Annotated in this window: 46 protein-coding genes, 1 tRNA gene and 1 pseudogene (1 of these 48 cut by a window edge); 29 read left to right on the top strand and 19 right to left on the bottom strand. The window is 72.0% G+C overall.

The window, feature by feature from the left end; translation table 11 throughout:
* Positions 1-145: 145 nt before the first annotated feature.
* Positions 146-712, bottom strand: a complete 567-nt coding sequence (locus tag ACFVX6_RS04705; protein ID WP_389687933.1) for a dihydrofolate reductase family protein — start codon at positions 710-712, stop codon at positions 146-148.
* A gap of 36 nt (positions 713-748) precedes the next feature.
* On the opposite strand from ACFVX6_RS04705, the gene ACFVX6_RS04700 reads away from it, so the two are divergent.
* The gene (locus ACFVX6_RS04700) at positions 749-1822 is read left to right on the top strand and encodes an enoyl-CoA hydratase/isomerase family protein (protein WP_389687931.1); all 1074 of its coding nucleotides are present in this window, start codon (positions 749-751) and stop codon (positions 1820-1822) included.
* A gap of 49 nt (positions 1823-1871) precedes the next feature.
* Here ACFVX6_RS04700 and ACFVX6_RS04695 read toward each other — a convergent pair whose 3' ends face one another.
* Positions 1872-2282, bottom strand: coding sequence for a VOC family protein (locus ACFVX6_RS04695; RefSeq protein WP_389687929.1), 411 nt, complete (start codon positions 2280-2282; stop codon positions 1872-1874).
* A 106-nt stretch (positions 2283-2388) separates the two neighbouring features.
* Here ACFVX6_RS04695 and ACFVX6_RS04690 point away from each other — a divergent pair, with 106 nt between their 5' ends.
* A complete protein-coding gene (locus ACFVX6_RS04690) occupies positions 2389-3159 on the top strand; it encodes a TetR/AcrR family transcriptional regulator (protein ID WP_389687927.1) in 771 nt (256 codons plus the stop codon).
* Positions 3160-3172: 13 nt separating this feature from the next.
* Here ACFVX6_RS04690 and ACFVX6_RS04685 read toward each other — a convergent pair whose 3' ends face one another.
* Complete coding sequence (locus tag ACFVX6_RS04685) at positions 3173-4096, bottom strand: SDR family oxidoreductase (protein ID WP_389687925.1); 924 nt, start codon at positions 4094-4096, stop codon at positions 3173-3175.
* A 193-nt stretch (positions 4097-4289) separates the two neighbouring features.
* On the opposite strand from ACFVX6_RS04685, the gene ACFVX6_RS04680 reads away from it, so the two are divergent.
* Positions 4290-5591: a cytochrome P450 gene (locus tag ACFVX6_RS04680; RefSeq protein WP_389687923.1), complete on the top strand. Its 1302-nt coding sequence runs from the start codon at positions 4290-4292 to the stop codon at positions 5589-5591.
* Here ACFVX6_RS04680 and ACFVX6_RS04675 read toward each other — a convergent pair.
* Positions 5568-6647: an alpha/beta hydrolase gene (locus ACFVX6_RS04675; RefSeq protein WP_389687921.1), complete on the bottom strand. Its 1080-nt coding sequence runs from the start codon at positions 6645-6647 to the stop codon at positions 5568-5570. The two genes, ACFVX6_RS04680 and ACFVX6_RS04675, sit on opposite strands and share 24 nt — an antisense overlap.
* A 645-nt stretch (positions 6648-7292) precedes the next feature.
* Here ACFVX6_RS04675 and ACFVX6_RS04670 point away from each other — a divergent pair.
* Positions 7293-8075, top strand: coding sequence for a hypothetical protein (locus ACFVX6_RS04670; protein ID WP_389687919.1), 783 nt, complete (start codon positions 7293-7295; stop codon positions 8073-8075).
* On the top strand, positions 8072-9112 hold the full coding sequence (locus ACFVX6_RS04665; protein WP_389687917.1) for an exonuclease SbcCD subunit D: 1041 nt from the start codon (positions 8072-8074) through the stop codon (positions 9110-9112). The genes ACFVX6_RS04670 and ACFVX6_RS04665 overlap by 4 nt, the downstream gene beginning before the upstream one ends.
* Positions 9113-9172: 60 nt before the next feature.
* Here ACFVX6_RS04665 and ACFVX6_RS04660 read toward each other — a convergent pair whose 3' ends face one another.
* The 4 genes from ACFVX6_RS04660 to ACFVX6_RS04645 all read right to left on the bottom strand — a co-directional run bounded on the left by ACFVX6_RS04660 (position 9173) and on the right by ACFVX6_RS04645 (position 15540).
* Positions 9173-10768: a molybdopterin-dependent oxidoreductase gene (locus ACFVX6_RS04660; RefSeq protein ID WP_389687916.1), complete on the bottom strand. Its 1596-nt coding sequence runs from the start codon at positions 10766-10768 to the stop codon at positions 9173-9175.
* A 90-nt stretch (positions 10769-10858) separates the two neighbouring features.
* Positions 10859-11170, bottom strand: coding sequence for a hypothetical protein (locus ACFVX6_RS04655; protein WP_389687914.1), 312 nt, complete (start codon positions 11168-11170; stop codon positions 10859-10861).
* 220 nt (positions 11171-11390) lie between these two features.
* Complete coding sequence (locus ACFVX6_RS04650) at positions 11391-13718, bottom strand: alpha-N-acetylglucosaminidase (protein ID WP_389687912.1); 2328 nt, start codon at positions 13716-13718, stop codon at positions 11391-11393.
* A 106-nt stretch (positions 13719-13824) separates the two neighbouring features.
* Positions 13825-15540 (bottom strand): ricin-type beta-trefoil lectin domain protein, encoded by a 1716-nt coding sequence (locus ACFVX6_RS04645; RefSeq protein ID WP_389687910.1) that lies wholly within the window; start codon positions 15538-15540, stop codon positions 13825-13827.
* Between the two features lie 180 nt (positions 15541-15720).
* Between ACFVX6_RS04645 and ACFVX6_RS04640 the strand changes: the two genes are divergently transcribed.
* Both ACFVX6_RS04640 and ACFVX6_RS04635 read left to right on the top strand, forming a co-directional pair.
* A complete protein-coding gene (locus ACFVX6_RS04640) occupies positions 15721-16365 on the top strand; it encodes a TetR/AcrR family transcriptional regulator (protein WP_389687908.1) in 645 nt (214 codons plus the stop codon).
* A 31-nt stretch (positions 16366-16396) separates the two neighbouring features.
* Positions 16397-17362, top strand: a complete 966-nt coding sequence (locus tag ACFVX6_RS04635; protein WP_389687906.1) for a serine/threonine dehydratase — start codon at positions 16397-16399, stop codon at positions 17360-17362.
* Positions 17363-17421: 59 nt separating this feature from the next.
* Here the strand turns inward: ACFVX6_RS04635 and ACFVX6_RS04630 are convergent, their stop codons facing one another.
* The gene (locus ACFVX6_RS04630; protein WP_389687904.1) at positions 17422-17871 is read right to left on the bottom strand and encodes a universal stress protein; all 450 of its coding nucleotides are present in this window, start codon (positions 17869-17871) and stop codon (positions 17422-17424) included.
* Between the two features lie 204 nt (positions 17872-18075).
* Between ACFVX6_RS04630 and ACFVX6_RS04625 the strand changes: the two genes are divergently transcribed.
* Both ACFVX6_RS04625 and ACFVX6_RS04620 read left to right on the top strand, forming a co-directional pair.
* Positions 18076-18432, top strand: a complete 357-nt coding sequence (locus tag ACFVX6_RS04625; RefSeq protein WP_389687902.1) for a hypothetical protein — start codon at positions 18076-18078, stop codon at positions 18430-18432.
* A 9-nt stretch (positions 18433-18441) separates the two neighbouring features.
* Positions 18442-18618 (top strand): annotated as a pseudogene (locus ACFVX6_RS04620) (universal stress protein); the annotation flags it as partial.
* Positions 18619-18715: 97 nt separating this feature from the next.
* Here ACFVX6_RS04620 and ACFVX6_RS04615 read toward each other — a convergent pair.
* A complete protein-coding gene (locus tag ACFVX6_RS04615) occupies positions 18716-19378 on the bottom strand; it encodes a response regulator (RefSeq protein ID WP_389687900.1) in 663 nt (220 codons plus the stop codon).
* Entirely contained in the window at positions 19353-20525 is a 1173-nt protein-coding gene (locus ACFVX6_RS04610; protein ID WP_389687898.1) for a sensor histidine kinase, read from the bottom strand. The genes ACFVX6_RS04615 and ACFVX6_RS04610 overlap by 26 nt, the downstream gene beginning before the upstream one ends.
* A gap of 175 nt (positions 20526-20700) precedes the next feature.
* On the opposite strand from ACFVX6_RS04610, the gene ACFVX6_RS04605 reads away from it, so the two are divergent.
* Positions 20701-22947, top strand: coding sequence for an MMPL family transporter (locus tag ACFVX6_RS04605; protein WP_389687896.1), 2247 nt, complete (start codon positions 20701-20703; stop codon positions 22945-22947).
* A gap of 1208 nt (positions 22948-24155) precedes the next feature.
* Here the strand turns inward: ACFVX6_RS04605 and ACFVX6_RS04600 are convergent.
* Both ACFVX6_RS04600 and ACFVX6_RS04595 read right to left on the bottom strand, forming a co-directional pair.
* Positions 24156-24228: transfer RNA gene (locus tag ACFVX6_RS04600), tRNA-Cys, on the bottom strand.
* 152 nt (positions 24229-24380) lie between these two features.
* Complete coding sequence (locus ACFVX6_RS04595; protein WP_389687894.1) at positions 24381-24614, bottom strand: hypothetical protein; 234 nt, start codon at positions 24612-24614, stop codon at positions 24381-24383.
* A 500-nt stretch (positions 24615-25114) separates the two neighbouring features.
* On the opposite strand from ACFVX6_RS04595, the gene ACFVX6_RS04590 reads away from it, so the two are divergent.
* From ACFVX6_RS04590 to ACFVX6_RS04575, 4 genes are all read left to right on the top strand, one after another.
* Positions 25115-26449, top strand: a complete 1335-nt coding sequence (locus ACFVX6_RS04590) for an ABC transporter substrate-binding protein (RefSeq protein WP_389687892.1) — start codon at positions 25115-25117, stop codon at positions 26447-26449.
* A gap of 158 nt (positions 26450-26607) precedes the next feature.
* The gene (locus ACFVX6_RS04585) at positions 26608-27501 is read left to right on the top strand and encodes a carbohydrate ABC transporter permease (protein ID WP_383943403.1); all 894 of its coding nucleotides are present in this window, start codon (positions 26608-26610) and stop codon (positions 27499-27501) included.
* Entirely contained in the window at positions 27498-28373 is an 876-nt protein-coding gene (locus ACFVX6_RS04580; protein ID WP_389687890.1) for a carbohydrate ABC transporter permease, read from the top strand. The genes ACFVX6_RS04585 and ACFVX6_RS04580 overlap by 4 nt, the downstream gene beginning before the upstream one ends.
* A gap of 124 nt (positions 28374-28497) precedes the next feature.
* Positions 28498-31521, top strand: a complete 3024-nt coding sequence (locus tag ACFVX6_RS04575) for an alpha-mannosidase (RefSeq protein WP_389687888.1) — start codon at positions 28498-28500, stop codon at positions 31519-31521.
* Positions 31522-31610: 89 nt separating this feature from the next.
* On the opposite strand, the gene ACFVX6_RS04570 is transcribed toward ACFVX6_RS04575, so the two are convergent.
* The gene (locus tag ACFVX6_RS04570) at positions 31611-32309 is read right to left on the bottom strand and encodes an alpha/beta fold hydrolase (RefSeq protein ID WP_389687886.1); all 699 of its coding nucleotides are present in this window, start codon (positions 32307-32309) and stop codon (positions 31611-31613) included.
* Positions 32310-32333: 24 nt separating this feature from the next.
* Positions 32334-32972 carry an Ig-like domain-containing protein gene (locus ACFVX6_RS04565; protein ID WP_389687884.1) on the bottom strand — a complete coding sequence of 213 codons (639 nt, stop codon included), beginning with the start codon at positions 32970-32972 and terminating at the stop codon, positions 32334-32336.
* 93 nt (positions 32973-33065) lie between these two features.
* On the opposite strand from ACFVX6_RS04565, the gene ACFVX6_RS04560 reads away from it, so the two are divergent.
* A complete protein-coding gene (locus ACFVX6_RS04560) occupies positions 33066-35090 on the top strand; it encodes an FAD-dependent oxidoreductase (protein ID WP_389687882.1) in 2025 nt (674 codons plus the stop codon).
* A gap of 64 nt (positions 35091-35154) precedes the next feature.
* Positions 35155-35565, top strand: a complete 411-nt coding sequence (locus ACFVX6_RS04555; RefSeq protein ID WP_389688011.1) for a PaaI family thioesterase — start codon at positions 35155-35157, stop codon at positions 35563-35565.
* 106 nt (positions 35566-35671) lie between these two features.
* On the opposite strand, the gene ACFVX6_RS04550 is transcribed toward ACFVX6_RS04555, so the two are convergent.
* On the bottom strand, positions 35672-37639 hold the full coding sequence (locus ACFVX6_RS04550) for a hypothetical protein (RefSeq protein WP_389687880.1): 1968 nt from the start codon (positions 37637-37639) through the stop codon (positions 35672-35674).
* A 261-nt stretch (positions 37640-37900) separates the two neighbouring features.
* Here ACFVX6_RS04550 and ACFVX6_RS04545 point away from each other — a divergent pair, with 261 nt between their 5' ends.
* The 5 genes from ACFVX6_RS04545 to ACFVX6_RS04525 are packed head-to-tail and all read left to right on the top strand — an operon-like array spanning position 37901 to position 43746.
* Positions 37901-39217 carry an ABC transporter substrate-binding protein gene (locus ACFVX6_RS04545; RefSeq protein ID WP_389688009.1) on the top strand — a complete coding sequence of 439 codons (1317 nt, stop codon included), beginning with the start codon at positions 37901-37903 and terminating at the stop codon, positions 39215-39217.
* Positions 39214-40137, top strand: coding sequence for a carbohydrate ABC transporter permease (locus ACFVX6_RS04540; protein ID WP_389687878.1), 924 nt, complete (start codon positions 39214-39216; stop codon positions 40135-40137). The genes ACFVX6_RS04545 and ACFVX6_RS04540 overlap by 4 nt, the downstream gene beginning before the upstream one ends.
* Positions 40134-40964: a carbohydrate ABC transporter permease gene (locus ACFVX6_RS04535; RefSeq protein ID WP_389687876.1), complete on the top strand. Its 831-nt coding sequence runs from the start codon at positions 40134-40136 to the stop codon at positions 40962-40964. Before ACFVX6_RS04540 ends, ACFVX6_RS04535 begins: the two co-directional genes overlap by 4 nt.
* 2 nt (positions 40965-40966) lie before the next feature.
* Complete coding sequence (locus tag ACFVX6_RS04530) at positions 40967-42742, top strand: glycoside hydrolase family 36 protein (RefSeq protein ID WP_389687874.1); 1776 nt, start codon at positions 40967-40969, stop codon at positions 42740-42742.
* Positions 42739-43746: a LacI family DNA-binding transcriptional regulator gene (locus ACFVX6_RS04525; RefSeq protein WP_389687872.1), complete on the top strand. Its 1008-nt coding sequence runs from the start codon at positions 42739-42741 to the stop codon at positions 43744-43746. The genes ACFVX6_RS04530 and ACFVX6_RS04525 overlap by 4 nt, the downstream gene beginning before the upstream one ends.
* 103 nt (positions 43747-43849) lie before the next feature.
* On the opposite strand, the gene ACFVX6_RS04520 is transcribed toward ACFVX6_RS04525, so the two are convergent.
* On the bottom strand, positions 43850-44662 hold the full coding sequence (locus tag ACFVX6_RS04520) for a DeoR/GlpR family DNA-binding transcription regulator (protein ID WP_389687870.1): 813 nt from the start codon (positions 44660-44662) through the stop codon (positions 43850-43852).
* 126 nt (positions 44663-44788) lie between these two features.
* On the opposite strand from ACFVX6_RS04520, the gene galT reads away from it, so the two are divergent.
* Positions 44789-45868 (top strand): galactose-1-phosphate uridylyltransferase, encoded by a 1080-nt coding sequence (galT, locus tag ACFVX6_RS04515; RefSeq protein WP_389687868.1) that lies wholly within the window; start codon positions 44789-44791, stop codon positions 45866-45868.
* Positions 45865-47022: a galactokinase gene (gene galK / locus ACFVX6_RS04510; protein WP_389687866.1), complete on the top strand. Its 1158-nt coding sequence runs from the start codon at positions 45865-45867 to the stop codon at positions 47020-47022. The genes galT and galK overlap by 4 nt, the downstream gene beginning before the upstream one ends.
* 134 nt (positions 47023-47156) lie before the next feature.
* Here the strand turns inward: galK and ACFVX6_RS04505 are convergent, their stop codons facing one another.
* Both ACFVX6_RS04505 and ACFVX6_RS04500 read right to left on the bottom strand, forming a co-directional pair.
* Positions 47157-47999 carry an alkaline phosphatase family protein gene (locus ACFVX6_RS04505; protein ID WP_389687864.1) on the bottom strand — a complete coding sequence of 281 codons (843 nt, stop codon included), beginning with the start codon at positions 47997-47999 and terminating at the stop codon, positions 47157-47159.
* A gap of 69 nt (positions 48000-48068) precedes the next feature.
* On the bottom strand, positions 48069-50216 hold the full coding sequence (locus tag ACFVX6_RS04500) for an alpha-galactosidase (RefSeq protein WP_389687862.1): 2148 nt from the start codon (positions 50214-50216) through the stop codon (positions 48069-48071).
* A 119-nt stretch (positions 50217-50335) separates the two neighbouring features.
* Here ACFVX6_RS04500 and ACFVX6_RS04495 point away from each other — a divergent pair, with 119 nt between their 5' ends.
* The 6 genes from ACFVX6_RS04495 to ACFVX6_RS04470 all read left to right on the top strand — a co-directional run.
* Positions 50336-51523 carry an ROK family protein gene (locus ACFVX6_RS04495; RefSeq protein WP_389687860.1) on the top strand — a complete coding sequence of 396 codons (1188 nt, stop codon included), beginning with the start codon at positions 50336-50338 and terminating at the stop codon, positions 51521-51523.
* Between the two features lie 128 nt (positions 51524-51651).
* Entirely contained in the window at positions 51652-52929 is a 1278-nt protein-coding gene (locus ACFVX6_RS04490; RefSeq protein ID WP_389687858.1) for an ABC transporter substrate-binding protein, read from the top strand.
* Positions 52929-53948, top strand: coding sequence for a carbohydrate ABC transporter permease (locus ACFVX6_RS04485; protein WP_389687856.1), 1020 nt, complete (start codon positions 52929-52931; stop codon positions 53946-53948). Before ACFVX6_RS04490 ends, ACFVX6_RS04485 begins: the two co-directional genes overlap by 1 nt.
* Positions 53949-53955: 7 nt before the next feature.
* Entirely contained in the window at positions 53956-54801 is an 846-nt protein-coding gene (locus ACFVX6_RS04480) for a carbohydrate ABC transporter permease (protein WP_389687854.1), read from the top strand.
* A 92-nt stretch (positions 54802-54893) separates the two neighbouring features.
* Entirely contained in the window at positions 54894-56846 is a 1953-nt protein-coding gene (locus ACFVX6_RS04475; RefSeq protein ID WP_389687852.1) for a glycoside hydrolase family 5 protein, read from the top strand.
* 56 nt (positions 56847-56902) lie between these two features.
* Positions 56903-57671, top strand: partial view of a beta-galactosidase family protein gene (locus ACFVX6_RS04470; RefSeq protein ID WP_389687850.1) — the 5' portion only. 995 nt of this gene lie beyond the right edge of the window; only the first 769 of its 1764 coding nucleotides appear in the window; its start codon is at positions 56903-56905; the stop codon falls past the right edge of the window.

Here is a 57671-nt window from a genome sequence, read left to right as displayed (position 1 = left end):
GCACGGCTCCCTCGACGTCCTGGTCAACAACGCCGGCATCCCGGGGGCGGGCAAGTCCGCCGGAGCGTGCACCGGTGCCGAGTCCCGCCCGTACAACCCGGCGTACTCGGCCTCCAAGGCCGCCGTCTCCATGCTCGCTCCCCGCTCAGGCGCGGGTGTACCGCAGCAGCACCACCCCGTTGCCGAACGTGCGGGTCCCCTCCAGGCGGAGCGGGACCAGGCCGTCGGAGGGCGGGAAGAGGGGGTGGCCGCGGCCGATGCGTACGGGCTGTACGTAGATCCGGTACTCGTCCACCAGGCCGTGGCGCAGGAACGAGGCGGCGAGGTCCGCCCCGCTCAGGGTCAGGTCGCCGCCCGGGGCGGCCTTGAGGGCCGCGACCTCCTCCGGTACGACCTCCCTCAGCACGGTGGCGTTCGGGTCGGCCTGCTCGGCATCCAGGGTGCGGGAGTACACGTACTTCCGCGCGGAGCGCCAGATGCCCGCGAAGTCCGTCTCCGCCGCGCCCGCGGCCGGATCGGCGTCGGCGGTGGGCCAGTAGGCGTCCATCAGCTCGTAGGTGACCCGGCCCATCAGCATGCCGCCGACCGACCGCAGTTCGTCGTTCATGTGCTGGTGGAGCTCTTCGTCGACGCGGTGCCAGTCGATCTGCCGCTCCGGCCCCTCGTAGTAGCCGTCGAGGGAAACCTGCGACATCAGGATGATCTTTCGCATAACGGACCAGGCTACTCGCCCTCCATACTGGACGGCGTGAAGACCGAAGCCGACACCGCCGCTGCCGACACCGCCGACACCGTCCTGTGCGCCGTCGAAGGCCGCACCGGGGTGATCACCCTCAACCGCCCCAGGGCCCTCAACGCCCTCACCCACCCCATGGTGCTCCGCATCGCCGAGGCCCTGACCGGCTGGGAGCGTGATCCGGGCGTGGAACAGGTGCTCATCCGCGGCGCGGGCGAGCGGGGGCTGTGCGCCGGCGGGGACATCCGGGCCATCCACGACGACGCCAAGGCCGGGACGCGGGCTTCGGCCGCCTTCTGGCGCGACGAGTACCGGCTCAACGCGCACATCGCCCGCTATCCCAAGCCCTACGTCGCCCTCATGGACGGCATCGTGATGGGCGGCGGAGTCGGCGTGTCCGCCCACGGCAGCGTCCGCGTCGTCACCGAGCGCTCCCGCGTCGCCATGCCCGAAACCGGCATCGGCTTCGTCCCGGACGTCGGCGGCACCCACCTGCTGGCCCGCGCCCCCGGCCTGCTCGGCACCCATCTCGCCCTCACCGGCACCGCGGTGGGCGCCGCCGACGCGCTGCTGTGCGGGCTCGCCGACCACTTCGTACCCGCCGACCGGCTGCCGGCGCTGACCGCCGAGCTCGCCGGGGCCCCGGCCCGGGAGGTGCTGGGGCGGTACGCCGCCGATGCCGGGCCCGCGGCGCTGGCCGAGGGGCGGGGCTGGATCGACCACTGCTACGCCGCCGCCACCGTCGAGGAGATCGTGGACCGGCTGCTCGGATACGGGGTTCCGGAGGCGAAGGAGGCCGCCGAGACGATCCTCGCCAAGTCCCCGACCGCCCTCAAGGTGGCCCTGGAGTCCGTGCGCCGGGCCGCCGCGCTCGGCGCGCTGGAGCCGGTGCTGGAACAGGAGTTCCGGGTCTCCTGCAATGCGCTGACCTCCCCCGACCTGGTGGAGGGCATCCGGGCGCAGGTCGTCGACAAGGACCGCAGCCCGCGCTGGTCCCCGGCCACCCTCGACGAGGTCACCGAACAGGACGTGGCCCACTTCTTCGCCCCGCTCGCCGGGGACACCCCCGGGACCGCCACGGGGTGAACCCCACCGGACGGCGCGGGCCTGACCGGCAAGATCCGAAAGAGACGACCTAGGCGGTGGTGGCGTCCGTGGTCGGCTCGGTTGCGGGTTCCAGCCAGTCGACCAGCTCGATGATCACGCCGTTGGGGTCGGCCACCAGGAACACCCGCTCGCCCCAGGGCTCCACGCGGGGCTCCATGACGATCGGGACGCCCTCGGAGCGCAGTCGCTCGTACTCGGCGGGCAGGTCGGCCACCGTGAAGGCGAGCAGCACTCCGGCGGCGTGCTGCTCACGGAGCTCCTCGGGGAGCACCTCCAGGCCGCGCCGTACGAAGATCACGTTCGGGCCGTCGGGGTGGGAGAGGGAGGCGAAGCCGTCGGCGGCCATCGTTTCCTTGAATCCGAAATGCCTGGTCAGGAAGGCGGAGGAGGTGGTGGTGTCCTCGACGGTGAGGCAGATGGCGGTGTCGGTGATCCGCATGGGGTCCTCCTGATATCGTGGCTCGGAGTTTCATTATACATAGTATTCTATACGGCGTAGAAGATTAAGTGAACGGGCTGCCGAAGGCGGCGGGAAGGGGTCGGGAGTGGCCACGGACCGGAGCGGCGCGGGCGACCCCGTCCGCACGTTGGAGCTGCTGTGGCGCGAGCCGGGGCAGGGAGCCCCCAGCGGGCGGCGCGGGCCGCGGCAGGGGCTGAGCGTCGACGCCGTCGTCGACGGTGCGATCGCGCTCGCCGACGAGGCGGGGCGCGAGGGCGGGTCCGGGCTGGCCGCACTGACGATGCGGGCGCTGGCCCAGCGGCTGGGGGTGACCCCCATGACCCTCTACACCTACGTCCCCGGCAAGGCCGAGCTGCTCGACCTGATGCTGGACGCCGCGTACCTGGCCATGGAGCGCGCCGAGCCGGGCCCGGACGGGTCCTGGCGGGAGAAGGTCACCCGCGTCGCCGAGGACAACCGCGCGCTGTACCTGCGGCACCCGTGGATGGGCGAGGTGTCCGTCACCCGGCCCCCGCTGGGCCCCGGAGTGATCGGCAAGTACGAGTGCGAGCTCGCGGCCTTCGAGGGCATCGGCCTCACCGACGTGGAGATGGACGCCGCCCTGACCCACCTCCTCGGCTTCGTCCACGCGCAGGCCCTGGCCGCCGCCGACACCGCCGCGCACAACGCCCGCCAGAGCGACCAGGAGTGGTGGGAGCTCAGCGCCCCGCTGTTGGAGCGGGCCATGGACCCCGAGCGCCACCCCCTCGCCGTGAGGGTCGGCAGCGCGGTCGGCGGGTACAGCCCCGAGACCGTATGGGACTTCGGTCTGTGCTGCGTCCTGGACGGGATCGCCCGGCTGCTGGAGCGGGGCTGAGGCGCGGCGCGCCCTACCGGTAGCCGGTGGGGTCCGCCGGGAGGTCCGGGTCCTGTACCTCGACCATGTACCGCCAGGCGTCCGGCCGGCTGCCGTCCACGTCCGTGAAGCCGTAGACCCGGGCGAGCTGCCCGCTGGAGAGCGACTGCCCGTTCCAGCGGGACAGTTCCGGGTCGGCGGCCAGGGCGGCGACCGCGCGGCCGACGTAGAACGGGGTCTCCGAGATGCCGAAGTGCGGGACGGTCTTCAGTGCGTCGCGCCAATTCGCCTCGGTGACGCCGAAGTTGTCGAGCATCATCTCCGACCGTAGCCAGCCCGGGGTCAGGGCCACCGCCGTCGCTCCGCGCGGGCCCACCTCGTGTCCGAGCGCGAACGCCATGCGCAGCACCGCCGACTTGGCGATGTCGTAGAAGAAGGAGACCCGGTAGCGGCTCGCGTTGTACTCCGCCGTACCGTCCGTCATCTCCACCACCAGCCCGCCCGGCTCGCGCAGCAGCAGCGGGAGCGCGTAATGGCTGGTCACCGCATGGGTCTCCACGGCCAGCCGGAGCAGCCGCAGCCCCTTGTCCAGGTCGTGTTCCCAGACCGTGCTCTCCCACTCGAAGAGCCGCTCGCCGCCCCAGATGTCGTTCACCAGCACGTCGAGCCGGCCCTGCTCGGCGTCGATCCGCCCGACCAGTGCCTCGACCTGTTCGGGCACCAAGTGGTCCGCGACCACCGCGATTCCGCGCCCGCCCGCCGCCGTGACCAGCTCGGCCGTCTCCTCGATCGTCTCGGGCCGGTCGTACTCCGAGCGCCTGCCGCGCGTACTGCGCCCGCTCACGTACACCGTCGCGCCCTGAGCCCCCAACGCGACCGCGATGCCCCTGCCCGCGCCGCGGGTCGCCCCGGCCACCAGGGCCACCTTGCCTTCGAGAGTCCGCTCCACCTGCGCCATGACCTCGACCCTACGACGCCCGCGCGCGGCCGGGCCGTGCGGCGCGCCCAGGGGGTGTCTTGCCGATCGAGCCCGGCCTGATCGGCACGACACCCCCTGGGGATTCGTGAGACGGGGCGGGCGCGGCCTTGAACAACCGCCCCCCGAGGCCGCACTGTTGGCCGAGATCCGTTCGTATTGTCAGGAGACAGGCTTGTCCACCGACCCCGCGCAGGCATCCGAGTCGACGCCCCCGTCCGTGCCCCCGTCCGTGGCCACGCTCCCGCACGTCATCGACCCCGCCGGCGGCTGCCCGCACGCCCTCAACGCCCGGCTGCGCGCCCGGGGCGCCGTGGCCGAGGTGGTGCTTCCCGGCGGGGTCCCCGGTGCGGTCGTCCTCGGTCACGAGGCGCTGAAGGAGTTCCTCGCCCACCCCGACGTGGCCAAGGCCGCCCGGCACTTCCCGGCCCTGCACGACGGCACCATCGCCGCGGACTGGCCGCTGCGCGTCTTCGCCAACGCCCAGGGCATGCACACCGCCGACGACGCCGACCACCGCCGGCTGCGCTCCCTGGTGGGCAGCGCCTTCACCGCCCGGCAGGTGGAGCAGCTGCGCCCCCGCATCGAGGAACTGACGGCCGAGCTGCTGGCCGACCTGGAGCGGGCGGCGGCGGCCTCCCCGGACGGGGTGGCGGACCTGCGCACGCACGTCGCGCTCCCGCTCCCGATGAGCGTGATCTGCGAGCTCCTCGGTGTGAACCCCGAACACCGGGGGCGGCTCCACGAGTTGTCCAACACCGTCATCGTCGCCACGGACACCACCCCGGCCGAGGTCATGGCGGCCGTGCGCGAGCTCGTCGAGCTGATCGGCGCCATCGCCGCCACCCGCCGGGCCGATCCGGGCGAGGACCTGACGAGCGCGCTCATAGCCGCCCGGGACGGGGACGGCGACAGGCTCAGCGAAGCCGAACTCACCGGCACCATGCGGCTGATGCTGGTCGCGGGCCACGAGACCACGCTCAACCTGATCAGCAACGCCGTACGCGCCCTGTGCACCCACCGCGACCAGCTCGCGCTGGTTCTGGAGGGGAAGGCCACGTGGTCGGACGTGGTCGACGAGACCCTGCGCTTCGACGGCCCGGTCAGCTGGTTCCCGTTCCGCTACCCGACCCGCGATCTGACCATCGACGGAACCGTGATCCCGCAGGGCACCCCGGTGCTCGCCGGCTACACGGCGGCCGGCCGCGACGAGGCCTTCCACGGCCCGGACGCCGACCGTTTCGACCTGACCCGCCCCACCGCCGCCCGCAACCTCTCCTTCGGACACGGCGCCCACTACTGCGTCGGAGCCCCGCTCGCCCGGCTGGAAGCCACCATCGCCCTGGAAGCCCTCTTCACCCGCTTCCCGGACCTGGACCTTGCCGTCCCCGAAGCCGAACTCCCGCACCAGCGCAGCTTCATAGGCAACAGCGTCGAGTCGCTGCCGGTCCGCCTACGGGGCCTCGGACGGCGGTGAGATCTCCGTACTGAGCCACCCCAGTGCGTCGGGGTACATGGCGATCCAGGTCTGGAAGTTGTGCCCGCCCTGAGGGCGGACCAGGGTCTTGACCCGCACCCCGGAGTTCTGGGCCGCCTTGGTGAAGTCGGTCAGCTGCTGCGGCGGGCTGTCCTTGTCCTGCGCGGAGGTGGCCAGGAACAGCCCGACGTCCGTGTTCTTGTCGTGCTTCGCCTGCGCGACCAGCCACATCGGGCTGTTGCGCTCGCGCAGCACCGGATCGGACAGCACGTCCGGGTCGCCGGTCAGCGGGTCCGGGTCCAGGGCCGCGCCCGCCCGGAACGCCTTCGGGTACTGGAGCGGAAGCTTGGCCGCGCAGAAGGCCCCGGTGGAGATGCCCATCAGCCCCCAGCCCTTGGGTTCGGGGAGCGTGCGGAAGTTCTTGGCGACCAGATCCGGTACGTCCTCGGCGAGCCAGCTCGCCACCTTCCGCTGCGGGGTGTCCGTGCAGTCGGTGTTCACGCCTCCCGGGTACAGGTCGGGGATCACCAGGATGAAGGGGTGCGCCGCGCCGAGCTGGACGAGCTGCTCCAGCGCGCCGGGCATGTCGCCGATGTCGAGCCAGGACCGGGGCGAGCCCGGATAGCCGTGCAGCAGCATCAGTACGGGGAACCGGGTCTTCTCCGCGCCCGGTGCGTCGTACTCCGGGGGAGTCCACACGATCACCTGGCCGGCGAGCTTCGAGTGGGAGCCGCGGAAGTACGTGGTGCGGGTGCCGTCGCCGCCGAGGGTGAACTTGGCCCGCCCGAGCGGCGGCCCGGTCATGGCGGAGTCGTTCTGCCCGGCTTCGGTGCCCAGCAGGTCGTCCCACGAGGAGTAGAGGCCGTAGCTCCCGTTGATCCAAGTGGCCACCACGCAGATGGCGGTGAGCTGGCACAGGCCGATCATCAGCAGACGGGCCGGCCAGCGCACCCAGCCGGGGCCGGGGATCCGGTTCCACAGGAGCAGCGCGGCGAGCATCGCGAGCCCCGTGACGACGATCAGCGTGACGAGGAACGACGTGCTGGTCAGCTCCACTGCGCCGGCTCCTGACGTGCGACGGAATGATGGAGAATTCCGGACATTACGCCAAATCTACGATGCGCACCGCCCGGGGGAGCGGGCGGCGCGCATCGTGTCGGACCGGGGGAGCGGGCGGTTCCGGACGGGCCCGGTCAAGCCGGCCGGCGCAGGCTACCGAGTCGAAGGTGTGCGCGAAGGGGCCCTTCGTCCCGTGGAGCAGGAACCCTTCGGTCGGTGAGCCGCCGTTGATGACGGACTTGGCCGACGGGGTGCTGAATCCGAGCTCGAACAGCTTGTCCAGGAAGGGCCGGATGGAGAGGTGAGCAGAGTGGCTATGACGTGCACCTTTGTCCGTTGCCGTTGCCGAGGTCTTGTGAATGTATTCACAATCTACGATCTCCATCCGGCGTGAACGTGCGGCGAAGATCTCGAGCCGGCGGGCCGTGAGACCTCACAGGTCGGGACCTTGGTCCTGGGGTAGATTCACCGCCTGTTCACCTGCACGGTTCCAGGGCTTTCGGCCGGTCTGGTGCCGTATGAGGCATGATCGACGGGGATATGCGCAAAACGCAGAAAATCCAGAACACGCAGAGCGCGAAGAAGGTACAGAAAGCGGCGAGCCGCCGGATTCGCTCCGGAGTGCACACCAGGATGTCGCCGGTGGCTCCGGTGCGCGCGGGCTACCAGGTCAAGCTGCTGGTCGACCCGGAGCGGGTGCTCGACGCCGACGGCCTGCCCACGGCCGCTGCGGCCGCCGCGCTGTCCCTCGGTGCGCCCGGCCGCTTCGAGGTCGCCCAGTACATGGACGACGCCGGGTGCAGCCTGAACGGACAGGGCTGGATCGTCCGCATCCGGCGCCACGACGACGAGAACCGGATCCGCCTCGCCTACAAGGCCCGCTTCGACATCGAGGGCGACGGTACGGACCCGGCCGCGGTGCGACGCGTGATGGACCGGGCCTCCGTGCACAACTTCTGTGCGGATGACGGCAATTACTCCGTCCAGGTCAACCTCAGCCACACCCGCGCCACCCTCGACTTCACCAACAAGAAGTGCCGGCCGCTCCCGGGCCTAGAGCCCGGCGAACTCCCGGGCCTCGACGCCTCCCGCGCCCTGGTCCTGGACCGCCTCCCCGGAAAGCTCGCCAAGTGGGCTGCGAAACCTGCCGGTTGGGCAGAGTCGGTCACCGCTTCATCCCGGCTCCACGGTCCCGTAAGGCAAGCCAACTACCCTGGCCGGATGCTCGATCATGCGATGGAGACGCAAGTCAGCCGGCTGCGGACCGCCTCCGGAGAGCTGGCCTGGTTCGCCGAGATCACCGCCAAGGGGCGCACCCTGCGGGACGCGGTCGAACTGCGCTCCGACCTGATGGGCAAGCTCCGCGCCGAGGGCTGGCTGCTGGAGCGGGACGCCTTCAAGACCGAACTCATCCTCGGCCGGTGAACACCTCCGCGACCGCGCCGATACGCGTGGCCCACTTGGCCGACCTGCACATAGGCTCCGCCCTGCGCGGGCTGGCGGACTACCCCGGGGCGCCCGCGATAGACCGGCGCGAAGCCCCGTACGAGGCCCTGCGCGCGGCCGTGCGCCGCATCGTCGAGGGCGGCTACGACGCGGTGCTCATCGCCGGGGACGTCTTCGACCGCCGCCACTGCGACGCCCGGGCGCTGGCCGCCTGCCAGGACGCCCTCGGCGCCTTCCACGAGGCGGGCCTGCGCACGGTGGTGGTCTCGGGCAACCACGACGCCGAGACCCCGCTGCCGCACAAACTGCACCTCCCGCCCTCGGTGCGCTGGCTCGGCGCCGACGCCCCCGAGTCGGTGACCTGGCCCGACCTCGGCGTCACCGTCCACGGCCAGTCGGTGGCGGAGCCCGACGAGCGCCGCGACCTCGCGGCCGGCTTCCCGTCCGCGACCCCCGGCGCCGTCAACATAGGGCTGCTGCACACCAGCCTGCACGGGGCCTGGAGCCGCCGGATCTGCGCACCGGCCGACCCTCGCACGCTGGCCGGCGCCGGGTACGACTACTGGGCGCTGGGCCACGTCCACCACCGGCTGGTCCCCGGCGCCGGCGCCTTCGCCGCCTACCCGGGCAACACGCACGCCCGCGGACCCGGAGAGACAGGCGGCCGCGGATTCACGGAGCTGCTGATCGAAGGTCCCGCTGCGGACCGGGACCCTTTCCCCGTCCCTGATCGGGACCCCGGCGGTGACCGCCGCCGCATCGGGATCCTCCCGGTGGACACGGCCCCGGTGCGCTACGAGACGCTCCACCTCCCGTACCCCGAGACCGCCGAGGCCGACCTGCGGGACCGGTTCGCGGCCGTCCCGGAGCCGCCGCTGGGCGGCGCCGTCGTCTGGACCCTCAGCGCCGCCACCCCGCCCGGCCTCCTCCACGAGGCCCGCGCCCTGGCCGGCCCGGCCGCCATGGTCTGCCCGGCCGAGGGCCCGTCCGCCGAGGGCGCAGCCGTCGCTTGCTGACCCGGCCCGATCCGGCGTGATCCGGGGCGGTCCGACCCGCGCCGATCCGCAGGGCATGCCCTAGCCCCGCACCCGGACCGTCACCGTGTGCCAGCCGGTGGCCCCGTCGGGGAGGGTTCCGGCGCGTTCCCCGGTCTGTACGGCGCCGGTACGGTCCGTCGCCCGGACCTCCAGGGTGTGCCCGCCGGGAGCCGCCTCCCAGGGCCACACCCACTGGCGCCAGGTGTCGTCCCCGTCCGCCGTGCCGAGCCGGGCCTCCTGCCACGGGCCCGCGTCCACCCGTACCTCGACCCGCGCGATGCCCCGGTGCTGCGCCCACGCAACCCCGGCGACCGCCACCCGGCCCGCCGCGACCTCGGCGAAGGGGCGCGGGGTGTCGATGCGCGACTGGGTCTTGACCGGGGCCTGCTGCGCCCAGGAGCGGCGCACCCAGTACGCGTCGTACGCGGCGAAGGTGGTGAGCCGCAGCTCGCGCAGCCACTTGCACGCGGAGACGTACCCGTACAGCCCCGGCACGATCATCCGGACGGGGAAACCGTGCCGGAAGGGGAGCGGCTCGCCGTTCATGCCCACGGCCAGCAGCGCTTCCCGGCCGTCCATCACGGCCTCGACGGGGGTGCCGAGGGTCATCCCGTCCACCGAGCGCGCCACGAGCTGGTCGGCGCGGCCGCCCTGCGACGGTGGTCGCACTCCCGCCTCGCGGAGCAGATCGGCGAGGCGCACGCCCAGCCAGCGGGCATTGCCCGCGTACGGGCCGCCGACCTCGTTCGACACGCAGGTGAGGGTGGCGTCGTGCTCGACCAGGGGGCGGGCCAGCAGCTCCCGCAGGCCGAGGGTGAGGGGCCTGGAGACCCCGTCCCCGTGCACGATCAGCCGCCAGGTGTCCGCGTCCACGCGCGGTACGACCAGCGCGGTGTCCACCCGGTAGAACGCCTGGTTGGGGGTGACGAAGCGGGTGGCCCCGGGGATCCGCAGCTCCGACCCGGCCGGTACGGGCGGGGCGGGCACGGCGGGCGGGGGAAGGACGAGCGCGGCCCGCGAGGCCGTGGCTCCCGCGTCCCCGAAGGCGCCGAGCCGCCGCCCGACGTACCCGGCTCCGGCCGAGAGGGCCAGGGTGGCGAGGGCGAGGCGGCCGAAACCGCGCCGGTCCATGACACCGGGCGGGCCGGCGCCGGAGGGCCGCGGACGGGGCCGCGGGATGGCTCTGACCAGGAGGTACAGCACTCCGGCGGCCGCGGACCCGCCCGCCAGCGAGGGCAGCGCGTCCTGCCAGGCGGCCTCCGGCCGGCTGAGCGCAGCCGCCGCGCCGAGCACGCCGAAGGCGGCCGCGAGGGCCGTTCCCGCGGCGGGGCGGCGTACGGCGAGCAGGCCCGCCGCGATCGCCACGGCGGCCAGCAGGGCGCCGATGCCCAGGGTCAGGACCAGCTTGTCGTCGGTGCCGAACCGGCGGATCGCCCATTCCTTGACGGCGGCCGGGGTCGCGTCGACCACGGCCCCGCCGACGGCGGCGAACGGGGCGGCCTCGGGCCGGACGGCCGCCGCGGCGAGCTGGGCCAGGGCGATCCCGGCGAAGGCGGCGATCAGTCCGCTGACGGCGCCGAGCGCGTACCGGCCGGGCCTGCCGGGGCCGGCCCGCCCCGGTTTCTTACGGATCATGCCGAGTCACCGCCGCCCCGCTCGGTGGGATGTGTCCCCCCAGGTACCAGGGTGCCTCCGAACCGGGGATCCGCGCCTCGGGCGCCGTCCTCAGGCGAGCGGGTGCCCGGACCGCTCCGCGGCCCGCCGGGCCATGGCCGCGAGGCGGCCCTCCGGATCCGCCGGGCCCGCCGCCCGGTGGGTGGCGATCTGCCGGCGCTTGCGCAGTTCCACGATCCCGTCGGTGAGCCGTTCCCGCAGATCCGAACGGTGCCGCAGCTGCTGGTCCCGGTCCGCGGGCGGCCGTAACCGGCCGATGGCGGGCGGGCCGGCGGGCGCGGTGGCGGGCGCCGCGGCCCCGCCGGTGAGGAGCGTCAACAGCTCCAGCGTCGTGGAGGTGCGGTGCGGATCGGTCTCGGACATGGCGGGCGTCCTTCCGGCGATGGCGGCGTCGGAAAGGGCGGTCGCCGGATGGCTCCGGCGACCGCCCCTGATCCGTTTCCGGCAGTGTCCTTCAGTGAACCCGGTGCCGCGCTAGAGCGTGGCGCAGTCGGCCCGGTTGTCCCCCGGGCGGGTGGGGAGCCACCCCCCGGAGGGTGAGCGGCGCTTCGGCGGGGGATCCCCACTGCCCTTGTGGTGTACGTCAGTTGACCTCGGGAAGGGTGGCGGCGATGCCCGTCGCCAGGGTGTACGGGTCACCGCTCGGCCGCGCCGGGTGGTGGGTGGTGAGCTTGGCCCAGTCGTCCTCGAAGGCGTGCCAGTCGATCGCCCTCGGAGCGGCGCGCCGCTCCAGCGCCTCCTCCAGCGAGGCGAAGTAGGAGGACCAGCGCCGTGCGTACAACTCGCTGATCAGGCCGCTCCATTCGCGGTTCGCGTAGTCGTGCAGGAAGCCGCCCTCGCTGGTGCTCTGCCGCCCCCACACGCTGAGGATCGTGCGGGCGTCGTACTCGTACCGGTCCTGCTCGGCCCCGTCCGCGCCGTGCGCGCGGGCCGCCGACAGCCAGGAGCCGAGCAGGAAGTTCGGATCCGAGCCGACGAGCGCGTCCAACTGCTTCTCCCGATGGGCCCAGTCGGCGGTCAGCTGGCGGAACAGCGCCAGATCCCGGGCCTCGTAGGCCGCCTTGATCCTGGGCAGCAGCACCCGTGAGTGGTTGGCGAGGGCCTGCCGGGCGGTGTCCACCAGGTCGAAACGGTAGGCGCTGGAGCCGCGCAGCCGAGGGTCCACCTTGAGCAGGTGGTCCAGGGCCCGGCGTACCGAACCCGCCGGATACCGCATCGCCTTGGGGCTCCAGTAGGCCGACCCCACCGCCGTCAGGCTCGGCCGGGCGCTGAACAGGCTGTCCTGGGACTCCGACCACAGCCCCGAGGAGGTGCTGTACGGGCCCTTGCGCAGCTCCTCCCAGGCGGCGGCGGCCTCGGCGTCCGGGGCCCCGTAGCGGCGGCCCGCGAAGTCCGCGAACCACTTCTGCTGGTCGACCGGGCCGGGCTCCCAGGCCAGGTCGGTGAAGAGGTCGAAGGCCGCCGGGTTGGTCCCGGTGGCCTCGGGGAGATAGGCGATGCCGGCCAGCGCGCTGTCGGGCTTCGCGCGCCAGGACTGGAACCGGTCGATCCACACCGAGGTGTTGGCGCCGACCGTCGTGTGCCCGCCGAAGTTGTAGATCGAACCGATGGCGTACGAGGTCCCGCCCCAACGGGTCTCGCGGTCCAGCCGGTTGTAGCGGTCGGAGAGTCCGTCCAGGATCAGCAGCTTCGAGGTGTCCACCCCGGCCAGCAGCTCCTTGGTCGGATCGTCCTGCCAGCCCAGCACCGCCCACAGCGCGCCCGGATGTGCAGCCCACAGGGCCTGCTGCACGGCCCCGGCGGCCGTCTTCACGTCCACCGAACCGGTCTGCCCGCCCTCGTGCAGCGGGCTCATCCGGTACATCGTGCTGTCCCCGAACACCGCGCGCTGCTCCGCGTAGTACGCGGCGGCCAGCCGCGCGAAGGGCGGCGACACCGGGTCCAGCCAGTCGGGCCGCTCGAAGCCCGCCCAGTCGCCCTGCGGAACCGTCACCGCGCCCGGGTTGCGTCCGGCGAAGGCAGGCGGCACCGTCCCGAAGTAGCCCGGCAGGACCGGGGTCATGCCGAGGTCGCGCAGTTGTTCGGCGATCTTGCCACCCAACTCGGCGCGTCCTCGCATCAGTTCCTCGGACACCGGACCGCCGAAGCCGCTCAGGTTCTGCAGCAGCCACCAGCTCTGGTGGCCGGGACCGGGGATCCACTCCCGCAGCTCCTCGGCGGAGTAACCGAACTGCTGGAGCGCCCGGTAGTACGGGTATTCGGCACCGACCTGCACGAACACCTCGTTGATGCCGTGCAGGGCGAGCAGGTCGATCTGCCGCTGGTGCTCCTCGAAGGTGCGGTACGGGCCGGAGTATCCGTCGTCGGTGTCGTTCAGCGCGTACCGGTGCGCCACCTGCGCGCTGCGGGTGACCGGGGAGGGCACCGCCGGCAGCTCGGCGGGAAGCAGGCCGATGCTGTCGCCGGGCCAGCCGATGTCGGCTCCGGCGACGTGCTGGAGGTACCAGCCGACCCCGGTGAGCAGGGTGGCGCCGGTGGAGCCCCGGACGGTGATCGCACCGGCCGTCCCGGACACGGTGAAGGTGTCGGGCCCGGCTCCCGCGTCGGGCACCAGCGTGAACTGCCCGGCGTGGCGCGGCAGCAGCCGTTGCAGCGAGGCCCGCACGGGGGTGGCGTCGAAGACCCGCGGCCGGGCCGGGGGCGTCGCCGCGGCGGGTCCCGCCGCGGCCCGCGCGGGCGACACGGCGGGGGGCTGGGCCGCGGGAGCCGTCGCCCCCGCCGCGGGAGAGGTCGCTCCGGGGGCCGCCCCGGCGACGGCCAGGGTGAGCAGGGCCGCGGGCAGCGCGGCCAGGGTGACCCGGCGGCGCACGCGCCGGGCGGCCCGGCCGCGGTGGGGGAGGGGGACCGGCATGCGCGTCGTCCTCGTCTCGGCCGGCTCCGGCGCTGCGGCCGGCTCGCTCGGCTCGGTGGGTGGGTGCTTCCTCGTCTGGTGCCTCGTCTGCTTCCCCATGGGGCCGTCAGACCGGCAGGGCCCACGCCTGGTCGACCTGGTGGTCGCCGCAGGGCGTCAGCCGCAGCCGCTCGGCGGGGGTGCCCGGTTCGACGGGGGCCGCTGCGGGGGCGGGCGCCGTCAGGCAGAGCCCGCTCGCGTCCTCGACCAGGGCCCCGTCCCGGCGGGGGGTCCAGCTCTGACCCGCCTCGCGGCGCCGCTGGCCGCCCGAGCAGTCGGCCAGCTCCACGAGGCCCTCCTCGCCCGCCGACAGGCACGCGCCGGCCAGGCGCAGGCTGCCGTCCCGGCTCAGGGTCCAGCGCTGGTCGGGGGCGCCCGTACAGGCGGCCATCACGACGGCGCCGACGCCGGTGGTGTTCGCCCCGTCGGCGCAGGCGGCGGTCGTGCCGGAGCCCCGGCCGGTGATCTGCCCGGTGGGCACGGCCTCGGCGCAGCCGGTGCGCGGGGTGAGCCGCCAGACGCCGGTGTCGTGCGCGGCCAGCGTGCCGGTCAACGTGTCGGACAGCTCACGGGTTTCACCGTTCCACAGGTTCTTCGCCTCGACGGTGCAGGAGCCCAGGCCGAGTTCGTCGAGCGGTACGCGGATGTCGCGGGCGGCGCCGGAGCGGTTGAGCACGGCGACCGCGCGGTCCCCGTTCGCCAGCGGCCGCACCAGGATGTCGAAGGTGGCGTTCGAGGAGACCACGGCGCCCTGGCGGCCCATCGGGTCCTGGTCCAGCGCGATCAGATCGGTGTTGCCCAGGGCGGCGAGCCCGTCAGCGCTGAGCTCGGAGACCTGGGAGGACAGGATGAACGGCGCGGCCATCATGGCCCACAGACCGACCTGGCTGCGGCTCTCCGCCGCGGTGAGTCCGGGGGCGCCCGCGATCAGGAAGTCGGGGTCGTTCCAGTTCCCGGGGCCGGCGTACCGGCCGAGCCAGCGGTTGTAGCCGTAGTTGCCCATGACCGAGCTCCAGCGCGAGGTGTCCGGGGCGGTCGGCTTGTAGACCTTGATGTCCCGGCCCTCGCGCCACAGCTGGCCGGTCTCGCCGACCCAGTCGATCACCTTGTGCCAGTCGGATCCGCCCCACTCGCCCTGCTGGAAGTAGGCGGGCGCCGAGGCGGAAAGCACCATGTCCCGGCCGCTGTCGCGCAGCGCCCGGGCGACGGAGTTGTAGGCGTCCCGGTAGGCCTGCTCCTTGGTCTTGCCCTCGGGCACCCACAGGTTGCAGCCGTCCATCTTGACGTAGTCCACCTCCCAGGAGGCGAACTGCCGGGCGTCGCGGGCGTAGTGGTCGGGGCCGCCGCCCTCGGGGGAGCCGCTGCCGGGGTAGCGCTCGCAGGTGAGGGAGCCGGCGTCCTGGTAGATGCCGAACTTCAGCTTCCTGGCGTGCAGGTACGTGCCGAGCCAGGCCATGCCGTGCGGGAACTTCTCCGTGTCGACGACCAGATTGCCGTCCGCGTCACGGCTCTTGGTCATCCAGCAGTCGTCGATGGTGACGGTGTCGTAGCCCTTGGCGGCCAGGCCGGTGGCCACGAGCGCGTCCGCGTTCGCCACGACCTTGGCCTCGTCGATGTCGCACATGTAGTGCGCCCAGTTGTTCCAGCCCATGGGCGGAGTGAGCGCGAGCGGGGTGTCCGACGTCGCGGTGGGCTCGGCCGTCGCCGGGGCGGGGCAGAGCGCGAGGGCGAGCAGGGCGGCCGCGGTCAGACAGGGGAGCGACGCACGCAGGCGAGGCGGCACGGAGTCTCCTTGACGTGGGGGCTGTCGAGGGCTCAGTGCAGCGGTGTGACTACCCGCTGTCAACATAAGTCGGGGGTTATTGATCAATGACCAGCAATATGGGTGTAGTCGAGCGCGCGCGAAGGAGGTAATGCGCCGTTCGATACGCTGGATGTGACAGTGGCTGATACGGTGTATCTCATGCCGAGAAGGTCAGCCGCCCTGGACCGCGCCACACCCGCGACGATCGCCGCCGCCGCCCTGCGGATCCTCGACGAGCAGGGGCCCGCCGCGCTCAGCTTCCGTGCGCTCGCCGAGCAGCTCGACGTCTCCCACGCCACCGTCCAGCGCCGGTGCACCGACCTCGCCGGGCTGCTCGACCTCTGCACCGAACACCTCGCCGCCCAGCTGCCCGACATCCCGGCCGACGTGGGCTGGGCCGAAGCCGCCGAGCAGCGGTTCACCGCCCTCTACCGGCTCCTCGCGGCGCACCCCGGGCTGATGATCCTGCGCGGCGGCCGCCCCTGGCTGGGCCGGCAGCTGCTCGCCCGGCTCGTGGAACCGGCGCTCGCCGACAGCGTGGCCGCCGGGATGGCCCCCGCCGAGGCGATGACCGCGTACCGGCGGATGTACCTGCTGACCCTGGGCAGCGCGGCCTTCGTCGACCACCGGGACCCGGCCGCCGCCACCGCCGCCTCGCGCGGGGCGCTGGCGGCCCTGGACCCCGCCGAGTTCCCCGTGCTCTCGGCCGGGCTGGCCGACGTACTGCCCGCCCTGACCGACCACGAGGTGTACTACGGCGCCCTGCGCCAGCTGATCGAGGCGAACCGGCCCGCCGGAGCCTGAGACGAGTTTCGAACGACAGGAGTACGGGTTCATGGAACAGCAGCTCGACGCGGTATCCCTCGACGCGGTGCCCCTCGACTACGGCGCCGTGCGCGCCGCCGCCGGCCGGATCGCCGGGGCCGTGCGGCCCGTCGCGGTGATACCGGCGGGCGGAGGGATCTCGTACGCCCTGGAGTACCTCCAGCACACCGGCTCCTTCAAGGCGCGCGGCGCCCGCAACTTCCTCGCCGCCCACAGCGCCGCCGGCACCCTCCCCGATGCCGGGGTCACCATCGCCTCCGGCGGCAACGCCGGGCTCGCCTGCGCCTGGGCGGCCCTTGCCGAGGGCGTACCCGCCACCGTGTTCCTGCCGGCCACGGCCCCGCGCGTGAAGGTGGAGCGGCTGCGCGGCTACGGGGCCGACGTACGGCTCGTCGGTGACCGGTACGCCCAAGCGCTCGCCGCCTGCCGGGAGTTCGCCGCCGGGAGCGGGGCGCTCAGCAGCCACGCGTACGACCACCCGCTCATCGCGGCGGGCGCCGGGACCCTGCTCGACGAGATCCGCACCGCCCTGCCCGGCCTGGACACGGTCGTCGTCGCGGTCGGCGGAGGCGGCCTGTTCGCCGGCATCGCGACCGCCGCGCGGGAACACGGCGTACGGGTCGTCGCGGCCGAGCCGGAGAACTGCCGGGCCCTGAACGCGGCCCTCGAAGCCGGCCGGTTGGTGGACGTCCCGGTGGACTCCGTCGCCTCCGACTCGCTCGGAGCCACCCGGGTCTCCGCGGACGCGCTGGCCGCCGTACGGGAGCCGAACGCCGTATCGGTCCTGGTCCCGGACGCGGCGATCACCGCCGCCCGGCGCGCCCTCTGGGACGAGCACCGCATCGTGGTCGAAGCGGGCGCGGCCACCGCCCTGGCGGCCGTACGCACCGCACCCGGCCCGCTCGGCGAGCGGGTCGCCGTGGTGCTCTGCGGGGCCAACACCGACCCGGCGGACCTCGGCGCGGCGCCGTCCTGAGTGGCGGGACGGCAGTCGCCGAGTCCCGCAGTCGCTCAGCCCCGCGGCCCCTCACTCCCTCACGCGGAGCCGTCCTCGCGGACCACGACGACCGTACTGGCCGCGTACTGCACCACCTGCTGGCTCACCGAGCCCAGCAGCGCGCCCTTGATGCCGCCGTAGCCGCGGGTGCCGACGACCGTCAGCGCCGCTTCCTTCGAGGCCTCCACCAGCACCTGCGCGGGCGAGCCCTGCTCCACCCGGCGGAAGACCGGAACGCCCGGCGAGGTGCCGACCGCCTCCGCCACGGTGTCGGCGAGCTTCTGCCGGGCCGCGTCCTCGGCGTGGACCAGCTCGGTCTGCTCGGCCGGGCTGACGCCGAAGGGGTTGGTGTTCCACTCCCAGCTCATGACGGCGTGCACCCGGCCGCCGATGGCCTTCGCCTGGGCCGCCGCCCAGCGCAGGGCCTGCTTCGAGTGGTTCGAACCGTCCACGCCGACGACGATCAGAGGCTCGGTGTTCTGGCTCACGATGGTTCCTCACGCTTCGTCCGAATGATCGTTCTCATCCCTGTATACACGCCGCACCGGGTCCGACCTCGAACGACGATCGTTGCGCGGACCCGAGACTTTGGAGAACAGCAGCGGCCGCCCGCGCTTGCGAGAGTCGAGGGACGGGCGGAAGTCGCCCGGCAGATGGCAGATGGCAGATGGCAGAGGAACGAGGAGTTCGACGTGGCGCGACGCAATGGATGTCTGATCGGCTGTGCGGTGGCCGGGGTGCTGGGGATCGGACTGCTCGTGGCGCTGCTTTTCGGGGTGGGCAAGGTCATCGACGTGGCCGACAAGACCCTCGTCGACCACAAGGTGTACGAGGCCGTCAGCGTCGGCGACTCAGAGGCCGAGGTCCGCGCCAAGCTGCCGTCCGGCGAAAGCTTCGTCACCTCGGCCCTCAAGGACGGCGGCCCCGCGGTGCCCGCCGGCAGCGAGTGCTCCTGGTACCTGTCCGACTCGGGGAGCGGCGATACGGTGCTGCGCTTCTGCTACAAGGACGGCAAGCTCGCCGAGAAGGCCGACTACCGCGTGAAGTAGGGAGCGGCGGTCGCCCCGGGCGACCCGGCCGGCCGCCTGGTCACCGCCTCCCAGCGAGCCGACCTCATCGTGATGGGCCGCCACCGCCGCCGCCTGCGCGCCAACTCCCTCCTGATGGGCTCGGTGTCCAACGCGCTACTGCTGCACGCCCTGTGCCCGGTGGCGGTGGTTCCCGTACACGGCTAGGGCCTGTCGAGTCGTGATCATCGGGTGGCCCTGGTGTGAGCCGACCGGTGCACTGATGCCCGGGCGGGGACTCAAGGGACATGGCCCGGCACCCGGCTCAGGTTCCGGGGAGGATGCGGCGCGTTTCGTAGGCCCACATCGCGATCTCGACCCGGTTGCGGGCGCCGAGTTTGGCCATCAGGCTGGCCAGATGCGTCTTCACCGTGCTGAGGCTGATGTGCAGTGCATCGGCGATCTCGGTGTTGGTCAGCCCGCGAGCGACGGCGAGGAGCACCTGCTCCTCGCGGGCGGTGACCGGGGCGACCGGCTGGGCCAGGGGCCGGCCGGCGGGCAGGTCCGCGAATGCCTGGAGCAGACGGACGGTGACGCTGGGCGCAATGAGCGCCTCACCGCCGGAGGCCGACCGTACGGCCTGGGCCAGAAGGTCTGGTCCCGTGTCCTTGAGGAGGAATCCGCGGGCGCCGGCACGCAGCGCGCCGTAGACGTACTCGTCGAGGTCGAACGTGGTGATGACGACCACGGCCAGCGGGTCGGCGACGCCCGGACCGGCGACCAGCCGGGTGGCCTCGAGCCCGTCGAGTACGGGCATGCGGATGTCGAACAGGCAGACGTCGGGGCGCAGTTCGCGGGCCAGACGTACCGCCTCCCGCCCGTCGGTGGCCTCGCCGACCACCTCGATGCCGGGCTGGGCGTTCAGCATGATCCGCAGCCCGGTGCGGATGATCGTCTGGTCGTCAGCGACGAGGACGCGAATGGACACCGCTCTCGCTCCTCGCTCTCGGCAGTTCGGCGTCGACGTGCCAGCCCCGGTCGGTACCCGGGCCGGCTCGTAGTGTGCCGCCGAGCATCGTCGCGCGCTCGCGCAATCCGGTAAGTCCGTATCCGTCGCGACCCCGGCCGGTGCGCCGGCCGTTGTCGCGCACGCTCACCCGCACCATGTGCCGTTCCGCGGCGACCCGGACGACGAGCTCGGTCGCGTCGACCGCATGGCGCATCGCGTTGGTCACCGACTCCTGCACGATCCGGTAGACGGCCGCGTCCACGGCCGGGGGCAGCGCGTCCAGTTCGCCGTCGAGCCCCAGGTCGACCCTGAGGCGGCCACCCGGGGTGCGCACCAAGCGCTCCAGATCCGCGACTCCGGCAGGGGGCGCCAACTCGGCGCCGACCCCGCGGTCGCGCAGCGCGGCGACCATGGCGCGCATTTCCTCCAGCGTGCGCGCTCCTTCCTCCTCGATCTCCTCCAGCGCCTCGAAGGCGGCGGAGGGGTCGGTGCCCGCGAGCACCCGGCCCGCCTGGGCGATGATCACCATGGCCGACACGTGGTGGGCCACCGTGTCGTGCAGTTCCCGGGCGAGCTGCTCGCGCTCGCGGGAGCGCACCTGCTCCAACTGCCGCTCGCGAGCGGTCACCCGGAACCGCACGGCAGCCCCGACCACGCCGGGCAGCAGCAGGAAGACGAAGCCCGCAACCTTTTCGACGACCGGGGTCCCGTCCGTGACGACACACAGCGCGCCGGCCGCGAGGATCACCGCGCCGCCCAGCACGATCTCGCGTCCCGATCCCCACCGGGGCAGCGCATACACGAGCACGAGCACGACCGCGCCGGTGTACAGGCCGACGGGCTCGCGCGGTGCGGCGACGAGCGAGGCCACCGGAAGCAGGATCACCGAGCCGAACGCCAGCGTCACCATCGCCAGCGGGCGGGTCCGGCGCCACAGGGGCAGCAGGCACAGCCACACGGCGAACACCACCGCCACCGGCCGCCACACGACGTTCTCGCGCAGGGTGGCCTCCAGCGCCACACCGCCCAGGCCCACGGCGAGCAGCGCCCAGTCCCGCCGCACCCGGGCGGGCGCGTCGGGCGGCCGGGGTTCGGTCCACAGGGTTCGCAGGTCGTCTCGTAGCACGGTTCTCAGCCTAGGGACCACGGCGTGCCGCGCATCGGCCGAAAGGACGGGTCGTCACTCCGCCCCGGGGCCGACGGATCCGCGGCCCGCGGGCCGATGCCGCGGAACGCCGTGGCGACGAGCCTCGGCATCGTCGGCCGTACAAGGACGGCCGACGAGGTGGTTGGAGGACCCCATGCTCTCGAAAGCCCTGTTGCACCTGGGCGCAAGCGCCGCCCGCCATCCCTGGCGGGTGATCGCGGCATGGCTGATCGCCGCCACGCTTGCCGTCCTCGCCGCCGTCGCCTTCGGCGGACGGACCGCGGACTCGATGACCGCTCCGGGACTGGACTCCCAACGGGCCGCGGAACTGATCGAGCGGGCAGGCACCGGCCAGGAGGGGATGACCGCCCAAGTGGTCGTCACCCCCCTCGACGACGGTGCGACGTTCTTCGACCACGACGGCGCGCGCACCGCTCTCACGCGGCTGCAGACCGAGGTGAAGCGGCTGCCGCACGTGCTCGGCACGAGCGACCCGGCGGGGGCACTCGACGCGGGCGGCGACACCGCCGTGCGCGGCGGCCTTGTCTCGGCCGACGGGAGGATCGCAGTCGTCCGGGTGCAGTACCCCGACCAGAGCCGACTGTCGGCCAAAGACCTCGACGCCCTCGTCGATCTCGGCGACCGGCTGCGCCCCGAGCTGCCCCTGCGCATCGAGATGGGCGGGAACCTCTTCTACGCCTTCTCCGACCCCAACGGCGGCGCGAGCGAGCTGATCGGCCTCCTCGCCGCGGCCGCGATCCTGTTCCTGGCGTTCGGTTCGCTCGTCGCCGCCGCGCTGCCGATCGGCATGGCGGTCTTCGGGCTGACCATCGGAGTTGCCACGATGACGGTACTGGCGGGGGTGACGGACGTCCCGACCTTCGCCCCCGTCCTGGGCAGCATGGTCGGGCTCGGAGTGGGCATCGACTACGCGCTGTTCGTGCTCGCCAGGCACCGGGAGTACCTCGCGCTCGGGCTCGATCCCCACGAGGCGGCGGGGCGAGCGGTGGCCACGGCGGGGAGGCCCGTGGTCTTCGCCGGCGGCGTCGTCGTCGTATCGATCCTCGGCCTGGCAGTCGCGAACGTGCCGTTCATGACGGTGGGCGGGCTCGCCGTCTCGATCGTCGTTCTGACCATGGTGGTCGCGTCGGTGACGCTCCTGCCGGCCTTCCTCGGCGTCGCCGGCCCACGCCTGGCCCGGGCCGGCCGGATCGGCCGGGCGCTGCAGACCGGGAAGCCGGGCCGACTCGCACGGCAGCGGGACACGGTGGCGGGCGCCGCTCCCGCCGCCGGTTGGCGGCGCTGGATCGGGCACGTCTGCCGGCACCCGGTGCTGTACGCGACCGGCGCGGCGGGGCTGCTGCTGACGGCGACGCTGCCCGTGCTCGGCCTGCGCGTCGGCCTGCCCGACGACGGCTCACTGCCCCACAGCCGTACCGAGCGCCGTGCCTACGACCTCGTCGCGGAGGGGTTCGGCCCGGGCACCAACGGTCCCCTCGTCATCGCCGCGGACCCCGCTCGTGATCCGGGAGTGCTGGACCGACTCGTCGCAACGGTCGCGGCGGATCCGGGCATCGCATCCGTCGCGCCGACGCACATCGATCGGGCCACCGGCATCGCGACCCTCGTGGTGTTCCCGACCACCAACCCTCAGGACAAGGCCACGGCCGACACCATCGCCCGGTTGCGCACCGACGTGCTGCCCGCGGTGGTCGGGCACGGCCCGGCCAGGGCCCACGTCGGCGGCGCCGCCGCGAGCCTGTCCGATGTGGGCCAACGCACCAGCCAACGCCTGCCGGTGTTCGTCGCCGCCGTGCTGGCGATGTCGTTCCTGCTGCTGATGCTGATCTTCCGCTCGATACTCGTACCGCTCAAGGCGGTACTGCTGAACCTGCTGAGCATCGGCGCGGCCTACGGCATCATGGTCGCGGTCTTCCAGTGGGGCTGGGGAGGCGCACTCATCGGGCTGGAAGCGACGGTTCCGATCGTGTCGTTCATCCCGATGTTCCTCTTCGCCATCCTGTTCGGCCTGTCGATGGACTACGAGGTGTTCCTCCTCTCCCGCGTACGCGAGGAGTACCTGCGCACCGGCGACAACGGCACGGCGATCGTCGAGGGCGTCTCGGGCACCGCCCGGATCATCACCTCGGCCGCCCTCATCATGGTGGCGGTCTTCCTGTCCTTCGCCGTCGCCGAGGACCCCTCCACCAAAATGTTCGGACTCGGCCTGGCCACCGCGATCTTCATCGACGCCACGGTCGTACGCATGGTGCTGGTACCGGCGACCATGACACTCCTCGGCCGGACCAACTGGTGGCTGCCGAGCTGGCTGGACCGGATGCTTCCCCGCGGCCCGGTCGGCGCCGACGCGGAATCTCCCCCGGCTGCCCGCCCGTCTTGAACCGCCGGATCGCGCCCTCGAACTGCTGCCGCAGTCGCTCGGGGTACGGGCCGTAATTGCCGATCGGCAGGTACGGCTCGGGCGGTCTCGGAGTCGATCCAGTCGAGGACGGCCGCGCGCTCGGTCCGGCCGATGGCTGGGCCACGTGAGGGCTGCGCGTTCGACGCACAGCCGCTCGAAGCCCTCCCGGTCGTCAGCCCGGGCCGGCTCCCGCAGTGCCACGAAGTCGATGCCGTAGTAGCGCGCGTACGGAGTCCCGTGCAGCAGCTCCGCACTCACGCGCGCGGCGGGGAGCACGCTTGCGGTCACGGTCCCGGTGTAGTTGTCGGCGTAGGGCTCCAGGACGAAGGAGGCGCAGAGCCCGGCCCGGCCGGCGAGCGCGGCCAGCTCCGCAAGGAACCGGGGCGTCGGGTCGGCCCCGGGGAAGGATTCCAGGCCGAACGCGGCGAGCCGGCGCAGCGCGGCGCGCGCGGATTCCCCTACCTCCGGTGCGAGTTCCGCGGCGAGGAGCGGTGCGGCCAGGCCGGCCACGTCCTCCGCCGAGGTGGCGATGCCCCGTTGGACGAGCACGGCCGCGGGGGCGCGCAGGGCGGTGGCGACCAGGGCTCGCACGGACGCGGGTACCTGGGTCCCGACGGGCAGACCGGTCTCCCGGGCTTCTGCGGCGGTGACCGGGGCGACGGGCGCGTCCACGTCGGAGAGCCCGGAATCCTGGTCGAGCCGGGCCAGGCGGCGGCTCACCAGCGCGGCCATTTCGTGGTGCGCGGGCCGGGTCGCCCGGCGGGCCTGATCCTGGCGCAGCCGGGTGTGCGCGGCGGAACCGGGAACTCCGTGCCGGGCCACCATCGACGCCGTGGCGTGGTGGGCCAACCCGGCCAGCCGGGGCGGGAGTTCGCGACCCGAGATACGCTCCAGCAGGGCCCGGCGCAGGATCGCCGCGTGGGACCGCGGGTCGCGGTGTCGGCTGGTCAGGGGGTGCACTGCCGAGAGTTCCTCGTACCGGTCGAGCAGGGCAGCGCCCTCCGCGAGGAGCGCGTCCGCGCCGCGCAGCCAGTACGCGAGGAGCTCGTCCTCGAAGGGGCGCCACACGGTCAGGGCCTCGCGCCCCGCGGCGAGGGCGGGTCTCGGCCGTCGCCGTGCGAGCAGCCGTGCCACTTCGCCGGCCGTTCGGACCTGCGTCGCGTACGGGATCGTGTTCTCGGTCATCGTCGGCGTGGCAGGTCCTGCCCCTGCGCCCTCCGGCTGTGCAGGCCGGTGCTCTGGCTGCTGAGCTACACGCCGTGGCAGGGAACTTACCCCGGCCGAGGGTGCAGGTGCCACGGGATTGCCGAAGCGTCCGGAGCAACCGCCCCCGCTCCGGGAGAGCCCCGGACCAGAGCCATCGCCCGGTCCGGGGCCTTCGGGGCCCTGCGAGGCCGGTCGGGTCACGCGGATCAGTCGGGCAGGCGCTCGCCCGTGGTCGGGTGGAAGAGGTGGACGGCCTCCTGGCGCGCGATGACGCGGATGGTCTTGCCGCGCAGGCCCTCCTCGCGGCCGTACGTCCGGACGGTCAGCGGCTGGGTATCGCCGTCGCCGCCGGCGGCCTCGCGGGCGGCGCGGCTGATCTTGACCGTGGAGCCGCCGAAGCGGATGCCGTCCTCGCGCAGCGGCAGGCTCAGCAGGTTCATGGCGGGGGAGCCGATGAACCCGGCCACGAACTTGTTCGCCGGCCGTGATCTCGGCCATGGCTGTCAATCCCTCTTTGACCGGCGGTACGTGCGGGACGATCCGTGCGGGTGGGGTCGGCAGGAGTGGCGGAGCGCAGAGCAGAGCTTTACTCCGGTATGCGGTAGGCGATGTGCATCGATGTGTTGGTAAACCGCATTAGTGCAAGTTTTGGTTAACCGGCTATAAGAAGTCAACCTCCACTGGGCGGGTGGAGGTCGTGTGGGTTCGTTATCGAATCGATATCACGCCAAAGGCGAAGAGGGCTAAAGCGCATCAGTGCAGGTCGGAGCGGTTGTCCTAGGGTGACTTTCGGACTGTCGGCTCCTTCTCTGTCGTAATTCGGGACGTACGGGTACCTGTCGCTCAGGACTTTGGTCATATTGACGGAATCTTGATTTCGGGTGAGTTTGGGCCCAGTGATCCGGCGACGAGGCCGGAACTCCCCCTGAAGGCGGCGACGATGACCCGTAAGAACGTGACCCGTATGGCCATCACCACGCTGGTGGCCGGCACTTTCTTCGCGACCTCCGCGTGTGGAATGAGCGGTGGCGCCGCAGACGTGAAGGAGGGGGAGAAGACCGGCAAGGTGGCCGGTCAGATCACGTTCCGCACGCTCCAGCTGAAGCCCATGTTCACGTCGTACGTGCAGGGGGTCATCGACGCGTTCGAGAGGCAGTACCCGGACGCGAAGGTCAAATGGGAGGACGTGCCGGGCGACGGCTACAACGAGAAGATCGTCGCCGACGCCCAGGCCGGGGCCCTCCCCGACGTCGTCAACCTCTCGACCGACTCCTTCCAGCTGCTCGGCGACCGCGGCATGCTCGCGGACGTGGCGAAGCTCGACCCCGAGGTGGCCAAGGACTACGTCTCGGGCGCCTGGGAGCAGTTCAAGCTGCCCGGCAAGGGGGACAGCGTGTTCGCGTACCCCTGGTACGTGACCCCGGAGATCCTCACGTACAACAAGGAACTCTTCGAGAAGGCCGGTCTCGACCCGGCCAAGCCGCCGACCAGCGTCGAGCAGTTCTTCGACTACGCCGAGCAGATCGCCGCCACGTCCGGGGGAAAGTACTCCGCCTTCATGGCCGACCCCAAGGGCCGGCTGCCCGGGGACTGGCAGAAGATGGGCGTCCCGATCCTGAACGAGAAGCAGGACCAATTCACCTTCGACACCGACAAGGCCGTCGCGTGGGTCGAGCGGATGAAGGACCTGTACGCCAAGGGCGCCATGCCCAAGGAGTCCCTGCTCAAGCAGGACGACATCAACCAGCTCTACGGCGGCGGCAAGATCGTCTTCGGCCCCGGCTCCCCGGGCTTCGTCAAGGACATCAAGCAGAACGCCCCGCAGATCTACGCGAACACGCAGGTCGCGAACGCCGTTACCGGGCAGCTCGGCCACATCGGCATCTACGCCCAGTCGCTCGGCATCAAGAAGGACACCAAGCACATGGACGCGGCGACCGAGTTCGCCAAGTGGCTCACCAACGGCCCCAACCAGGTGGAGTTCTCGAAGCACGCCACCATCTACCCCTCCAACGCCACCGGCCTCGCCGACCCCTTCTTTACCGACAGGGGCGATGGCAAGGACGCGGAGACGGTGGCCCGCGCCGTCGGCGCGGAACAGCTGAAGACCGCGGGACTCGACGCCAACACCCCCGTCCAGTGGACCAACCAGGTCGGCGACGTGGTCGTGCGCGAGATGCAGAAGGCCATCAAGGGCGAGCAGGACGCCAAGACGGCGGTGAAGAAGGCGCAGGAGGAGGCGAACAAGCTGCTGGCCAAGACGGCCCGGCAGTGACGGCGGCAGCGGAGAAAGGAGAGGGAGACGCCATGAGTCCATCCGCAGGCCCGGAACTACGGGACAAGGCAGGCCCGTTTCGGGACGCACCCGCCCCCACCCCCGCCCTCGACAAGACGGCGAAGCTGTCCAAGCAGGCCAAGCAGGCCAAGCAGGCCATGGAGGCCGAGACCGGGCTGCGCCACCGCAAGTGGTGGACCCCGTACCTCTTCCTCGCCCCGGGCCTGATCATGGTGACGATGTTCAGCCTCTGGCCGTTCGTCAACACCGTGATCCTCTCCTTCACCGATGCGCAGATCCTGCGCGGCGGCGGGTTCGTCGGCTTCGACAACTACACCCGCGCCTTCGCCGATCCCGACTTCTGGGTCGCCACCGGCAACAGCGTGCTGTACCTCGTGGTCGTCGTCCCGTGCCTGGTGTTCCTGCCGCTGGCCCTCGCGGTCCTCGTGCAGAGAGAGGTCCCCGGCATCGGCTTCTTCCGCTCGGCCTTCTACACCCCGGTGATCGCCTCGGCCGTGGTCGTCGGCCTCATCTGGCAATGGGTGCTGCGCAGCGACGGCCTGGTCAACACGCTGTTCCAGAAGCTGAGCATCATCTCCGAGCCGATCCCGTTCCTGACCGACAGCACCATGCTGCTGGTCTCCGCGATGATCGTGACCGTGTGGAAGGGCCTCGGCTACTACATGGTCTTCTACCTCGCCGCCCTCGGAAACGTCTCCACCTCGCTCTACGAGGCCGCCGCGCTCGACGGCGCGGGCCCCGTCCGCCGCTTCTTCAGCATCACCGTCCCCCAGGTGAAGCCGATGATGCTGCTGGTCGGCACCCTCTCCGCGATCTCCGCGCTCCGCGTCTTCACCGAGATCTACATCCTCGGAGGCGAGAGCGGCGGTCCCGGCGGCGGCGCCCGTACCCTGCCCTTCCTCATCCGGCAGGTCGGCCTCGGCTTCTCCGGCGAGACCGGCTACGCGGCCGCCATCTCCATCCTGTTGTTCCTCCTGACGCTGGTCTTCAGCCTGCTGGGCCGCCGCCTCTCGAAGGGAGACGAAAGTTGAGCACCCTCGCTTCCCTCGGCAACAAGTCGGGCAAGCGCGTCGGAGCCGACGCGCGGCGCTACTGGCTCGGCCTCGCCGGCCGGTACGCCACGCTCCTCCTGATGCTCGTCATCATGCTCGGCCCGATCGTCTGGCAGTTCCTGACCTCGATCCGCGGCCGCACCGAGAACGTGTACGACGGGGTGCTGCCCTCGCAGCCCACCCTCGACAACTACTTCCGTGTCGCCGAGTCGTTCCCGCTGTTCCAGTACGTCGGCAACACCCTGACGGTGGCGCTGCTCGCCATCACCTCGAACATGCTGTTCGCGGCCATGGGCGGCTACGCCCTCTCCCGGGCCGCCTGGAAGGGCCGCAAGATCGTCTTCACCGTGCTGGTGGCGACGCTGATGTTCCCCTTCGAGTCCGTGATGATCTCGATGTTCCTCACCGTCCGCGAGATGGGCCTGGTCGACACCCTCATCGGTGTCTGGCTACCCGGCGCGGTCTCCGTCCTCAACATCATGATCATGCGGTCGGCCTTCCTCTCCGTCCCCAAGGAGGTCGAGGAGGCAGCGGTCCTGGACGGCGCGAACGAGTGGACCCGCTTCACCCGGGTCTTCCTCCCCGCCGCCAAGGGAGCCCTGGCCGTCGTCTGCATCACCAGCTTCATGGGCGCCTGGGACGACTTCCTCTGGCCCCTGCTGGTGCTGACCAACAGCGACAACTACACCCTCCAGCTCGGCCTGAAGACCCTGGCCGGCGCCACCACCGTCAGTGACCAGCGGATCATCGCCGCCGGTGCGATGGCCGCGCTGATCCCGATGATGCTGCTCTTCTTCGCCCTGCAGCGCTTCTTCTTCAAGGGCGTCGGCGAGGGAGCCGTCAAGACCTGAGCGAGTCAGTCCGGTCGGGCCCCGGCGGCCCGCCCCCCGGCCGGACCCGACCGCCCCCGACCGGACCCGACCGCCCCCGACCGACCTCAGGATCGCAGTCCACCTCCACCCTGGAGCAGCCGTCATGCACGACGACCGCAGCATCACCGAACACCGCCTCCGCCGTGTCCTCAAGGAGCGCATCAAGCCCGCCGTCCACTCCCGCTCGGTCCCGCTGACCATCGAGCGCTGGGAGGCCCCCGGCGAGCCCGTCCCCGTGGCCGAGGGCCTGGCGGCCTCCTACGAACCCTGCGCCATCGGCGACATGTGGGGCCCGGCCTGGGGCACCACCTGGTTCAAGGTCACCGGTACCGTCCCCGCCGACTGGGCCGGCCGCACGGTGGAAGCCGTGCTCGACCTCGGCTTCGACCGGATGATGCCCGGCTTCCAGTGCGAGGGCCTGGTCCACCGCGCCGACGGCAGGGAGATCAAGGCGCTCAACCCGTACAACGACTGGGTGCGCGTCGCCGACCGCGCGGACGGCGGCGAGCGCATCGAGTGGTACGTCGAAGGCGCCTCCAACCCGATCCTCGTCGACCACTCGGTCACCTACGAGGGCGACAAGCAGACCAGCGGCGACCAGCCCCTCTACCGGCTCGCCCGGATGGACCTCGCCGTCTTCGAGACCGAGGTCTGGGAACTCGTACAGGACCTCGAAGTCCTCTACGACCTGATGACGCAGCTCGACGAGCGCGATGCCCGGCGGTACGAGATCCTGCGCGCCATCGGTTCCGCCCTCGACGCGGTGGACCTCTGCGACGTCCCCGGCACCGCGGCCGACGCCCGCGCCCGGCTCGTCGTCGTCCTGGCCGCCCCCGCCACTGCCTCCGCGCACCGGATCAGCGCGATCGGCCACGCCCACATCGACTCCGCGTGGCTGTGGCCGCTGCGCGAGACCGTGCGCAAGGTCTCGCGGACCACGTCCAACATGCTGGGCCTGATGGAGGAGCACCCCGAGTTCGTCTTCGCCATGTCCCAGGCGCAGCAGCTCGACTGGATCAAGACCTACCGGCCCGAGCTCTTCGAGCGGGTCAAGAAGAAGATCGCCGACGGGCAGTTCGTGCCGGTCGGCGGCATGTGGGTCGAGTCCGACACCAACATGGTCGGCGGCGAGGCCATGGCCCGCCAGTTCCTGTACGGCAAGAAGTTCTTCATGGACGAGTTCGGCATCGAGACGAACAACGTCTGGCTGCCCGATTCCTTCGGCTACACCGCCGCCATGCCGCAGATCGTCAAGCTCTCCGGCTCCCAGTGGTTCCTGACGCAGAAGATCTCCTGGTCCCAGGTGAACAAGTTCCCCCACCACACCTTCTGGTGGGAGGGCATCGACGGCACCCGCGTCTTCACGCACTTCCCGCCCGTCGACACCTACAACTCCGACCTCGGCGGCGCCCAACTGGCGCACGCAGCCCGCAACTACCAGGAGAAGGGCCGAGGTTCGCGCTCGCTGGCCCCCTTCGGCTGGGGGGACGGCGGCGGTGGCCCGACCCGCGAGCAGCTCGGCCGCGCCAAGCGGCAGCGGGACCTCGAAGGTTCCCCGCGCGTGGAGATCGAGCGTCCCGACGCGTTCTTCGAGAAGGCGCACGCCGAGTACGAGGACGCACCCGTCTGGGCCGGCGAGCTCTACCTGGAGCTGCACCGCGGCACCTACACCTCGCAGGCCAAGACCAAGCAGGGCAACCGGCACAGCGAATCACTGTTGCGCGAGGCCGAGTTGTGGGCGTCCTCGGCCGCGGTGAAGGTCCCCGGGTACGCGTACCCGTACGAGGAGCTGGAGCGGATCTGGAAGACCGTACTGCTCCACCAGTTCCACGACATCCTCCCCGGCTCCTCCATCGCCTGGGTGCACCGCGAGGCGCGCGAGACGTACGCCGCGGTGCGGGAGGAGCTGACGGCCATCACCGTGGCCGCACAGACTGACCTCGCCGGAGAGGGCGAGGAGGAGCTCGTCTTCAACTGCGCCCCGCACGCCCGGCGCGGAGTCCCCGCCGGCGGGGCGGGCCTGCCGGCGGCCGCAGAGCAGCCCGTCACGGCGGAGGAGCGCCACGGCGGCGGCCACGTCCTCGCCAACGGGCGGCTCCTCGTGGAGATCGACGGCCGCGGGCTGATCGTGTCCGCGTACGACCTGGAGGCCGGGCGGGAATCGGTCGCACCGGGGACCGCCGCGAACCTGCTCCAGATCCACCCCGACTTCCCGAACATGTGGGACGCGTGGGACATCGACGAGTTCTACCGCAACAAGGTCACCGACCTGGTGGGCGTGGACGCGCTGGAGGTCGCGGAGGCCGGGCCCGACTCAGTCGCCGTACGGGTGAGCCGCTCGTTCGGCCAGTCCCGCGTCGCCCAGACGATCACCCTCCGGGCCGGGGCCAAGACGGTGGACATCGTCACGGACGTGGACTGGCACGAGACGGAGAAGTTCCTCAAGGCGGCCTTCCCGCTGGACGTCAAGGCCGAACGCTCCGCCTCCGAAACGCAGTTCGGGCACGTCTACCGGGCCACTCACACCAACACCTCTTGGGAGGCAGCAAAGTTCGAGATCTGCGCGCACCGCTGGATCCACGTCGAGGAGCCGGGCTGGGGCGTGGCCGTCCTGAACGACTCCACGTACGGCCACGACGTGACCCGCGACATGCGCCCCGACGGCGGCCAGACCACCACCGTCCGCCTCTCCCTGCTGCGGGCCCCGCGCTACCCCGACCCCGAGACCGACCAGGGCGCACACACCCTGCGCTTCTCGCTGGCCCCCGGCGCGGCCGTCGGCGACGCGGTCCGCGAGGGCCACGCGCTGAACCTGCCCGAGCGCGTGCTCCGCGGCGAGGGCCCGGTCGCCCCGCTCGTCGCGGTCGACACGGACGCGGTGGTGGTCGAGTCGGTGAAACTCGCCGAGGACCGCAGCGGCGACGTCGTCGTCCGGCTCTACGAATCCCGCGGCGGCCGCGCGAAAGCCACCCTGGCGGCGGGCTTCCCGCTGTCGGCGGCGGTCGAGAGCGACCTCCTGGAACGCCCCCTGGAGGGCGCGGCCGTCTCCGGCCCCGCCCCGGACGGCACGGTCGCCCTGGCCCTCCGCCCGTTCCAGATCGTCACGGTCCGCCTCCACCGGGCCTGACCGTCATCCCGCCGCCCTCTTCGTACGCCGCCTGTCGGCCATGCAGTCGGCCGCCTGAGCGGCGCCGCAGGCGGTGGTACGGGCCGGGGTCATTCCGCGAGGAACGTCGAGACGGCCGCCGTGAACTCCTCCGGCGCCGCCGCGTGGATCAAGTGGCCGTACGGGAGGGTGATCAGGCGGGCGTCCGGGATGCGGAGGGTCACCTCGTCGAAGGAGGCGGGCGGCAGGTGGCTGGCGGGGCCGCCGTACACGACCAGCGTGGGGGCCGTGATGCGGGACAGGCCCGCCAGCCAGGCCGGGTCGGGGCGGTCGAGCTGGGGGCGGACCGCGAGCACCATCGCCCAGTCGAAGGCGAGTTCGCCCTCGGGGCGTACGGGGGCCACGGCCTCGCGGGGGAGCGGCGCGGGAGCGTCCTCCAGGACGAGGCGGCCGACGCGGTGCGGCTGTGCGGCGGCCGCCAGGTAGGCGACGACACCGCCCATCGAATGCCCGACCAGGTCCACGCGGTCGAGCCCGAGGGCGTCGAGGAGCCCGAGCACGTCCTCGCGCATCAGCTCCAGCGAGTACTCCCGGGTCCACTCGCTGCGCCCGTGCCCCCGCAGGTCCAGCGCGAACACCCGGCGCTCCCGCGCGAGTTCGTCCCGTACGGGGGCCCAGTCCGCGGCGGTCTCGCCCAGCGCGGGGAGCAAGAGGACCGGCGGTCCGTCCGCCGGGCCCGTGACCTCGTAGGCGAGGCGCACTCCGCCGTTCACGGTCAGCGTGTGGTGCTCGGTCTTCCGTGTCGTCATGCGGTGCACGCTACCGGCGGCGGCTCAGGCCTTGAAGGCGCCCAGGGCGCTGCCCTCGAGCCACTCGTCCCAGCTCAGGTTCCAGTCGCCGTAGCCGTTGCCGAAGCGGTCCATGGGCTTGCCGGTCGTGCCCGTCACCTCGATGACGTCGCCGACGGAGGGCTGCTCGTACATGGTCAGCGTGTGCGCGGCGAGGTCCACCTTGCTGACCTTCGCGGGGCCCACGGTGAAGGCCAGCTCGCGGTTCCCGGTCGCTGCGGTGCGCGCGTCCAGTTTCACTCCCGCGAGGCGGGCGTCCAGGGTCACCTTCGTGCCCGCAGGCCAGTACTCCCGCGGGCGGAAGTGGAGGTAGGTGTCCCCCTTGGCCTCCGCCCAGTGCCAGGCGCCGACGACCCCGGTGGAGGTCTTGATCTCCACCCGGCCCTCGATGCCCGCCCGCAGCGCCGGGTCCACCTTCTGGCCCTTGAAGACCAGCGAGACGGGCTGCCCGATGCCGACGGTCGAACCGTGTGCGTCGTGGCGGCGGCCGCCAGGGCGGCGCGGAGTGCGGGGGCGGGGAAAGCGGGCATCGGCCCATCCTTGGCGATCTCCCGGGCCGTGAACTGCGCCACAGGTGCCGGCGGCGAGGGCCTTTGGTCCCGCTGTTTCCCGGATGCCGGGCACGCACGGCCCCTGACTCGATTGTGCACCTAGTTGCATAATAAGCGGCCGCTCAGCTAGAACAGGACCATCACCCCCGCGCGAGGAGGCGCCTCCATGAGTTCCCAGAGCCGGTACCCGCACCTGCTGAGCCCCCTGGACCTCGGCTTCACCACCCTGCCGAACCGCGTGATCATGGGTTCCATGCACACCGGCCTCGAAGAGCACGAGCGGGGCTTCGAGCGCCTCGCCGCCTTCTACGCCGAGCGCGCCCGCGGCGGCGCCGGCCTGATCGTCACCGGCGGCATAGCCCCGAACGACGCCGGCCGCCCCTTCGAGGGGGGCGCCCGCCTCACCACCGAGGAGGAGGCCGCCGAGCACCGGGTGATCACCGACGCGGTGCACGCCGAGGGCGGGAAGATCGCGATGCAGATCCTCCACTTCGGCCGCTACGCCTACCACAAGGACCTGGTCGCCCCCAGCGCCCTCCAGGCCCCCATCAGCCCCTTCGTGCCCAACGCGCTGACCGACGCCGAAGTCGAGCGCACCATCGAGGACTTCGTCCGCGCCGCCCGCCTCGCCAAGCTGGCCGGCTACGACGGCGTCGAGATCATGGGTTCCGAGGGCTACCTGGTCAACGAGTTCATCGCCGCCGCCACCAACAAGCGCACCGACCGCTGGGGCGGCGCCTACGAGAACCGCGTGCGCTTCCCGCTGGAGATCGTCCGGCGCACCCGCGCGGCCGTCGGCGAGGAGTTCATCCTCGTCTACCGCCTCTCGATGCTCGACCTGATCCCCGGCGGCTCCACCCTCGACGAGGTCGTCCACCTCGCCAAGGAGGTCGAGGCGGCCGGCGCCACCATCATCAACACCGGCATCGGCTGGCACGAGGCCCGCATCCCCACCATCGCCACCTCCGTCCCGCGGGGCGCCTACACCTGGGTCACCAAGCGGCTGATGGGCGCGGTCTCCGTCCCCCTCGTCACCAGCAACCGCATCAACACCCCGGAGATCGCCGAGGAGTTGCTCGCCGACGGCCGCGCCGACCTGGTGTCCCTGGCCCGCCCCTTCCTCGCCGACGCCGATTTCGTCGCCAAGGCCGCCGCAGGCCGGTCCGAGACCATCAACACCTGCATCGGCTGCAACCAGGCCTGCCTGGACCACACCTTCAGCGGCAAGCTCACCACGTGCCTGGTCAACCCGCGCGCCTGCAACGAGACGGAACTCATCCTGTCTCCCACCCAGTTGAAGAAGCGCGTCGCCGTCGTCGGAGCCGGCCCGGCCGGTCTGGCCTGCGCCGTCTCCGCGGCCGGCCGCGGCCACGCCGTCACCCTCTACGAAGCCTCCGGCCACATCGGCGGCCAGCTCGACATCGCCCGCCGCATCCCCGGCAAGGAGGAGTTCGAGGAGACCATCCGCTACTACGGCACCCAACTCGCCGAGCACGCGGTCGAGGTCAAGCTGAACACCCGCGCCGACGTCGAGACCCTGCGCGGCTACGACGAGGTCGTCGTCGCCACCGGCGTCACCCCCCGCACCCCCGACATCGAGGGCGTCGACGGCCCCAACGTCGTCAGCTACCTCGACGTCCTGCGCGACGGCGCCCCCGTCGGGCAGCGAGTCGCCGTCCTCGGCGCCGGCGGAATCGGCTTCGACGTCGCCGAGTTCCTCACCGACAGCGGCGAAGGCGCCTCCCAGGACCCCGAGGTCTACTTCCGCCACTGGGGCGTGGACACCGCCTACACCGGCCCCGGCGGCCTCACCGCCCCCGAGCGCCCCGCCCCGCCGCGCCAGGTCCACCTGCTCCAGCGCAAGACCACCAAGGTCGGCTCCGGGCTCGGCACCACCACCGGGTGGATCCACCGGGCGGAGCTCAAGCACCGCGGTGTCGTCTCCGTCGCGGGGGCCGCGTACGACCGGATCGACGGCGAGGGCCTGCACATCACGGTGGAGGGCGAGCAGCGCCTCGTACCCGCCGACACGGTGGTCCTGTGCACCGGCCAGGAACCGCGCCGCGACCTGTACGAGGCCCTGCGCGCGGCCGGCATCGAGGCGCACCTGATCGGCGGCGCCGACGTGGCCGCCGAGCTCGACGCCAAGCGGGCCATCCGCCAGGGCACGGAACTGGCCGCCGCCCTCTGAGGATCCGGCGACGCAAGGGGAGTTGTGGCGGCAGCGACCGGGCCGCCACAATCACCCGGTGACGATGCTGACACCGGCCGAAGCGGACAAGATCCTCCACGACAACTTCGCCCCCTGGGTGCTCGCCCTCGGGCTCACCGTCCAGGAGACGGGCGACCGGCACGCCGTACTGCGGCTGCCCTGGTCCGACGCCCTCGCCCGGGACGGCGGGGGCCTCAGCGGCCAGGCCCTGATGGCCGCCGCGGACACCGCCACCGTGATTGCGATCTCCGCCGCGCGCGGGGCCTACGGTCCGATGACCACCGTCCAGCAGTCCACCAGCTTCCAGCGGCCGGTGGTCGGCGCCGACGTGCTGATCGACGTACGGATCACCAAACTCGGCAAGCGGATGGCCTTCGCCGACATCACCATGACGCCCGAGGGCAGCCCGGAGCCGGCGGCGAAGGCCTCCACCGTTTACGCCCTTCTGGGGTGACGGGCCGGCGCACCGGACCGATCCACGACCGTCCCTTCACCCTCTTGCGGCTCGACCGGCCGGGGGGCGGCGCAATCGGCCGGGGAGGGGGCGGGCCGGTCCGGGGTCAGCCCGTCTGGACGGTGACCGTGCGGCCCGGGGTGACGGTCGGGGTCGCGTAGGTGTACGTCACTCCGTCCAGGACCTTGGTGCGCGCCGGCTGGGGCACTCCGTCGACCGTGAGCGTGGCGTAGGTGCCGGGGAAGCGGGCCTCCCAGGTGTAGGGGGAGGTGCCCGACGTGTGCGTGAGGGTGGACTTCGTCGCCCCGTCGTGGCGGAGGGAGAACGTCGAGTCGCCGATCCGGAGGTCGTCGATCCGCAGCCAGTCCATGCCCGAAGGCAGCCGGGACCGGGTGCTCAGGGCGTGTGAGGGTGCGTCGGGGGTGACGCCCAGCAGGCCTTCGACGGTCTGGCCGAGCAGGGTGAAGGAGACCTCGGGGTAGTCCCCGTTGGTGCCCTGCTTGGTGTTCACGTGCTGGACGTCCTTGTGGTCGTAGACGTCCTTCATCCACTTCCAGCCGGTGTCGTTCCGGTTGTTCCGGAAGAAGGTGTCCGGCAGGTAGGTGAGGGCCTCGATGTTGGAGGGCCGGCCCGAACCCGAGGCCTGCTGGTCGATGTAGTCCAGGTACGCCTCCCGCCGGGGACCGGGGTCGATGATCTGCTTCATCGGCATGAACCAGCTGTTCTCCTTGCCCCAGCCGGTCAGGGCGCGCCCGTCCGTGGTGTAGCCGCGCACCATCGACGCGCCCGAACCGGCTCCGATCCAGGTGGAGTTGAAATACGCCTTTAGGTCGCGGGCCTTGGTCTCGTACCGGTCGGCGAGGGCGCCGTCGCCCTTGGAGCGGGCGAGCGAGGCCATCGCCAGGTACGCCTGGTACTGGGAGCCGATCGCGTCGCCGGCCTCGGCGAGGGGCTCGCCGCTCTGCTCGTTGTAGCTGGCGGTGCCCTGGAAGATGCCCTGGCCCGTGCCTTCCGCCACCTCGACCGCGCCGTTGTCCTTGAGCCCGTCGTGCAGGGTGACGAACTCGTCGGTGGCGTGGCGGTAGAAGTCCCACAGGGCCGGATCGTCGAGGTAGGCGCGGTCCCCGCTCCAGCGGTACGCCTCCTCGGACTTCTGCACCAGCTCGAAGGTGGCGGGCACTTCGCGGACGAAGTTCGTCGGGCTCTTGTAGTCGATCGAGAGGTAGGTCGAGGTGTCGAAGTTGAAGGCCCACGCCGGGTAGTACTTGTGCGCGGGAGTGGCGGACGCGGCGAAGGAACGGAGCATCGACTTGTTCTCGGCGTGCAGGGCGAGGACTCCCGCGCCGGACAGCTGGTGGGCCATGTCGCGCGAGTAGTAGCCGCTGCGGTTGGCGTACCCGGCCCAGTAGGAGGCGGCGTAGGTGCCGCTGCCGCTGCCGCCGGTGCGGTTCTCGTCCACGTTGAGGGGGCCCGTGGTGCCCGGCAGGTGGACCCAGCTGTTCGCCTTGCGCTTGGACCAGTCGAACATCTCGACGATCTTCGGGTCGGACGAGCTGATCCGCGGGTCCGCGGGTGAGGCCGGAGAGAGCATCACGTCGTCGGCATTGACCCAGCCGTTCCCCGACTCGAAGGCGATCTCCAGCCTGTCCCCGGGGGCGAGGGCGATCCGACTGAGCGTGTAGCGCCGGTAGTTCGAGGCGCTCGGCAGGGTGAGCGTGGCGGCGACCGCGCCGTTGACGCGGGCGGTGTACCGGCCGTTCGGGCCGCCCGTCGCGATCCAGGCGGATATGTCGTACGTCCCCCGGCCCGTGGCCGTCACGGTCTGGGACACCTTCATCCCGGGCCCGGCGTCGAGGTAGGCGAGCCGGGCCGCGCCGTGCGGGTAGTTCGTGGCGACTCCGGTCCCGGAGGTGAACTGCCAGCCGGTACGGCCCTGTTCGAAGCCCGGATTGGTGAGGGCGAGCGGCGCGAGTGCGGCCTGCGTGACCGCCGCGGCCTGGCCGCCGAGGGCGAGCGGGGTCAGCGGGAGGAGCAGGGCGAGGGCGGACAGGAGTGACACACGGGAACGCGTCATCGGGTTCTCCCTGATTGGGGTGGGGTGGCCGTGTGGTGGCGCGGCCGGTCTGCACGGAGCAGGGCGGGCGGCACGCTAGCAATCCCATCGGAAGATTTGCAACGACCTTGTCAAAATTCCCTGACGGATCAAACTGAAAGTTTTCATTGAACTCTTGCAAGCGAGGAGTCGGCCTGGTTACAGTCCTGGCCAGTCGGCTTCCGCAACGGTGCGAGCAGGGGTGGGTCAGGTATGGAACTGGAACGTCGGAGAGTGCTGCAGATGGGTGGCGCGATCGCCGCGGGGGCCGGGCTCACCGGCCTGACCGCCTGTTCCGGAACGGGTGACACGGGCCAGGGCGGGACCGCCGGGGAGAAGGACAAGGGCAAGATCACGGTCTGGTCCTGGCAGGGTCCCGCCGCCGAAATGAAGGCCCTCGTCCCGGAATTCAACAAGAAGTACCCCGGAATCGAGGTGACGGTCGAGGACATCGGCAACCCGGCGATCTGGGACAAGATCACCACCGGGCTCGCCGCCGGCGGCCAAGGTCTCGCCGACGTCCTGCACATCGGCGTCGACTACCTGCCCGGCTACGTGGAGAAGTTCCCCGGCGGCCTCGCCGACCTCGGCCCGCTGGGCGCGAACGCCTACCGTGACGCCTTCGCGCAGGGCATGTGGCAGACCGTTTCCCCCGACGGAAAGCGGGTCAACGCCCTCCCCTGGGAGGCGAATTCGGCGGGCTTCTACTACCGTGCCGACCTCTTCGAGAAGGCAGGAGTCGACGCCGGCGCCCTCCAGACCTGGGAGGAGACCATCGAAGCCGGAAAGGAGATCAAGGCGAAGACCGGCGCCCACCTGCTGGGCATCGACAAGCCCGCCTCACAGGCCGACGCCGCCAACTTCTTCCAGATGCTGCTCCAACTCCAGGGCTCCTTCTACTTCAGCCTCGCCGGGGACATCACGCTCGACTCCCCGGAGGCCGTGAAGGCCATGACGCTCATCAAGACGATGAACGACGCCGGCCTGGTCAGCGATCTCGCCGGCGGCTGGAACGCGCTGATGAGCTCCCTGAAGCAGGGGACCGCAGCCGTCCTGCCCATGCCCACCTGGTTCGGCGGCATCATCCAGGAGCAGGTGCCGGAGGAGGCCGGGAAGTGGAAGGTCCGGCTTCCCCCGGCCGTCCGCCGGGGCGGCTCGACGGCGGCCACGGTCAACTCCACCCACCTCGCGGTGGCGGGCGCGAGCAAGCACCAGGCCGCGGCCTGGTCCTTCGTCGAGTTCGTCCTCACCCGCCCGGCCTCCCAGGTGCAGATCTACAAGGGCAAGGGCATCGCTCCCGCCCTGATGAAGGCGTACGACGACGCGGTCTTCCACGAGCCGTCCCCCTTCTTCGGCGGCCAGAAGAAGGGGGAGGTCTTCCTCGAGGCCCTGAAGGCACCCTCGTCCGCCTTCAACTACACCGCCGACTACGCCCGCGCCCTCAAGCTCGTCACCGACGCCCAGTCCAAGGTGCTGCTGGGCGGCGCCGACCCGGCGAAGGTGCTCAAGGAGGCCGCGGACCAGCTCGCCCAGCAGACCGGACGCAAGGTCTCCCGATGACCGTCACGCTCACCGGTGGCGAGACCCGGGCCGTCCCCTCCCGGGGGACGGCCCCGCGCACCCGGCCCCGTCGGCGCGTGGCCCCGTACCTCTTCGTCCTGCCCGCGCTGCTCCTCTTCGCCGCCTTCAAGCTCTACCCCATCGGCCGGTCCTTCGTGATCAGCCTGCACAAGACCGTCGGCGGGACCGAGCAGTTCGTCGGCGCCGACAACTACACGCGCCTGATGGGCGATCCGCTGTTCTGGACCGCCCTGAAGAACACCGGGGCGATCCTCGCCGTCCAGGTGCCGGTCATGCTGGCCCTCGCCACCGGACTGGCCGTGGCCCTCAACTCCACGCTGCTGCGCGGCCGCACGGTCTTCCGGCTGGGCTTCTTCCTGCCGATGGTCACCGGGCTGGTCGCCTACGGGATCATCTTCTCCGTCCTCCTCAACAAGGACTACGGACTGGTCAACTGGCTGACGGGCCTGATCGGCCTGGACCCGACGCCGTGGCTGACCGACCCCCTGTGGGCGAGGGTCTCCCTCGGTCTCGCACTGACCTGGCACTACACCGGCTACAACGCGGTGATCCTGCTCTCCCGCCTACAGTCCGTGCCCGCCGAGCTCTACGACGCGGCGTCCGTCGACGGGGCCGGCGCCTGGACCTCCTTCCGCCACGTCACCCTGCCGGGCCTGCGCCCCGCGCTCCTGCTCACCACGGTGCTCTCCACCATCGGCACCCTGCAGATCTTCGACGAGCCGTACGTGCTCACCGGCGGCGGCCCGGACAACGCCACCCTGACCATCGGCGTGTACCTCTACCAGAACGCCTTCAAATACTTCGACTTCGGCTATGCCTCCGCCATCGCCTACGCCCTCGCCGTCCTCATCGGCATCCTCGGCGTGATCCAGTTCCGCTTCCTGGGGGAGAAGTCATGACCGCCGTCCGTCACCGCGGCAGGAGCATCCTGCTCACCTCCGGACTCGCCATCGCGCTGGCCGCCGTCCTGATCCCCTTCTACTGGCTCGTGGTCGCCGCCACGCACAGCTCCGGGGAGATCTTCGACAGCCCGCCGCCGTTGCTGCCCGGCGGCCACCTGGCGGAGAACCTCCAGACCCTCCAGGACACCGCACAGTTCGGCCGGGTGCTCCTCAACTCCCTGCTCATCGCGTCGATCTACACCCTGTGCGCGGGCGCCGTCTGCACGCTGGCCGGCTACGGCTTCGCCAAGTACCGCTTCCGCGGCCGCGAACCGCTGTTCGGACTGCTCATGCTCGGACTCGTGGTCCCCGCCCAGGTCACCCTCGTACCGCTCTTCCAGCTGATGGCCGAACTGCACTGGCTGGGCACGTATCAGGCCGTGATCATGCCCAACCTGGCCCTGCCCTTCGGCATCTTCCTGATGCGCCAGTCGATGGCCGCGCTCCCCGACGAACTCCTCGACTCGGGGCGCATGGACGGCTGCGGCGAACTGCGGCTGTTCTGGAAGGTGGTGCTCCCGCCCATGAAACCGGCGCTGGCCGCCCTGGCGATCTTCCTCTTCCTGTACCAGTGGAACGACTTCGTCTGGCCGCTGATCGTCCTGCGCGACAGCGCCACGTTCACCGTCCCCGTGGCGCTCGCCTCCCTCCAGGGCCTGGACGAGACCGACTACGGAGCGATCCTCGCCGGAACCGCGGCCGCCGCGATCCCGATGGCCCTCGTATTCCTCGCGCTCCAGCGCCAGTTCGTGTCCGGCCTGCTCGCCGGCGCCGTGAAGGAGTGACCGTGACCACCGCCGAGACCGCCGTCGATCCCGTCACCACCGCGGGGCTCGCACCCGCCCCCGAGGAACCGCTGCTCGACGGGGTCTCGCTCGCCGTCCTCGCCCACGCCCCCGACGTCCACCCCACCTGGACCCTGGCCGAACTCCCCGGCGGGCTGCGGATGCTGGAAGTGCGGGCCGACGGCGCCCCCGTCGAGATCCGCTTCTCCGTGCCCCTCGGCGACGCCGCCGGATACTGGCACCCGCAGGGCGGCTGGCGGCGCACCCTCCTCGCCGACTGGGACGGCCGCTCCCGGGTCTCGCTGGTCGACGGACACGCCGCCGGCTGCCTCTACGACCACGGCGGCGCCACCCTGCTCACCTTCGCCGCCACCGACCCGGTACCCGAGGCGGAGCTCCGCTTCGGGGTCTCCGAGGAGAACGACACCCACGTCGTCCACCTCCGCCTGCCGGCCGCACGGCAGGCCCACCGGATCCTGCTCTCCCCCCGCGCACCCTCCGTGGCACGGGCCATGCGGGCCCTGCGGTCCTGGTTCGCCGCCGAGTTCGCCCCGGTGCCGGTGCCCGACGCGGCCCGCACCCCCGTCTACTCCACTTGGTACGCCTTCAACCAGGACGTCAGCGCCCCCGCCGTGGAAACCCAGGCCGAACTGGCCGCCGGACTCGGCTGCGGAGCACTGATCCTCGACGACGGCTGGCAGGAAGGGGGCCACGGGCGCGGCTACGCCGGCTGCGGGGACTGGGAGCCGGACCGGGCCAAGTTCCCCGACTTCGCCGGGCACGTGGCCCGGGTCCGGGCCCACGGGCTGAGCTACCTCGCCTGGGTCGCGCCCCTGCTGCTGGGCCCCGGAGCCGCCTGCCACGACCGCTGGGCCGCCTGCGCGCCCGCCCCGTCCGGCGTGCCCGGCGCGCACGTGCTCGACCCCCGCCGCCCCGAGGTGCGCGCACACGTCGTCGGGCTCTGCGTCCGGCTGGTCCGCGCCTACGGGCTCGACGGACTCAAGCTCGACTTCCTCGAGCAGGCCATGGTCTACGCGGGCGACGGCGCCGGTGACGTCGGACAGGCCATGGTGGCCTTGCTGACGGACCTGCGCGCGGCCCTGGAATCCGTACGCCCCGGGGTACTACTGGAGCTGCGCCAGCCCTACACGGGACCCGGCATGGCACCCTTCGGCAACATGCTGCGCTCCTTCGACTGCCCCGCGGACGCCACCGCGAACCGGGTCCGCACCCTCGACACCTCGCTGCTGGCGGTAGGCGGAGCCGTCCACTCCGACATGCTCCTGTGGTCACCCGACGCGCCCGTGACGACGGTGGCCCGGCAGCTGATCGGGGCGCTCCACTCGGTGCCGCAGATCTCCGTACGGCTGGACCGGGTACCCGCGGCGCACCGGGAGACGATCGGGTTCTGGCTGGCGCAGTGGTGGGCCCACCGGGAGCTGCTGTTGGACGGGGAGGTGGAGCCGGGCCGGCCCGACGAGCTGTACCCGCTGGTGCGGGCGAGCGCAGGGGGCCACTGCCTGCTGAGCGTGCACGGGGACCGGGTGGTCCCGCTGGACTTCTCCGCGCACAGCCGCTTCGACCTGGTCAACGGCTCGGACCGGGACCGGGTGATGGTCGAGGTGCTGGGCGGCGGGGGAGAGGTCCGGGGAGTGGTCCACGGGCCCGACGGCCGTATCATGGACGGTCCGCCGCCGTACCTGCCGGAGGGGGCACACTCGCTGGCGGTGCCGCGCGGGGGTCTGGTATCGCTCACGATCACGGAAGGACCGCGATGAAGGTCGGGATCACCGAGGTCGCCGCTCGCGCCCAGGTCAGCGAGGCGACCGTCAGCCGGGTGATCAACCGACGCCAGGGCGTGTCGAAGAAGACCCGGGACGCGGTCGAACAGGCCATGGCGGAAGTCGGCTACGAACGGCAGACCCAGGGCCAACTGGTCGCTGTGATCACGGAGTTCGTGTCCAATCCGTTCTTCGCCGATGTCGCCGAGCGCATCGAGTCGGCGCTCGCCCCGCACGGACTCAAGACCATTCTGTGCCCCGCCTTCCCGGGCGGGGTCCAGGAACGGGACTTCATCTCCGCACTCGTCGACAAGGGCGTCGCGGCCGTCGTCTTCCTCTCCGCCTCCAACACCGTCGAGGGCGCCGACACCGAGACGTACGAACTGCTGCGCCAGCGCAGGGTCCCGTACGTCGGCATCAACGGCGAGTTCGCGGACGGGGTGGCGACCCCGGTCTTCTCGACGGATGACGCGCTCGCCGCGGAGCTGGCCGTCGACCACCTGCACCGACTGGGCCACCGCAGGATCGGGATGGCCTCCGGCCCGGCCGGCAACCAGCCCGCGGACCGTCGGGTGCGGGGCTTCCTCGAGGCCATGGCCAAGCGGGGCATCGCGGAGCCGGAGCGCTGGGTGATCCGGCAGTCGTACACGGTGGAGGGTGGCCAGGCCGCCGTCGGCCCGCTCCTCGCCCTGGGCGCCACCGCGATCGTGGCCGCCAGCGACTACATGGCCCTCGGGGCGATCCGGGGCATCCGCCGGCAGGGACGGGCGGTGCCCGGGGACGTATCGGTCGTGGGCTACGACGGCTCGTCCATCACCGAGTTCACCGACCCGCCCCTGACCACGGTGCGCCAGCCCGCCGACCGGCTGGCCCTGGAGGTCGGCCGCAGCGTGCTGGCGCTGGTCAGCAACCGGGACGTGCCCACGGGGGAGCTGCTGTTCGACCCCGAACTGGTCATCCGGGCGACCACCGGACCGGCCCCCGCGGAGCCCGGGGCCTGATCCGGGGGCGGACGCCGGGCCCGGCCCGAACCCCGCGCCGAGGCCGGACCCAGTGCCGCGGCCCCTCCCCGTGCCGCAACCGGACTCGAAGCCGCCGTCGGGCTCAGTGCCGCTCCTCGCCCGCGACGAGGAGCTCGCCCACCTCCTCCGAGAGGGCGGCGCGCGCAGGGGCGTCCAGGCCGGCGTCGGTGATGAACCAGTCGGCCTGGTGGAGCGCCGCGAAGCCGCTGAGCCCCACCACCCCCCACTTGCTGTGGTCCGCCACGACGGCGACCCGGCGTGCCGAAGCGACCAGGGCGCGGTTGGTCTGGGCCTCCATGAGGTTGGGGGTGGTGAGGCCGGCGCCCTGCGCCACCCCGTGTGCGCCGAGGAAGAGCAGGTCCACGTGGAGGGAGCCGATCGCCAGGTCGGCGAGCGGTCCGACCAGGGCGGCCGAGGGGGTGGGGGACCCGCCGGTGAGCAGCAGGGTCGGGGCGTCGGCTCCGCGGTTGCGGCCGTCGGCCCATACCAGTTCCGCCACCGGGAGGGAATTGGTGACGATGGTGAGCCGAGGGACCCCGAGGAGCCGGGTGGCGACGGCGTGTGCGGTGGTGCCGCCCGAGACCGCGACCACGCTTCCCGGTTCCACCAGGGTCGCGGCCGTGTCCGCGATCGCGGCCTTGGCGTCGCCCTCCAGGTCCGACTTGGCCTCGAACCCGGGCTCGTGTCCGCTCGCCCCGGCCGGGGCGACGGCTCCGCCGTGGACCTTCTCCACGACGCCGCGCCGGGCGAGGGCATCCAGGTCCCGGCGGACGGTCATGTCCGAGACGCCGAACTGCCCCACCAGGTCGGCCACCCGTACCGCGCCCTCGCGCCGGACCGCGTCAAGGATGAGAGCGCGTCGCTGGTGGGCCAGTTGGGCAGCCTGCTCGGCCACGGGTCGCTCCCGGGAATCGGCGAAACCGGTCAGAAGGCAGCAAGATAACACGGCCATGTTGTTGGAGTCTGGGGAAACCTCGATGTGGGCTGGTGGAAAATGTTCGAGAGTGTTTATTCTCGGTGGGTGAAGAAGACCCTCGCGAAACTCGCGGACGGCCGCGAACTGATCTACTTCGACTCCGACGAAGGTGCCGTGCGCGACGCGCCCGACCTGCGCCCACTGGATCCGGTGGACAGCCGGCCGGAACTGCGGCGGGACGAGGCCACCGGTGACTGGATCACCATCGCCTCCCACCGCCAGAACCGTACGTACCACCCGCCCGCCGGCGAATGCCCGCTCTGCCCGTCGCGGGACGGCCGGCTCAGCGAGATCCCCGCCGCCGACTACGAGGTGGCCGTCTTCGAGAACCGTTTTCCCTCCCTCGCGGGCGAGGCCGGACGCTGCGAAGTCGTCTGCTTCACCCCCGACCACGACGCTGGTTTCGCCGACCTCACCCCGGCTTCCGCCCGGCTGGTGCTCGACGCGTGGACCGACCGCACCGCCGAGCTCTCCGCGCTCCCCGGCGTCGAGCAGGTGTACTGCTTCGAGAACCGGGGAGCCGAGATCGGCGTGACCCTCGCCCACCCGCACGGCCAGATCTACGCCTTCCCCTTCGTCACGCCGCGCACCGCCAAGATGACGGCCGCCGCGGAGGCGCACCGCGCCGCCACCGGCCGCAACCTCTTCGAGGACCTGCTGGGCAGGGCCCGCGCCGCCACCGAGCGGGTGGTGACGGCCGGGGAGCACTGGACCGCCTTCGTGCCCTACGCCGCCCGGTGGCCGTACGAGGTCCACCTGTATCCGCACCGCCGGGTCCCCGACCTGACCTGCCTCACCGAAGCCGAGCGGGCCGAGTTTCCCTCCGTCTACCTCGACTTGCTGCGCCGCTTCGACCGGCTGTTCCCCGTACCGGAGACGGAGACCGAGACGGAGGCGGAGACCGAGCGGCCGCAGAAGCCTGCCCCCACCCCGTACATTTCCGCGTGGCACCAGGCGCCCCGCACCCACGGCGAGGAACTGGCCCTGCATCTGGAGCTGTTCACCATCCGGAGGACCCCCGACAAGCTCAAGTTCCTCGCCGGGACGGAGTCCGGGACGGAGGCCTTCATCAACGACGTGGCCCCCGAGACGGCGGCGCGACGACTGCGGGAGGCCCTGGCATGAGCCGGACCGAGCGGGCCGCGGGCACCTTCGCGAAGCTCTTCGGCGGTTCCCCCGACGGGGTCTGGGCGGCGCCCGGCCGGGTCAACCTGATCGGTGAACACACCGACTACAACGACGGGTTCGCCCTCCCCATCGCCCTCCCGCAGACCACCCTGCTCGCCGCCCGCGCCCGTACGGACGGGCGGCTGAGGCTGCACAGTGCCCAGGGCGACGGCCGGACCGTCGAACTGTCCGTGGCCGCCCTGGCCCCCGGAGCAGTGCCGGGCTGGGCCGCGTACCCGGCCGGAGTGGTCTGGGCCCTCGCCGAGGCGGGACACCCGGTCGGTGGCGCGGACCTCCACTTCGACAGCACGGTGCCCACGGGCGCGGGCCTCTCCTCCTCCGCCGCGCTGGAGTGTGCGGTCGCCGTCGCCTACGACGAGCTGTACGGACTGCGGCTGCCCGGGCCCGAACTGGCCCGGATCGCCCAGCGGGCGGAGAACGCCTTCGCCGGCGTCCCCTGCGGGATCATGGACCAGATGGCCTCCGTGTGCTGCACCACCGGGGCCGCCCTCCACCTCGACGCCCGCACCCCGGAGCTCCACCGGCAGGTCCCCCTCGACCTCCCGGGACAGGGACTCGGACTGCTCGTGATCGACACCCGGGTCTCCCACGACCTGGGCGACGGGGCGTACGCGGCCCTGCGCGCGGGCTGTGAACGGGCGGCCGGGCTGCTCGGCCTGCGCGCCCTGCGGGATCTGCCCGCCGGGAACCTCGCGGGGGCCCTGGACGAGCTCCCCGTGGAACTCGTACCGCTGGTCCGCCACGTGGTGACGGAGAACGGCCGGGTCGCCGAGGCGGTCGCCCGGCTCGGGGAGGGCGACGCGGCCGCCCTCGGCCCGATCCTGACGGCCGGTCACGCGTCGCTCCGCGACGACTACCGGGTCTCCTGCGCGGAGACCGACCTCGCGGTGACGGCCGCGCTGGGCGCCGGGGCCCTCGGTGCCCGGATGACGGGAGGCGGCTTCGGCGGCTCCGTCATCGCGCTGGTGGAGGCGGGGCGAGAGGACGCGGTGGGCGGGTCCGTCACGGCGGCCTTCGGGGCGGCCGGCCACCGGCTCCCGCGCCTCCTCACCGCCACTCCGGCGGCGGGCGCACGCCGGCTGGAGCTGTAGCCGGAGCCGGAGCCGGAGCCGGAGCCGGAGCGCGGGCACGGGCACGGGCACGGTCACGGGCACGGGCACGGGAACGGGCCGGAGCCGGAGCCCCGGGAGCAGTCCCGGCGCCCCGGCCCCGGCAGCCCGCCCGTTCAGGCGGTGAAGGGCATGCCGTCCAGGGTCCAGTGGGCGTCCAGGCCGATGCCCAGCGCGGCGTAGACGTGGGCGGCCACATCGGTGTGCCGGACCGCCGGCGGAGTCACGCCGGCGGCCAGACCGGGCCCGCAGGCGGCCACCCAGGCGGTGCGCTCCAGCTCGCTGCGTCCCCCGTGGCCCCCCTCGTCCCGGTGCCCGTGGTCGGTCACCACGATGACCGTCCACTGTTCCCCGGGGTGGCCCGGGCGGTCGCGCACGGCCTTGACGATGCGGCCCAGGCGCTGGTCCGCCGTCTCGATCGACCGGCGGTACTCCTCTCCACAGCCGAGGAAGTGGGCGGTCTCGTCGACGGCGCCGAGGTAGACGAACGAGGCGTGGAGCTCCTCACCGGATCCCAGCACGTGCGCCGCTTCGGCGGTTACCGCCTCGTCGGCCTCCTCCCAGGCCTCCGGCGTGTCCGCGCGGGGGGCGATGAAGCTCAGCCGGCTGGGAGCGGTGAAGAGCGGGCCGCCCTGCTGGGCGAGGAACAAGGGGGCCCAGCCGCCGGCCGCGAAGGTCCGCCGCCCGCATTCGAGTGCCAGTCGCGTGGTGAAGTCGGGGAAGACGTCGAGCCGGTTGCCGTCGAGCCGGTTGCCCCACACCCCGTGCTTGGCGACGCTGACCCCGGTGGCGATGGTGGACCAGCACGGCCCGGACATCGTCGGTGTGGCCTCGTCGATCTCGACGGGAGCGAGGAAACCCGCGCCGGCTATCTCGTCGAGGTGGGGGGTGTCGAGCTGCGGCAGCAGGTCGAGCCGTACGCCGTCGATGCCGACGACCAGAACGTGTTGAGTGTGCATAGTCCGGTCCAAGGTGTCTGTGGGTGGGTGCGGTCTCTGCGTACGGGCGCGGTGGTCGGTACGCAGGGGTCAGGGGGTGATGCGGCGCAGCCGGATCAGTCGGCTCGCGTAGTCCCCGGCGGGCAGCGCGAGCTCGATGCCGTGGTGGACGAGGACGGCGCCGCTGTGCACCTGGTCCAGGTCCGCGTCCAGGTAGTGGGCGCCGGTGTCGAGTGCGGGCAGCTTGAGGGGGGCGGGCCGGTGGCCGAACCGGGTCGCGGGCCGCCAGGCGAGCACGGCGTGCTCGCCGCCGTCCCCGGCGGCGTAGTGGACGGCCGTCACCCCGCCTGCGCCCTTGATGCGGTGCTGGATCCCGTACTGGACCAGTGGGCGGATCTGCTTGTACTGGGCCACGAGCGCGGCGGCTTCGTCGAGCTCCTCGGCGGACCAGCCCGTCAGGTCCCCACCGAGGCCGAGCGCACCGGCCATGGCGACGTGGAAGCGGAAGCGCAGCGGAGTGCGCCGGCCGGTGGCCGGGTTGGGGCTGTCGGTGACCCACGCGGCCATGGTCCGGGCCGGGAAGAGCTGGCTGAAGCCGTCCTGGATCGCGATCCGGTCGACGGGGTCGGTGTTGTCGGAGGTCCACGCCTGGTCGGTGCGGGCCAGGATGCCGAGGTCGGTGCGCCCGCCGCCGCCCGCGCACGCCTCGATGCGCAGGCCCGGGTGGTCCGCGCGCAGCCGGTCCATGACGCGGTAGACGGCCCGGGTGTGGTCGATCCACAGCCGGTCGGGATCGGGGGTCCCCTCCCAGCCGGCCTCGGTGAAGGGGCGGTTGGCGTCCCACTTGAGCCAGCCCACCCCGTGGTCGCGCACGAGGCGGTCCAGGGTGCGGTGGGCCCAGGCCTCGACCTCGGGCCGGGCGAAGTTCAGTACCAGCTGATGGCGCAGTTCGGTCGCCTCGCGGGTGGGGGAGTGGACGACCCAGTCCGGATGGGCGCGGTACAACTCGCTGTCCCGGTTGACCATTTCCGGCTCCACCCACAGCCCGAAGGTCATGCCGAGGCGGTGGACCTCGTCGGCGAGGGGGCGCAGCCCGTCGGGAAAGGCCTTGGGGCGCGGGGTCCAGTCGCCCAGCCCGGCCCGGTCGTCGCGCCGTGCGCCGAACCAGCCGTCGTCCAGCACGAACAGCTCGGCGCCGAGTCCGGCGGCCAGATGGGCCAGCTTGATCTGGCCGGCCTGGTCGACGTCGAAGCCGGTGGCCTCCCAGGAGTTGTAGAGGACGGGCCGCTCCCGGCCGGGCTCGGGCAGTACGTGGTCCGCGACGTAGCCGTGCCAGGCCCGGCTGGCCGCGCCGAAGCCGTGCGGGGTGTAGAGCCCGGCGAACACGGGGGTGCGCAGGCTCCCGCCCGGTTCCAGGGTCCAGCGCAGCCCCTCGTGGCCGAACCCTCCCGTCCAGGTGGTGCGGCCCACGGCGTCGCGGTGCAGCGTGATGCGCCAACTGCCGCTCCATGCGAGGGCAGTGCTCCATACCTCGCCGTGCTCCTCGGTCGCGGCGCCGTCGTCGAGGGCGAGCCAGGGGCTGGCGTGGTGGCCGGTGAGTCCGCGGCGGCTGGTGAGGACGGTCTCGGCGACGGGAAGCCGGTCGCGGTGCAGCTGGAACTCGCTGTTCCAGCCGCCCGTGAGGTGGCTGAGCCGGTAGTCGGCGAGCGCCGGGGCCGTCCAGGAGGCGGAGTCCAGCCGGTCGACGGTGATCGGGCCGGCTTCCACCCCTACTTCGACCTCGGCTTCGACCCCGGCTCCGGTGTGCGTGAGCTCCACCCAGCGTTCGACGACGTCACTGCCCGGCCGGACGCGGTAGCAGAGCTCCGTGCGCAGGGGGTAGCGGCGGTCCGTGAGGAGCAGCCGCAGTTCGCCGCCGTCGACGCGGTGTCCGGCGAACTCCCACTGCACGCCGACGGTCCCGTCGGCGAAGCGGACCTGGAGGCCCGCCGGACCGAACCGCGCCCCGGTCTGCGGAGCCAGCTCGTCCGCCGCGGCCCCGGCCTCGAAGCTGCTCGCGGCGGGGGAGGAGGCCTCCGGCAGCAGGGCCAGGGCGGCGGCGTCGAGCGGTGCGCCCCAATACAGGTGCCGCGGGCTGCCATCGGGGCCGACGCGCAGGGCGTACACGCTGTTCGGCGTGCGGAGCGCGGCGATGCCGGAAGCGGGGTCGAAGGTGACGAGCGGGAGCGCGGCAGGCACGAAGAGATCCCCTGAGGTCGAAGGCCCGTGTACGGGCAAGGAGTTGGCCAGAGGCTAGGGCTGACGCCGAGTCAAAATCAATACTGGACGAAGTTATTTATTTGCTCTACGTTGCACCCGTGTTTCGAAACCACTCCCAGCCACCCCTGGTCACCGCACCGGCCGAAACGGCGGTCCTCGCCCTGCTCCTGGCCGAGGGCCCCCTCAGTCGGGTGGAGCTCGCGCGCCGGACCGGGCTCTCCTCGACGGCCATCACCAAGGCCGCGCGACCGCTCATCGACGACGGGTACCTGTACGAACTCCCGCCGGAGCGCACCGCTCCCGGGGCCGGCCGTCCGGTCAACCCGCTGGCCGTCACCCCGGACAGGGAGTTCTTCGTCGGAGTGAAGATCAGCGACGACCGGCTGTTCGGCGTGGTGTGCGACCTGCGGGCCCGGGTCCGGGCCACGGCCGAACGGACCCTCGACAGTCATGAACCAGGCGCCGTTTCAGGCTTGTTGACCGACCTGGTCAACGAACTGCTCGACACCGACACCGCGTTCCGGGACCGCACCCGGCACCTCGGCATCGCGGTCTCCGGGGACGTGGACCGCGGCGGAGGCCGGGTCCGCTTCTCCGGCCGCCTCGGCTGGCGCGACGTACCGCTCGCCGAGACGTTGGCCGGCACCACCGGTCTGACGGTCACCGTCGAGAACGACGTCAAAGCACTGACCATTGCCGAGCACTGGTTCGGGGAGGGGGTCGGCACCGGCTACTTCGCGCTGGTCACGATCGGCGCGGGGATCGGCTCCGCGCTCGTCGTCAACGGAGAGCTGGTGACCGGCGCCTACGGAGTGGCCGGGGAGATGGGGCACATCCCCGTCGACCCGGCCGGTCCGCGCTGCCGCTGCGGCGCGGTCGGCTGCGTCGAGGCCATCGCCTCGACCGGCGCGATCCTCGAAGCGGTCCGCCGCGGGACCGGAGCGGCCGACCTCGGCTTCGACCGGGCCGTGGAGATGGCCCGCGACGGGGACCCCGTGGCCCGCGAGGCCTTCGCCCGGGCGGGCCGCGCGATCGGCGTCGGCATCGCCACCCTGGTCAACCTCGTGGGCCCGGAACGCGTCGTGGTCAGCGGCGAAGGAGCCGGTACCTACGACCTGTTCGGACAGCACATCAAGGACGCCTACGCGGCACACGCCTTCGGGGCCGCGGTCAAGTGCCCCCTGTCCCTGCGCCCGCTCCCCTGGGAGGAGTGGGCCCGCGGAGCCGCCGCGGTGGCGGTCCAGGCACTGTTCCCACCGAGCACGACCGTCGCGGCACTCCCGTAGCGGCGCACCACTCGTACCGCATCCGGCCCACCCGGCCGGTGCCCCTCACTGCCGGCAAGCACTGATGGAGGGCACCGACCGGGGCCGGACACACCCACATCCCGCCTACCCTCACGGAAGGATGCGACATGAGCGCGCACAGAACCGAGCTTAGCCGACGGCGTTTTCTCGGCGGATCACTGATGATCGTCGCCGGAGCGGTGGTGACCACAGCCTGCTCCACCGACCCGAACGCCGGTGCCTCCGCCAAGGCGAAGACCACCCTGAACGTCTGGTTCCACGCGTACGGCGAGGCCGGCACGCAGCAGGCCGCACTGCGCTACGCGACCGCCTTCACCAAGGCCCACCCGGACATCGCCGTCAAGGTCACCTGGGTCCCCGGCGACTACTCCGGCAAGCTCAACGCGACCCTGCTCACCGACGCGGCCCCGGACGTCTTCGAGATCGGCGACTTCAGCGAGAGCCTGGCCCGCCGGGGCCAGATCGCCGCCCTCGACGAGATCTACGGCAGCGACAGGTCGGACTTCAACGACAACGCCATCGCCGGTGTGGGCGTCGACGGCAAGCTCTACGGCGTCAAGATGATCGACGACGTCATGATGCTGTACTTCCGCAAGAGCGTGCTGTCCCAGGCCGGAATCACCCCACCCACCACCTTCGACGAGCTGGCCGCGGCGGCCAAGGCCCTCACCACCAAGTCCGGCAAGGGCCTGTTCCTCGGCAACGACGGCCTCGGCGACAGCCCGATCCTCGCCGTCCGCTCGAACGGCGGCGACCTGGTGACCGACGGCAAGGTGGCCTTCGGCTCCCCGCAGGCACTGGAGGCACTGACCGGACTCAAGCGCCTGCACGAGGACAAGTCCCTGCTCCTCGGCTTCACCACCGACTGGTGGGACCCGTCCGCCCTCAACCAGAACGTCGTCCCGATGCAGTGGTGTGGCCTGTGGGCCATGCCCGCCGTCAAGACCGCGCTGGGCGAGGACTTCGGCGTCCTGCCGTGGCCCGCCTTCAAGGCCGGCGGCACCCCCGTCGTGCGCGTCGGGGGCTGGACCAGCTGCATCAACGCCAAGAGCAAGAACGTGGACGCCGCGAAGAAGTTCGTCCAGTGGCTGTGGATCCAGCAGGCGGACCTGCAGAAGGACTGGGCCGAGAGCTACGGGTTCCACGTCCCGCCCCGCACGTCCGTGGCGGCGGGGGCCGCGAAGCTCGCCGACGGAGCGGCCAAGGAGGCCGTGGAACTGGCCGCCAAGTACGGCAAGTCCAACCCCGGCACCTGGGACACCGCCGTCAGCTCCGCCTTCTCGGCAGCCGCCGCGAAGATCGTCGGCGGGCAGGGGGCCCCCGCGGAGGTCCTGGCGGACGCGGTGAGGCAGGCCCAGGGCGCCATCGACAAGCAGCGCGGCTGATGCTCTCCGCACCGGAAACCACAGGGCCGTCCGGGCGGCCGGGACCGTCCCGGCGGTCCCTGGCGGGGGCGGCCCGCGCCGGCGGCCCCCGCGCCGGCCGTCCCGGCGCCGGGCGCTCCCGCGCGGGGCGCTCCGGCTGGCTCGCCTTCGCGCTGCTCACCGCTCCGATGCTGATCGGCCTCGGCGTCTTCAAGTACGTCGCCATCGGCTGGAGCTTCCTGCTCAGCCTGAGCGACGCGCGCGGCACCATCGCACCCAGCCGTTGGGTGGGGCTGGACAACTACCGGGCCCTGCTCTCCGACGGGGCGTTCCGCAGCTCCCTGACACAGATCCTGCTGTTCACCGCCTTCATCGTGCCGGTCACCTTCGCCGCCTCCCTCGGACTCGCCTTGCTGGTCCACCGGATCCGGCGGGGGCGGGCGGTGCTGCGCACCGTCTTCCTCATCCCGGCGGCCGTGTCCTACGTCGCCGCCTCGCTCCTGTGGAAGATGTGCCTGTTCAACGGGCTCCCGGCCGGCATCGCCAACACCCTCGGCGGCTGGTTCGGCATGGACCCGGTCCCCTGGCTGCAGACCACCTCGCCACCGCTGTACTGGATCGTGCTGGTCAGCCTCCGGCTCTGGCTCCAGGTCGGTTTCTACATGGTGCTCTTCCTGGCCGGACTCCAGGGCATCCCCAAAGAGCTCTACGAGGCCGCCGCCCTCGACGGCGCGACCGGCCTGCGGCTGCTGCGCAGGATCACGCTCCCGATGCTGCGCAATACCTCCGTCGCCGTGCTCATGCTGCTGTTCATCGCCGCCTTCCAGGCCTTCGACGAGTTCTACAACCTCTTCAACAGCGGTCTCTCCGGGACCGGTTCGGCCCCAGTCCAGACCCCGCTGGGCTACCTGTACAACACCGCGATGGGCAGCCAGGACTACGGACTCGGATCGGCCGGAGCCTTCGTACTCACCGCGCTCATCGTCGGAGTGACCCTGATCCAGGGGCGCTTCACCGGATTCGGCAGGAGCGAGGGGTGAACCGCCCATGACGACCCTGGCGAAACTGTCCGGAGCGGTGCGCCTCTGCGCGCGCGGACTGCTGGTGGGCCTGCTGACGACGGCCTTCCTGACGCCCTTCTACCTGATGCTGCGGGGCTCCCTGATGGACGCCCGGGGCATCACGTCGCCGCACTGGACCTGGTGGCCGTCGACGATGCACTTCGAGAACTTCACCGCACTCTTCGACGACCCGACCCTGTCCATGGGCCGGGCGCTGGGGAACTCCACCGTGATCGCCCTCATCACGGCCCCCGTCTCCACGCTCCTGGCCTCCGCCGCCGGCTACGCCTTCGCCAGGATCCCCGTACCGGGACGGGGCGTCCTGCTCGGCCTGGTGGTCGCCACCCTGATGATCCCCGGCTCGGTGACCTTCGTACCGACCTTCGTCGTGGTCGGCTCCCTGGGCGGCGTGAACACGCTGTGGGGCATCATCGCGCCCGGCCTGTTCAACCCCTTCGCCGTCCTGCTGTTCCGCAACTTCTACCTCCAGTTCCCGGCCGAGATCGAAGAAGCCGGACGGCTGGACGGGCTCGGCTGGTTCGGCCTCTACCGCCGGATCGCCCTGCCCAACTCGGGGGCGATGCTCGCCTCGCTCGGCGCACTGGCGTTCATCGACAGCTGGAACTCCTTCCTGTGGCCGCTGGTCATCGGACAGGACCCGTCGGCCTGGACGGCCCAGATCGCCCTGTCGACGTTCCTCACCTCGCAGACCATCAACCTGCCCGGCCTGTTCGCCGGAGCAGTCGTGACGATCGTCCCCCTGGTCGTCATGTTCCTGGTCGCCCAGCGCTACATCGTCGCGGGCATCGCCACCAGCGGCCTCAAGGGCTGAGCGCCGAGAGGACGGCGCGGAACCGCACCGCACGGCACGCACAGCACGGCACAGCACAGCACGGCACATCCTCCCTCTCCGAAGGATCCAACGTGACAGGCACACCACTGCTCCGACGCGCGGCCTCGGCACTCGCCGTGCTGTCCGCGCTGCTCCTCGGCACTACCACCGCGGCCGGCGCGACGGCCCCCGCCCCCGTCGCGGCCGGCGCCCCGGCAGCGCCCACCGTCCTCACCGGTCCCGAACTGGCCGCCTCCTGGACCGCACCGCTCAGCACCCGGGGCCGCTGGATCGTCGACGCCGCGGGGAACCGCTTCAAGCTCAAGGCGGGCAACTGGGCCGGCGCCCAGGGGACATGGACCGGAAGCGGGGACATCAACGATCCCGCCAGCCACATGCACGGCATATCGGCCAACAACATGCCCCTCGGCCTGGACCGTGCCCCCATGGCCGCCATCCTGGCCGACTTCCACGGACTGGGCCTCAACAGCATCCGGCTGCCCTTCTCCAACGCCCTCGTCCACGACACCGCCCCCGTCCCGGACGCCGCGGTCGCAGCCAACCCGCAACTGAAGGGCAAGACCCCGCTGCAGGTCCTCGACGCGGTCATCGCGGCGCTCACCGCCGACGGGTTCGCGGTCATCCTCAACAACCACACCACCACCGCCCGCTTCTGCTGCGGCCTGGACGGCAACGAACGCTGGAACAGCAGCCAGAGCACCCAGCAGTGGGTGGACGACTGGGTGTTCATGGTGAACCGCTACAAGGCGGACAAGCGGGTGGTCGGCGCCGACCTGCGCAACGAGGTGCGCCGTGACACCTGGGACGACCCCAACTGGGGCTGGTACGACGACCACGACCTCTACGCCGCCTTCGAGGAGGCCGGGAACCGCATCCTGAAGACCGCCCCCGACATGCTCGTCGTCATGGAGGGCATCAACTGGTACGGCATCCCGCTCGCCGGACTTCCGCACGGACGGCCCATGCTGACGCCGGTCGCCAACCTCTCCCACACGCTCATCGAGTCGGGCAAGCTCGTCTACGCCGCCCACTTCTACGCCTACACCGGTCCGGCCAACACCGGCGCCGGAAGCGGCCCCGGCTCCACGAACGATCCGCGCTACCAGGACTTCACCCCCGAGCAGCTCGCCCAAGTGGTCAACTCCGAGGCACTGTTCGTTACCAAGGAAGGCCAGCACTTCACCGCCCCGGTGTGGATCAGCGAGTTCGGCGCCGGCGGCCGCGGCCCCGAGAACGCCAAGGAGCGCACCTGGCTGCACCGCTTCACCGACATCCTCGTCGCCAACGACACCGACTTCGCGATCTGGCCGCTCGTCGGTTGGACCGACACCGCCGGCGCCCCGATGGACAACTGGGCCCTGCTCTCCTACAGCGCCACCGGCGTCCGCCAGAGCATCGGGGACGGCGGGGACTGGCGCGCCGCCGACTGGAACCGGCTGGTCTCCACACCCGGCCGCACCGGCCCGGTGGCCCAGGTCAGCCACTGGAACATGCTCGACCTCGACCACGCCGACTACGACGTCTCCACCACCATGCTCGCCAAGCCCGACTGGTCCCCGGGCAACCGCAAGGGCAACTGCCCCGACTCCCAGAGGCTCGTCGGCCTCGGCCGCAGCGACAGCCGCGGCCTGTGCACCGACGCGGGCGGCCCGCCGAAGGCCACCGGATCCTGGACCGTCGTCACGGACGAGCGGTACGTCACCAGGGGCGACTGGGCCGGCGGCTACAACAAGCTCCAGTGCCCCGAGCAGACCTTCGCCGTCGGCTACAGCGTCCGCAACAACGCCATGTCCGCGCTGCTGTGCGCTCCCGCGGCCGCCTCCCTGCCCACCGCCGGCCGCACGCTCTGGTTCGACCACGGGGACAACCGTCCCGCCAGCGGGGGCTCGAACGCCAGTGACTGGGCGCCCGGCCACTACAAGGGCCAGTGCGCCGACACCGAGTACCTCGCGGGCGTCGCCTTCACCTGGCAGTGGAACCACGGCGGCGTCCCCGACGCCCTGCTGTGCCGCCCCCTGAAGTGACCGGCCCGCCGAACTGACCCGCCCCCTTCCCCGTCCCATCCCGAGGAGCACACGGCATGCCCCGACTGGAGATCGCCGCAGACGGCTTCCGTCTCGACGACCGGCCGTTTCGCATCGTCTCCGGTGCACTGCACTACTTCCGCGTCCATCCGGAGCAATGGGCCGACCGGCTCCACAAGGCGCGCCTGCTGGGCCTCAACACGGTCGAGACCTACGTCCCGTGGAACCTCCACGCCCCGCGCCGCGGGGAGTTCCGGCTCGACGGCGGTCTCGACCTGCCCCGGTTCCTCGACCTCGCCGCCGCCGAGGGCCTGTACGTCCTGCTGCGCCCGGGCCCGTACATCTGCGCGGAATGGGAGGGGGGCGGCCTGCCCCCGTGGCTCCTCGCCGAGGAGGGCATCGCACTGCGCAGCCGCGACCCGCGCTTCCTGCGGGCCGTGGACGAGTACCTCGGCGTGCTCCTGCCGCCCCTGCTGTCCCGGCTGGGCAGCCGGGGCGGCCCGGTGCTCGCCGTCCAGCTCGAGAACGAGTACGGGGCCTACGGCCAGGACCCGGGCTACCTCGCCGAACTGGCCGGGCTGCTGCGTCGGCACGGCGTGGACGTCCCCCTGTTCACCTGCGACCAGCCCGCGGACCTGGCGCGCGGCAGCCTCGAAGGAGTACTGAGCACCGTCAACCTCGGCAGCAGGGTCGAGGCCGGGCTCGCGGAGCTGCGTGCGCACCTCCCCGAAGGGCCCCTGATGTGCTCGGAGTTCTGGATCGGCTGGTTCGACCGCTGGGGCGGACCGCATACCGTGCGCGGCGCCGAGGACGCCGCGGCCGACC

Source organism: Streptomyces sp. NPDC058289, from assembly GCF_042880975.1.
In the GTDB taxonomy this organism is placed as follows: Bacteria; Actinomycetota; Actinomycetes; order Streptomycetales; family Streptomycetaceae; genus Streptomyces; species Streptomyces stoeckheimensis.
The sequence above is the reverse complement of the archived record's forward strand: the minus strand, read 5'-3'. Positions and strand labels throughout refer to the sequence as shown.

What these genes read in the sequence shown, in the direction of transcription:
- ACFVX6_RS04705 (WP_389687933.1), bottom strand. Translation starts at nt 712, where the DNA reads ATGCGAAAGATCATCCTGATGTCGCAGGTTTCCCTCGACGGCTACTAC.
- ACFVX6_RS04695 (WP_389687929.1), bottom strand. Translation starts at nt 2,282, where the DNA reads ATGCGGATCACCGACACCGCCATCTGCCTCACCGTCGAGGACACCACC.
- ACFVX6_RS04685 (WP_389687925.1), bottom strand. Translation starts at nt 4,096, where the DNA reads ATGGCGCAGGTGGAGCGGACTCTCGAAGGCAAGGTGGCCCTGGTGGCC.
- ACFVX6_RS04660 (WP_389687916.1), bottom strand. Translation starts at nt 10,768, where the DNA reads ATGATCCGTAAGAAACCGGGGCGGGCCGGCCCCGGCAGGCCCGGCCGG.
- ACFVX6_RS04655 (WP_389687914.1), bottom strand. Translation starts at nt 11,170, where the DNA reads ATGTCCGAGACCGATCCGCACCGCACCTCCACGACGCTGGAGCTGTTG.
- ACFVX6_RS04650 (WP_389687912.1), bottom strand. Translation starts at nt 13,718, where the DNA reads ATGCCGGTCCCCCTCCCCCACCGCGGCCGGGCCGCCCGGCGCGTGCGC.
- ACFVX6_RS04640 (WP_389687908.1), top strand. Translation starts at nt 15,721, where the DNA reads ATGCCGAGAAGGTCAGCCGCCCTGGACCGCGCCACACCCGCGACGATC.
- ACFVX6_RS04635 (WP_389687906.1), top strand. Translation starts at nt 16,397, where the DNA reads ATGGAACAGCAGCTCGACGCGGTATCCCTCGACGCGGTGCCCCTCGAC.
- ACFVX6_RS04605 (WP_389687896.1), top strand. Translation starts at nt 20,701, where the DNA reads ATGCTCTCGAAAGCCCTGTTGCACCTGGGCGCAAGCGCCGCCCGCCAT.
- ACFVX6_RS04595 (WP_389687894.1), bottom strand. Translation starts at nt 24,614, where the DNA reads ATGAACCTGCTGAGCCTGCCGCTGCGCGAGGACGGCATCCGCTTCGGC.
- ACFVX6_RS04590 (WP_389687892.1), top strand. Translation starts at nt 25,115, where the DNA reads ATGACCCGTAAGAACGTGACCCGTATGGCCATCACCACGCTGGTGGCC.
- ACFVX6_RS04585 (WP_383943403.1), top strand. Translation starts at nt 26,608, where the DNA reads ATGGAGGCCGAGACCGGGCTGCGCCACCGCAAGTGGTGGACCCCGTAC.
- ACFVX6_RS04575 (WP_389687888.1), top strand. Translation starts at nt 28,498, where the DNA reads ATGCACGACGACCGCAGCATCACCGAACACCGCCTCCGCCGTGTCCTC.
- ACFVX6_RS04570 (WP_389687886.1), bottom strand. Translation starts at nt 32,309, where the DNA reads ATGACGACACGGAAGACCGAGCACCACACGCTGACCGTGAACGGCGGA.
- ACFVX6_RS04560 (WP_389687882.1), top strand. Translation starts at nt 33,066, where the DNA reads ATGAGTTCCCAGAGCCGGTACCCGCACCTGCTGAGCCCCCTGGACCTC.
- ACFVX6_RS04555 (WP_389688011.1), top strand. Translation starts at nt 35,155, where the DNA reads ATGCTGACACCGGCCGAAGCGGACAAGATCCTCCACGACAACTTCGCC.
- ACFVX6_RS04550 (WP_389687880.1), bottom strand. Translation starts at nt 37,639, where the DNA reads ATGACGCGTTCCCGTGTGTCACTCCTGTCCGCCCTCGCCCTGCTCCTC.
- ACFVX6_RS04545 (WP_389688009.1), top strand. Translation starts at nt 37,901, where the DNA reads ATGGGTGGCGCGATCGCCGCGGGGGCCGGGCTCACCGGCCTGACCGCC.
- ACFVX6_RS04540 (WP_389687878.1), top strand. Translation starts at nt 39,214, where the DNA reads ATGACCGTCACGCTCACCGGTGGCGAGACCCGGGCCGTCCCCTCCCGG.
- ACFVX6_RS04535 (WP_389687876.1), top strand. Translation starts at nt 40,134, where the DNA reads ATGACCGCCGTCCGTCACCGCGGCAGGAGCATCCTGCTCACCTCCGGA.
- ACFVX6_RS04525 (WP_389687872.1), top strand. Translation starts at nt 42,739, where the DNA reads ATGAAGGTCGGGATCACCGAGGTCGCCGCTCGCGCCCAGGTCAGCGAG.
- galK (WP_389687866.1), top strand. Translation starts at nt 45,865, where the DNA reads ATGAGCCGGACCGAGCGGGCCGCGGGCACCTTCGCGAAGCTCTTCGGC.
- ACFVX6_RS04505 (WP_389687864.1), bottom strand. Translation starts at nt 47,999, where the DNA reads ATGCACACTCAACACGTTCTGGTCGTCGGCATCGACGGCGTACGGCTC.
- ACFVX6_RS04490 (WP_389687858.1), top strand. Translation starts at nt 51,652, where the DNA reads ATGAGCGCGCACAGAACCGAGCTTAGCCGACGGCGTTTTCTCGGCGGA.
- ACFVX6_RS04485 (WP_389687856.1), top strand. Translation starts at nt 52,929, where the DNA reads ATGCTCTCCGCACCGGAAACCACAGGGCCGTCCGGGCGGCCGGGACCG.
- ACFVX6_RS04480 (WP_389687854.1), top strand. Translation starts at nt 53,956, where the DNA reads ATGACGACCCTGGCGAAACTGTCCGGAGCGGTGCGCCTCTGCGCGCGC.